Here is a 57,290-nt window from a genome sequence, read left to right on the forward strand (position 1 = left end):
GCAGTACTCGTCATGACTCCAGCTTGCTGTGCCTCAGGGCGTAAAGTCCTGACCGAAGGACGTAAATCTGGTGGGCTGAATTGTTCGCAGGGAATAAATCCGTGAGTCATGTGACGCAGAGGGCCAGCGAGCTGGCCCTGGATGAGACGACGGTCACCGTACTGCGGGCCGCGTTGAAGACCACCGCCGACGAGGTCGTGCAGGCGATCATCGACGAGGTCCCGCCGTACGCCAACGCGCTCTCGGGCCACATGGGCGCCACCATCCGGCGGGCCGTGCGCACGGCCTTGGGGCATTATCTCGACCTGGCGAGCGGGAACGCCACGGGCGGTGACGGCGGTGACGCGGCCTACGAGCTGGGTCGTGGCGAGGTGCGGGACGGCCGTTCGATGGACGCTCTGCTCAGTGCCTACCGCGTGGGTGCCCGCGTGGCCTGGCGATGCCTGGCGGCCGGTGCCGTACCCGCGGGTCTGCCCGCCGCCGAGGTCGCCAAGTTCGCCGAACTGACCTTCGCCTACATCGACGAGCTGTCCGCGGCGAGCGCGGCGGGCCACGCCGACGAACTGGCCGCCCGCGGCCGGGCCCACGAGCGCCACCTGGAACACCTGGCCCGCGACCTCCTCGCCGGCGCGAGCCCGGACGTACTGCTGGCCTCCGCCCAACGGGCCGGGTGGCAGCCACCGGTCTCGCTGACCGCGGTCCTGCTGCCCGCCGCCCAGGCCCGGCCCGCCTACCGCACGCTCGAGGCGACCACTCTCGTCCTGGACGATCTGCCGGACGCCACCGGTGTGCTGCTCGTCCCCGACGCCGACCGGACACATCTCCTGCGGAAGCTGACCGACCGCCATGCCGTGGTCGGCCCGGCCCGGCCATGGACGCGTGCGTCCGCGTCGTACGCACGAGCCCTCCGCGCGCGCCTGCTCTCCTCCGACATCCGCGACACCGAGGACCACCTGCCCGAGCTGGTGCTGAGCGCGGACAAGGACGCGTTCGCGGATCTGCGTGCCCGCGCGCTCGCACCGCTCGGGGCGTTGCCGGGTGCGACCGCGCGGCGGCTGGAGGAGACGTTGCGGGCGTGGCTGCTGCACCAGGGCAGGCGGGAGGAGGTGGCGACGGCGCTGTTCGTCCATCCCCAGACCGTCCGGTACCGGATGTCGCAGCTGCGCGAGCTGTTCCCGGATCTCGCGTCGCCGCACCGGGTCCTCGAACTGACGCTGGCGGTCGGTCTGGAGACCGCCGATTGACGCGTACGACCGTCCGCGACCGCATTTGTGAGTGGCTCAGGAATCGCGGCTCGGGGTTGGGCACCATCGGCCGGCTGCCGAATGGCATAGGCGACGACAGCCTGGGGCCGTCGCCTCGCGTTGCTGGTCGTTACGTACGAGCACGACGATCAGGGACCCAGCCGCCTCACCGCCGCGCACCAGCGGGTCGGGGAAGCGGTCGGGGACCTCTTCGACGGCCGGCGCAGCGTCACGTCGCCAGGTCCTGTTTCCTGGACCGCTGCTGCAGCGGCACGTTCCCGGCAGGTCGCCGCGCCGAGTCCGACGCACGGGTACATGCGCTCGAGCGTGTCCCAGGCCGTGGCCGTACGGTCCTGACCACCTCCGAAGCCATGCGGTACTCCTACGTTTGTCCCGCAGCCTCCGGCGAGGCGGAGGAGTCCACCGAGCGCCGCTGAACCATGCGGCGCGAGGAACTTCGCGACTTCCCGTTCGGCCGGGCCGGGCACCGTGCGTCCGTCAACCTCCGCTGGACACCGACCACTTCTGGTTGGAGGCGCCGGTGCAGCTCCACAGCTGGACCTTGGAACCGTTGGCCGTAGCCGTGCCGGTCACGTCGAGGCAGAGTCCGGACAGGTCGTTGGTGACGCTGCCGTCCGCATGGAAGGTCCACTTCTGGCTTGAGCCGCCGTTGCAGTCCCAGGTGATGACCTTCGTTCCGTTGACCGTGCCGTTGCCGTTTGCGCCGAGGCACTTGCCGCCGATTTGGAGTTCACGGTCCGCCGAGTAGTCGTAGGCCTGGTTGGAATTTGTGGACGTGCAGTCCCAGAGGTACTGCTGGACACCGTTGGCCGGATTGCCGGTGTCGTCCAGGCACCGGTTCGAGCCCTGGCCGACGATCTGGGCGGCGGCTGTCTGCACGCCACGGGTGAAGGTGACCGTGGCGTGCGGGGGGAGCGTGTACGAGAACGACCCGGCGCTGTTCCAGGTGGTGGTGAAGGTCGTGGCGGAGGAGTTGTTGTTGTAGGCGACCAGGACCTCACCGCCGTCGGGGTTCTTGTAGGCCTGGGCCCAGATGCCACCGCCGTCGCTGTAGCCGATGCGCGTCGCGCCGGGGACGACGAACTTCGAGAACTGGCCCAGCTGGTAGTAGTTGTCGGTGTACGTGGCCTTTCCGGTGGCCTGGTCGACGGTGACCAGGCCGGTGCAGTTGTCACAGCCGACGCCCATCTTGGGACCGCCGTTGGTGTCGAGCGCCAGGTTCCACAGCAGTGCGCCGTTGGCCCAGTTGAAGGTGGACTCCAGGGCGAGCTGGGCGGCGTTCATCGGGGCGATGCCCGGCCCGGTGGAGCATTCGCTCTCGTAGAGCTTCTTGTCCGGGTACGCGTTGTGGATCGTGGTCATTCTGCCGAGGTCGTCCCGGTAGCAGTGCCACGCCGTGCCGTACAGGGCGTCGTGCGCCGCCTGGTTGCCCATCAGCGTGTTGGCGTAAGTGGTGTCCACGTGATCGGCGTCCCCGCCGAGGATCTTCGTGGCACTCAGGCCGGCCTGCTGCAGTGCGGGGGAGAGGTTGTCGGCGATGAAGTCCGCCTCGTTGCCAGCCGGCCACAGCATGGCGGAGTACGTGGAGGGGGAGATCGTCGGCTCGTTCTGCGGGGTGATGCCCCAGACGTCGACGCCCTTGGCCTTGTACTCCTGGAGGAACTTGACGTAGTACTGCGCGAGCGGGCCGTACATGTCGGACCTCAGGGTGCCGTTGCCCTGGCCGAGCATCGTGCCGGTGGTCTTCATCCAGGCCGGCGGGCTCCAGTCGTTGGCGAAGAGCTTCATCGACGGGTTGAGCGCCTGGGCCTGCTTGATGACCGGGATGACGTAGGCGTCGTCGTGCGCGGTGGAGAAGTTGGCGAGGTTCGGGTCGGCGACGCCGCCGTTGTCGTCGTACGAGTAGGTGGCAGGGCTGTTCGCAGGGGTCGCGGTGTAGTCGGAGGAGCCCATCGGTACCCGCATGAGCGACAGACCGATGCCGGAGCCGCGGGTGAACAGGTCGCGCAGCACCCGGTCGCGGGTGGTGGCGTCGAGTTTGTTCTGCAGGAGGTAGGCCGCGGAGTCGGTGAACGCGGCGCCGAATCCGTCGATGGTCTGGTAGACCTGGGTGTCGTCCACCTTCAGGTTCACGCTGCCCGAGGACACCGGACCGAGTGCGATGCCCGGCTGCGGGGTCAGGGCCTGGCTCAGGTCCGAGGTGGTCAGGGTGACGCCGACCGTGTTGCTCGCTGCCGACGCCGGCGTCGGGGTCAGTACTGCCACGCCGCAGGTGACGGCGAAGGCCAGAGCGGCTGCCTGCGCGCTCAGTCCACGGAGCGATTGTCTTCTCTGCATGAAAGCGTCCCTTCTCAGTGGGAGTTCAGGGTCGTCTGCCCTCGGTGCACGGCTGGGTCGAGCGGCCTTGCCTGTTCACATGGCCCGGTGAGGGCTGGGTAAGGGGCAATGACCCACCGGGCCAAGGGCTTTGGGGGATGGGAGCCACGTCCGGAGATCGGGAGGGCCGGAGCGTATGACGCGGGCGGGTTCTCAGAGCAGGTGCCGGAGCACTGCCTCGGCGACGGCCCTGGCGCTGCCGGGGTTCTGGCCGGTGATGAGGCGGCCGTCCTCAACGACGTGGACGCCGAAAGGCGTCTCCGCGGTGCTGTAGGAGGCTCCGAGGTTCTTGAGCCGGTCCTCCAGGCTGTAGGGGACGGCGTTCGCCCGCTGGGCGAGTTCCTCCTCCCGCCAGGAAAAGCCGGTGACGTTCCTGCCCTTCACCAGGGGCTCGCCGCTGCCCAGAGTGACCTCGAGCAGGCCGCACGGCCCGTGACAGACGGCCGAGACGATCCGGCCGGTCTCGTAGAACTGTGCGACGAGCGTCTCCAGCGCCGGGCTCTGGGGGAAGTCGAACATCACGCCGTGACCGCCAGTGAGGTAGATGGCGTCGTAGTCGGCGACGTCAACCCCGGTTACGGCCCCGGTGTCCTTGAGCTTGTCCATGAACAGGCGGTCGGCGTACCGCTTGTCGGTGCCGAGGTCAGCGAGGATGGGGTGGGCGAGACTTTCCGGGTCGAGCGGCACGGGCCCACCCTGAATGCTGGCGATGGTGAGTTCGAATCCGGCCTGTTCGGCGACGTCGTAGAAATGTGTCAGTTCACCCAGCCAGAGACCGGTGCGGTATCCGGCCTTCTCATACTCGCCGCTGCTGGTGACGATGACGAGGATGCGGTTCGTGCGGGACATGGGATTCCTTCTGTCGAGCGTGGTTTGACAGTCAGGCGGAGCCTCCCGGGCGGGCAGCGTTGTTCGGGCGCGAACAGGCCCTGCCGTGTTCCGTCAGGCAGAAGGTGCACCGGTGAGGACTTCCACCCGGCCCGTGTCGAGTGAGTAGTAGGCGCTGACGACAGCCAGGTCGCCCTTCTTGACGAGCGGGGCGAGGTCGGCGTTGGACCGTAGGCCGGCGGAGGTCTGCTTGATGTGGATGCGGATCATGGCATCGACCGGGTCGGCGTGCTTGGTCTTCTGCGTCTCCTCGTACGCGGGCCGCAGTGCCTCGGCGATGGCCTGCAGGTTGCCGGGCAGCGGCTTGTTGTCCTGCAATGCCTTGTACGCGGCCTTGATGGCGCCACAACGCTGGTGACCGAGTACGACGATCAGTGGCGTCCCAGACGTCATGGGTCCGTACTCGACGGAGCCGGTGACCACTGGTCCCACCACCTGCCCACCGGTACGCATCACGAACAGGTCGCCCAGCCCGGTGTCGAACAGCAGCTCCGGCGGCACACGGGAGTCGATGCAGGACAGGATCACGCCGTAGGGATCCTGTTCTTCGGCGACGAACTGGCGTCGGTCGGGGTCCCGGTTGGGGTGCAGCAGCTTCCCGTCCACCCAGCGCCTGTTGCCATCCATCAGCTGGGCGAAAGCTGCCCGTGGCGAGTCAGGACGACCGGCCGAAGACGAACCCTGGGTATGCGGGGAGGGCGAGGAGGCCTGCGGAGCAGCCGCGTTCTCCGTCCTTGTGCTGTCCGTCTTCGACGAGCAGCTGGAAAGCGCGGCCACGGTGGCAACCAGTCCTCCGGTAAGTATGGATCTGCGTAGCGGTTGTCCAGCGGTGGCCATGAGTGTTTCCGTTCTGTGTGTCTCGTCACGGGGAGTTTGTAAAGCGCCGTAATACTTGCGGGAATGCCTGAAGGTGAATGCAGAGCGATCCCGACCGTGAAACCTGGACGCACAACCGATGGTGTAGTGAGCGCCTGTTCAGGGCCCAGCCCAATGTAGGAGTGTTCTCGCAGCCACCCCCGGTACCCCGGAAGTGAATGTGGAGGCGGCGATTGCTACTGGAGTACTAACGGGCCCCATCCGGAAGTCCCTGACACGGGATGCCGCCCATTGGTTTCGGCGCAGCGGGACGTCCGTTTTGCGTTCGCGGCAGGGTGATGGCCAGGTCGGTGGCCTGGCTTTCGTTTCGGGTGGGCGCCGGGTTCCACTGCTCCCGGTCGGCCTCAACTGGGCGCCGGGGTACGGCCGTTCCTTCCTCACGATCAGCCGGGCGCCCTTGGGTCGGCCGCCCGGGGCCGGGTTCGGGCAGCGGTAGATCTACGGAACGGATGCGGCCCTGTTCCATGACGGTCGCGCAGTCGCAGCTGTCGGCCACCGAGCTGGGGCGGCTGACAGCTGCGGCCTCTTGCGGTTCGGAAGCACGCACCGCCTGCCGCCCCCTGCTCGGTCGATCTCCATGGCGGTGCCGTGTCGCGGGGCGCCCGGGAACCTGGCCCGTCAGGAACGTGTGCGCGCGGTTCGCCTTCGTCCGCGGCGGGAGGGTTCGGCGGCGTCCCCGGCTCCGGTCAGGGCCAGGGCGCTTGTCCGGTCGGCCACGAGAGCGCCGGATCCGCTGTCCGCGTCCGTGTCGGGCCTGAGGTCACGGCGGGCCAGCCACCGGTCGATTCCCACGTTGAGCAACAGGCACACGGCACCCCAGCCGACAATCGTCGCCAAGTGGCCGCCGATACCGGTGCCGTCGAAGTAGAGGGCGGCGCGAACCACATCGACCGCGGCCGGCAGGGGCAGGACGTCGTTCAGGCCGCGGAAGAACTCGGGGACCATGTACAGGGAGATGGCTCCGCCGGAGGCCGGGACCCCGATCATCAGGGCGATCACCAGCACGGGAATGATGCCGGCGACGCCGAGGGTGCGGGTGAACACCGCGGTGAACATCGAGATGCTGAAGATCGTCAGTGCTCCGAAGCCGACCATCGCCCAGCCATGACCGTTGATCGCGCCGATCAGGACGTCGAACAGCACCCACAGCCACAGGGCCATGCCCACCGCCCAGCTCACCAGCATCGGCAGGAGCTGACGCAGCCGATTGATCTCCGGAGCGCCGCCACGCAGCGCCGCCATGATCACGAAACCGGACATGATCCAGGACATGGCCACGTACATGCTGTTGCTGCCGTTGGAGTCGGAGGCGTGCAGCGGCTTGATGTCGGTCATTTCCAGCGGCATCTTCTGGCTCTGGGCGATCTGCTGGAACATCCCCCGCAGTGCGTTGTGCTGGCCGGCTCCGGCTGCCGAGGAGGTGTAGAGCTTCGCCTCGCCGCCCTTGGCGGTGGGCAGCACGTACGCACCGACGACTTCACGCTCGCGGATCTGGTCGGTCGCCCTGTCGAGGGAGGTGCTGGTGGTCAGGGAGACCAGGTCGCCCAGGCCCTGCTGAAGGCCCTTGGTCGCCTGCTCGGCCTGTGCCCGGGAAGCGCCGACGACCACGACGGGCATGTCGCGGATCTCCGGCTGGTGCAGAGAAGCGCTCATCATGCCGACGACGGCGGTGAGGATGGCCAGCGGGAAGGCGGCCACCGAGAAGTACCGGATCCGCTTGGAGCGCACCGGGCCACCGGCCATCGCCGGCCGAGGGGCGTCGGGGTCGTCGGACGCCGGAGCGCTCGCGAGGGCGGTCCCCTTGCGGCGCTCCATCAGGAGGGCGAGCGCGAGGGTCGCGACCATCCAGAGGGCGAGTGTCAGCAGGTGCTTGCCCACCCCCCTGCCGTCGAAGTAGATGACCGACCGAAGTGCCTCACCCGTGGCCGGCAGCGGCAGCACATTGTGCAGGTAGCCGAAGAAGTCGGGCATCGCGTGGATCGGCGTGGCGAGGTTCGACGAGGGCACGCCGAAGACGACCCACAGCAGCATCCCGGGCAGTACCGCCAGCCCGCCCAGGGTCCTGGCGAACAGCAACTGACCGATGCCCACGGCTCCTGTCGCCAGTAGGCCGATTCCGACGAACGCCAGGTAGTGACCGTCGACCGCCCCCACGATCGGCCCCAGGATCAGCCATGTCACGGTACTGGTCAGCGCCGCCCAGCCGGCCAGCAGTGGCAGGAACCTGCGCAGGACGAGCAGGTGGGGTACCGCCGTGAGCATCCCGCCCAGCGGGACGTACCCGACCATGATCATGCCGATCGCGGCGAGCAGCACGGCGATGCCCGCGCTGTCCCCGGAGGGCAGCGGCGCGATGTCCTGGGTCCTGGTCGTCCAGTCGTGGCCCGCCGCCACTGAGGCCAGGATCTGTTTGACCATTCCCGCTTGCGAGGCGCCGGCTCCCTGGGCGGTGCAGACGGTCGCCTCCTTGGCACCGTCCGCGGGAATCAGTAGTACACCGGCGACGTCACGGTCCTTGAGCAGGTCGAGCGCCTTGCCGCGGTCAGCGACCAGCCGGGGATCGGCGGCGCCGTCCTGAACCGACTTCAGCTCGTCGACGACGGAGTCGGCCACGGCCCCCGAACCGACCACGGCGACCGGCATGTCCCGGGTCTTCGGTGAGTGCATGGTGCCCATGTAGGTCGCGTACATCATCGTGACCATGGCGAAGGGGATGAGGAAGAGAAAGACGAGCTTGGCGATCTCTCGCTTCCGGTCCGCCTCGGGCGAATCCGGCGCGCGCCCGCTCACCTCGGTGACGGGGGTCGGTGTCTCCATGACGTGCTCCTGATGGGCGGACTCAGAGCACGAAACACAAGCTCTTGTCCGTTTTTGGTGGTTGGGGTCGGGGAGGACCGCTGGTCGTGGGTGGAGCCCCGATCGGCGGGGCGGGGGCTTCGCCGAGATCGCGGGCGCGCGTCGGCCGAGGCGGTGAGGATCTGCTGGCAGGCGGTGGGAGGTGTCCGTGGACTGGGCACGGCGGCCCGGGTGTCGCGTGGCGTCGGCCGAGTGGGCGATCGATGCTGTGGCAGACCTGCCGCCCGGGGCACGCCGATGCCCCGCAGATGCCGTCTGTTTCCGGACGTTGTTCGCGTGCCTTCGGCCGGGTGCTCCCGGGTATGCGCGGTGCCACCCGAGGGCGTCGTCAACCTCGGCCGTGCTCAGCGGACTGGCCGGGAGTCGCCGTGAGGCTGCAGGCAGTTGCTGGAGATTCGTGCGGAGTCAGCGCGCGGCGATGTCGGCGAGCAGGGCTGTGACGCGCGCCTGAGCTCGCTCGATGACGTCGCCGCCGGGGGCGACGTGAACCCGGTCGGCTTCGATGGCGGCGATCGCCGACTCCGCGACCTCGCGCGGAGAGAGCTTCCCGCCGAAGTGTGCGGCGGCATTCTGCATCGAAACGGGAGCGCCGACCTGCAGGTCGATGGCGCCGAGCGCTGCGGAGTTCCGCCCGAGGGGAGTGTCGACAAGTCCCGGGCAGAGCACGGTCGCGCCCAAGGCTGGCGCCACGCGCTTCAACTCCTGATCGAGCGTCTCGGTCAGCCCTACGACTGCGTGCATGGTGGTGGTGTACGGCGTGAGGTCGGGCAGGGGTGCGAGGCCTCCGGAGGACGCGGTGTTGAGGAAGTGGCCCGTGCCTTGCTCGAGGAACAGGGGAGCGAAGGCCTTGACGCCGTGGACGACTCCGAGCACCTTGACACCGATCATCAACTCCCAGACGCGTGCCTCTTGTTCCCACATGGGGGCGGGAGGGGAGACGACGCCGGCGTTGTTGCAGACCAGATCCACTCGCCCGTAGGCGGCGATGGTCCGGTCGGCGAGCGTGCGCACGGAGGCCTCGTCGCTGACGTCCGCCACCATGGCGGTGACCTCTGCTCCAGCGGCCGTCAGCGACGCCTTCGCCTTGTCGAGGCCCTCCTCGCGGATGTCAGAGATGACCAACCGCACTCCGCGGTCGGCGAGGGTTTCGGCGAGGCCGTAGCCGATGCCGCTGGCCCCTCCGGTGATGACGGCGACCTGGTCCTTGGCGATGTGCATGCGTGCTCCTGCATTTGTCCGAGGCTACCGGAATTGAAGGGAATTCAATATCTAGGAATCCGCTGGTTGTTGAGGTGCGGTATTGGCTGCGAACCTCAATGACGAGCAGAGTGAGATCACGGATCAGAAAGGGCTGCAAACCGTTCCGTCGCGGCTGCATTCCCATGGCGCGGCGGCCACGGCGAGTCCGGTGGCGAGCCACGGGGGCGAGAGTCCTTTCGGGTCCACCTCATGCTAGGAGTGGATTCCCAGGCGTCCCCTGTACCCCGGAAGTGAATGGGGAGGCGGCGATTACTGCTGAAGTACTACCGGTCCTCATCCGGAAGACGCGTCGGCGTTGCGGCGAAGCCATTGCGGGCGCTCACCGTCTGGGGCGGTGCCGGTCTGCCGTCGGGGCAGGAAGGCAGCGAGCGCGCAGCACAGCGCGGCGGCGCCGGCGCCGATGGCCAGCACGGTCCTGAAGCCGTTCTCCGAGGGGAGGGCGTGGCCCGCGAAGTCGGTGGTCATCTGTGCCAGAACCACGCTGACGACGGCGCTGGAGAAGGAGGTGCCGAGGGAGCGCATGAGGGTGTTGAGGCTGTTTGCGGCGGCGGTCTCGGACACGGGTACGGCGCTCATGATGAGCGCGGGCATGGCACCGTACGCCAGTCCCATGCCCGCGCCGACGATGCAGCCGACCACGACCAGCTGCCAGAGCTCGGCCATCAGCACGGTGCCGGTCCCGTACCCGGCGGCGACGACCAGCGCGCCGGTCATCAGGGTGACCTTGGGGCCGCGCGCCTTCGTGATGCGGGCGGAGAGCGGGGCCGTGGCCATCATCACCAGGCCCATCGGGGCCATGGCGAGACCGACGGTCAGCAGGTCCCGGCCCATGCCGTAACCGGTCTGCTCGGGAAGTTGCAGCAGCTGCGGCATGACCAGGGACAGCGCGAACATCGAGAAGCCGATGGCGACCGACGCGAGGTTGGTGAACAGTACCTGGCGACGGGCGGTGGTGCGCAGGTCGACCAGCGGCGCACTGGTGCGCAGTTCGAAGCGTCCCCACAGGAGCAGCACGATGGCCGCAGCGGCGAACAGGCCGAGGGTGGTCGTGCTGCCCCAGCCCCAGTCGGCTCCCTTGGACACGGCCAGCAGCAGACAGACCAGTGCGGCCGAGATGCCGACCGCTCCCACCAGGTCGAAGCGGCCGCCTGAGCGCACCTCGGATTCGGGGACGGTCGTCACGACAAGGACCACGGCCAGGACGCCGAGGACCGCGGAGGCCCAGAACAGCATGTGCCAGTCGAAGTGATCGGCGATCAGGGCGGCCGCGGGCAGTCCCAGCGCACCGCCGATGCCGAGGGACGCGCTCATCAGGGCGGTCGCGCCGGGCAGGCGCTCGGCGGGCAGTTCGTCACGCATGATGCTGATGCCGAGTGAGACGGCGCCGGCGGACAGACCCTGCAGCACCCGGCCGATGATCACGGGCGTGAGGGAGTCGCTGAGGCCGCAGACCACCGAGCCGGCCACGAGGAGGGCGAGGCTGACCAGCAGCATGCGCCGCTTGCCGTACATGTCACCGAGTCGTCCCATGACGGGGGTGGCGACGGCACCGGCGAGCAGTGTGGCGGTGACGGCCCAGGCCGTGTTCGCCGGGGAGGCGCGAAGGAGTTCCGGAAGCCTGGGGATCAGGGGGATGACGAGGGACTGCATCAGCGAGACCACGATCCCGCCGAAGGCCAGGACCGCCACTACGGCGTTCGCTCGTTGAGCGGCGGACGCCTCTTCGGCGGCCGGCCGGGTTGGTGATGCGGACATGGAAGGGCCTCTCGGGTGCGGCGCGGAACAGGGGCGTGCGGACTCGGGGAAGTGGCATGGCGCATGGATGTGGCGGCGCTCCCCCGGGGAAGTGGGGGAGCGCCGCCCGCGACGGCGGCGGCCCGGCTGTGGGTGCGGGGGCCGATCGCGCGGCTACTCCTTCAGGCGGATGGCGGCCGCCGGACAGATCGCCGCGGCCTCCCGCACGCTCTCCCGGAGCTCGGCGGCGGGGTTCTCGGTGAGGAGGATGGCGATCCCGTCCTCGTCACGCTGGTCGAAGACCTCGGGTGCGGCGACGACGCACTGTCCCGCGGCGACGCACTTGGGCTCGTCGAACTCGATGTGCATGGTTCTCTCCTCTGGTGTGGGGGCCTGTGCTGCAACAGGTGGGGTCTTGGGCCGGGGGCAGGTCAGTCGTGGTCCCAGGCGAGCGGCAGGCTTTCCGGACCGCGGGTGAGCACCCCCACCTTCCAGACGACCTCCGCCTCGCACTCGTGGAACCGCAGGCCCGGGAAGCGGGTCGGCAGGGTGCGCAGGGCGACCTGCAGTTTCATCCGGGCGAGCGGGGAGCCCCAGGCGGTGGTGTGTGCCGTGCCCGAAGGCGAGGTGGGGGGCCTCGCGGCGCTCCAGGTCGAGTTGGTGGGGAGCAGGTGAACACGGACTCGTCCCGGTGGGCCGAGTGCAGGGTGACCACCACGGGCTCGCCGACCCGTTCTGTCACCCCGCCGACCTCGACGTCCTCAAGGGCGTAGCGGGCGAAGGGGGCGAAGGCGGTGCCGATCGACAGCGGGACGAAGCGCAGGAGTTCCTCCACCGGGCTCGCTGTAGGGCAGTGGCACCCTGCTCAGGGCATGGACGACTCCTTGTGTAGGCAAGGTTTTAACGAGATGACGCTATCGTTTATCTTTACGGTTCGGGAGCTCATCGAAGAGCATCACAGATAGTCGGCTATCGGTTGATAAGGTGGAGCGGTGACTGCTGAAACTCCGCGTCGACTGCGCGCCGACGCCGCCCGCAACTCCGAGAAGATCCTCCGGGCCGCGCGCGCGATCTACGCCGAGAGCGGCCCTGACGCCTCGCTGGAGGAGATCGCCCGTCGCGCCGGTGTCGGCATCGCGACGCTGTACCGGCGGTTCCCGAACAAGGAGGAACTCGTCCGGGCGGCGCTGGAACAGAAGATCACCGAGGAGATGTCGCCCGCGATCAGCGGAGCGCTCGCTGACAGCGACCCCCTGCGCGGGCTTGTGACGCTGTGGGAGGCATCGGTCTCCTTCGCGGCGCAGGAACGAGGCCTCCTCGGTGCCGTGCGCGACTCCGGTTCCCTGGCCTCCGAACTCTCCGAACCGTTCTACGAGGCCTTGATGGTGGTCACCCGACGGGCACAGATCGCCGGGCGAATCCGCACCGACCTCGTGCCCGACGACCTCCACCGGATCACGGTGATGCTGCTCAGCGTGCTGCACACGGTGCAGCCCGGGAGTGCCGGCTGGAAGCGCTACCTCACGCTGATGCTCGACGGCCTCGCGCCCGCGCAGCCCACTGTGCTTCCGCCGCCCGAGCCGCTCAGGCAGTGGCCGACGCGGGGTTCCCGGCCTGCCTGACAGAGGACGGCAGCCGAGTTCGGCCTGCCTGTCCACTGGAGGGGCCGTGGGACCGGCGGAGGGGGTGGCTGGGGCCCGCCGGTCCCACGGTGCGCCGCCTGACCTGTCCCTGGTACGGCGGCGCTGGGGCGGCTCCGCCGCGGAGGCCGCCCGTCCGTGGGTTCCTCCGTTACCAGGTGACCGGCAGTTCGTGGACGCCGAAGGCGGCCATGGTGCCCCGGAACGGGACCTCTTCCAGGGGCACGGCCAGGCGGAGACCGGGCAGCCTGTGCAGCAGCCGGGGCAGCGCCTCCGTCAGTTCCACCCGGGCCAGGTTCTGACCGAGGCACTGGTGGATGCCGTAGCCGAAGGCGATGTGTTCGCGGGTGCTGCGGGTGATGTCGAGGGACCCGGCGTCGTCCATGAAGGCGGGGTCGTGGTTGGCGGCGGGCAGGTTGACGGCGATGATGTCCCCGGCCTTGACCTCCTGGCCGCCGATGACGAGGTCCTCGTGGGCGGCGCGCCAGATCATGTCCTGGGCGATGGAGAGGTAACGCAGCAGTTCCTCGATGGCGTTCGCGACCACCTTGGGGTCGTCGCTGTGCCGGACCACGGCAGCCTGTTCCGGATGCTCCAGCAGGGTCAGCGTGCCCAGGCCGATCATGTTGGCGGTGGTCTCGTGGCCGGCGATGAGCAGGACGAGGCCGTTCATGGCCACTTCCTCCGGCTTGAGCTCTCCCGTCTCGACGCGCTCGGCGATCAGCCGGCTCATCAGGTCGTCGCCGGGCTCGCGTTGCTTGCGCTGCACGAGTTCCATCAGGAAACCGAACAGCTCGGCACTCGCCTGGCTCTTCTCCTGCGGGGTGACGTCCGGCTGGTTGATCGTGATGCTGTGCTTCTGGAAGAACTCGTGGTCCTCGTAGGGCACGCCGAGCAGCAGGGAGATGACCAGGGACGGCATCGGCAGTGCGAAGGCCTTGATGAGATCGGCCGAGTCGCCCTTGGCGGTCATCTCGTCGATGAACCGGTCGACCAGGGCACGCACCTGAGGGCGCATCGCCTCCACCCGCTTGACCGTGAAGTCCTTGGTCATCATGAGGCGGATCCGGGCGTGCTCGGGGTCGTCCATGCGCGGGAACGCCGGCACCTGCATCTGCTCCGAGCCCGGGTGCATGCGGGGGTAGCGGATGGTGTCGGCGCTGATCCGCTGGTCGGACAGGACGAACTTGACGTCCTCGTAGCGGGTGACCACCCAGGCGGTCTCGCCGTTCCACAGCCGCACCTTCTGCAGCCCGTCGCCCAGGCGCCACTGCTCGTACTCGGCAGGCAGATCGAGCGGACAGCGCGAGGAGCGCGCGGCGGGGTAGGGCGGCAGATCGAGGTTGCCGGTCGGATCGGTGGCGGTGCTCATGGGTCCTCCAGTGGGGGGTGGGTAAGGAGTCGCGGGCGTGGGGTTACGCGACGGACGTGCTGATGACTGCTTCCGTCCAGACGGTTCCGGCCGCGACGAGCGAGCGCCAGGCGCGAACGGCCTTGGGCGGCAGCCCCGCGGCGAGCACGCCGGTCAGCATGTCGCCGCGGCGGTAGACGACGAGGAGACGCCGGGCGTCGTCGGCCTGCAGGACGAGCGCCTCGTCGTGGCCGCGCAGATGGCCGTACGCGTGGATCTTGACGTCGTACTGGTCGGACCAGAAGTACGGAACCGGTGCGAACGGCCGCCGCTGGTCGGCGGAGAGGAGGTTGCGGGCGGCAGCCATGGCCTGCTCGGCGGCGTTCGTGCGGTGCTCGATGCGCATCAGTGTGCCGAAGAGCGGGTTGTGCCAGCGGGCCACATCGCCGACTCCTTGGACGTCGGATGCGGCCGCGCAGTACTCGTCGCACAGCAGCCCGTCCTGGAGGGCCAGGCCGCTGCCGTCCAGCCATTCGGTGTTGGGCAGGGAGCCGATGGCCACCAGGACGTCGTCGGCAGGCAGGACGCTGCCGTCGGACAGCAGGACACCGGTGACCCGCCCGACGGAGCTCTGGATCCCGTGGACCGAGGTACCGGCGCGCACGTCCACGCCGTGGGCCAGGTGTATCCGGGTCAGGAACCGCCCGGCGTCGTCGCCGACGGCTTGGCCCATGGGGACCGTGCCCGCTTCCAGGAGGGTCACCGTGACCCCGAGCGCCCGGGCCGTGGCCGCCACCTCCGCCCCGATGAACCCGCCTCCGACGATCACCAGGCGCCGGTCCGGTCGCAACCGTGCCTTGAGCGCCAGCGCGTCCTCGACTGTGCGCAGCACATGCACGCCGGACACGCCGTCGCAGCCCGGCAGACGGCGGGGACGGACACCGGTGGCGACGACCAGCGCGTCGTACGGCAGCAGGCTGCCGTCGGCGAGGTGCACCTGGTGGGAGTTCCGGTCCAGAGCGACGGCGGTGACTCCCAGGCGCAGGTCGAGGGCGAGTGCGTCGATGTCCACCGCCGGGCGCAGCGCCAGACGGTCCGGTTGCCAGTCGCCCTTGAGGAGTTGCTTCGACAGGGGTGGACGGTCGTAGGGGGCGTGGGGTTCGTCGCCCACGAGGGTGATCGCACCGTCGTGGCCTGCCCGGCGCAGTGCCTCCGCCGTGGCCAGTCCGCCCGCCGAGGCGCCGACCACCACGATTCGGTTCACGAGGCCGCCCCGCGGCCTGGCGCGCTGATGACGGCTGTCAGTTGCATCAGATGTCTCCTTTGCTGAGCCGTTGCGAGGAATCGCTCGACTCTCCGTACTGATAGCCACTCTCACCTGCTAGGGGGCATGGAGCAACCTACCTGAGAAGTAAGTGGCATCGGACCCCTCATCCGCTGGTCGCATCCGTAGGAATGAGCTAGAAAGAGCCACTTGAAGTGCGGTTTTCGTTCGTTGACGGCTTCTGTCAAAAACCGATAGCGTCCAATCGTTTCAGCGGCTTCAAGCCCTGAACGTCATGGCGTGCGCCCCTGCGGCACATGGCGTTCCGCGCCGCCCCTCTCGTGGGCGGAGGCCAGTTCACTCCCGGAAAGAGGCGAAGGATGACTGAGGCGTATCGGAACCTGATCGGCGGCACGCTGCGACCACCGGAGTCGGGGCGATGGATCGACGCGGAGAACCCGGCGACCGGTGAGGTCTGGGCGCGGATCCCCGCAGGCGGCCAAGCGGACGTGGACGCCGCGGTCACGGCCGCGAAGGACGCCTTCCCCGGCTGGTCGGCACTGCCGGCGGCGGTCCGCGGCCACTACCTGCAGCAGGTGGCGAGGGTCTTCGCCGCACACGGCGAGGAACTGGCCCGTCTCGAGACCCGCGACAACGGCCGCCTCCTGGGGGAGAACATCCAGCGCGCCGGTATCGGCATGGCGTTCGTGTGGAACCTGGCCGCGGGCCGGACGCTGGAGGCGGTCACCGGCGACAGTGTCGTGCTGGACCCGACCGGCTTCGGGTTCACTCGGCGCGAGCCCTACGGCGTCGTGGCGGCGATCGTTCCGTGGAACGCGCCGCTGGCGATGTTGTGCAACAAGGCGGCCATGGCGCTTGCCGCGGGCAACACCGTGGTCGTCAAACCGCCGGAGCAGGCGAGCGTGTCATCGCTGCGGTTCGCCGAACTCGTTGCCGACGTGCTGCCGCCCGGGGTCCTGAACATCGTCTCCGGAACCGGCGAGGACGCCGGAGCGCCCCTGGTCCGGCACCGGGACGTCCGGAAGATCACCATGACCGGGTCGACGGAGACCGGCCGGGCCATCCAGCGGGCGGCCGCCGACACACTCACCCCGAGCATCTTCGAACTCGGCGGCAAATCCCCCAACATCGTCTTCGCCGACGCCGACCTCGACACGGCGGCGCAGGGCGTGACGGTCGAGTCCGTCTTCACCGGCAACGCGGGACAGGTGTGCGTGGCCGGATCCCGGATCCTCGTCCAGCGGCCGGTCCTCGACGAGATGCTGAAGCGGATCCGCGCGATCACCGAGGGAATAGTCCTCGGTGATCCGGCCGACGAGGCCACCACCATGGGCCCCCTCATCTCCCGGGTGCAGTACGACCGCGTCGTCAGCTACCTCAAGTCCGGTGCGGAGAAAGCGGAGTTGGTCTTCGGCGGTCGGCACGGACCCGAACTGGTCCCCGAGCTCCCGGGCGGTCATTGGGTCGAACCCACCCTCTTCACCACCACGGACAACTCGCTGAGCATCTGCCAGGAGGAGATTTTCGGCCCCGTCGCCGTGGTCATCCCCTTCGACACCGACGACGAGGCCCTCGCGCTCGCCAACGACAGCCGCTACGGCCTCGCTTCCGGGGTGTGGACCCGTGACCTGGGCCGCGCGCTCCGCTTCGTCCGCGACCTGGACACGGGCAACGTGTGGGTCAACGCCTACCGCCAGACGCGGTACGAGCTGCCGTTCAGCGGCGTGAAGGACAGCGGCTACGGCCACGACGACGTCCTGGAGTTCACCCGGGAGAAGGCCGCTGTGATCAAGGCCTGACGCCCTGACGCACATCCGTACCACGCCTGCCGACGAGCACGTCGGCAGGTTTGCCCCCACCAACAATGAAGGAGAAAACGCATGGGTGACATGGATGGCAAGGTCGCAGTCATCACCGGAGCCGGCGCCGGCATGGCCAAGGCCTGCGCGGAGCTGTTCGTGCAGCATGGCGCCAAGGTCGTCGCCGCCGACATCAGCGGCAAGGAGAAGGACACCGCCGCCGAACTCGGCGAGGCGGTCGTCGTACCCGTGCACTGCGACGTTTCACAGGAAGACCAGGTCGTCTCGATGTTCGAGAGGGCCGTACGCGAGTTCGGCCGCGTGGACGCCGTACTGAACGTGGCGGGCATCGCCGACGGAGCACCGCTCGCCGACTCGACCCTGGAGATGTACGACCGGATCATGGCCGTGGACCTCAAGGGTGTGTTCCTGGGGACCAAGCACGGAATCCGTACCATGCGGACCACCGGCGGCGGCGCGATCGTGAACTGGGCCTCGCTGGCCGCCCTGGCCACCTCAGGTGCCTATGCCAGTGTCTACTCGGCCGCCAAGGCGGGCGTCATCGCACTGACCCGGGCAGCGGCGACCGAGTACGCCACCGACGGGATCCGTGCCAACTCGCTCTGCCCCGGCATCATCCTCACCGACATGGGCCAGAACGCGGTCCAGGCGGCACCGGAGAAGCTCCAGAAGCCGGCGATGCAACGCGGCGGCACCCCTCAGGAGGTCGCCGAACTGGCTCTCTTCCTCGCCTCGGAACGCTCCTCCTATCTCACAGGACTGGCCATTCCGATCGACGGCGGCTGGGGCTCGCTGCTTCGCTGAGCGCACCCGTCATCAGGCAGTGCGCATGGCGACGCAGGGAGCCGTAACACAAGTCCTGGGAGTTTTCTGGGAGTCGGAGCGTTCCGGCACGTGCGGCGGACGCTCCGGCCCGGGGGCCTGCGCTTCGGATTCCCGGAGAGCTCCCAGAACCTCTCCGAAACCCCGCGTGCGCGGCGGACAGGCTGGGCGAGCCCAACGCCATGCGGCCCCGCACCGCGTGCGGCACCGAAGCACAGCGGAGTACCACTGAGATGACTGCCATCACCGTCGAACCTCCACCAGGACGCTCTGCATGCTCACAGCGCACCCCATGGCGTTGGAGCAACTGGCCTACGACTGGACGGGGCGCGGCGGGACGGCCGTCCGGCGGGCCTGTCGCGGGATCGGCGTGCAGGATTGCGAGGACGCGTCCTACAGACGAGCGTCGGCATCACGGCGCAGGGAGGTCCGCACCGCGGCGCTCTGCGCTCTCGCGCAGCAGGCTCGCGAAGGTCTGGGCGGCGGGCGTGAGAGCGTGGTCGGCCATGCGGACCAGCAGGATGCGGCGGACCGGGGCGGGTGGCTGCAGGGGCAGGATGCTGACGCCGGAGCGGAGGCCCTCCAGAGCCAGGGCAGGGGCCAGCGCGACGCCGATGCCGGCCGCGACCATGGCCTGGGCCTCCTGGTAGTCGTGGGCCTCGTAGGCGATCTGCGGCTCGAAGCCGACGGCACGGCAACTGCGTTCGAGTGCCTCGGCCACCGGGTGGTTGTCGGCGCGGGTGATCCACGGGTCGTCCGAGAGGTCGGCAAGGGTGGCAGAGGCGCGGCCCGCGAGGGGGTGACTGCCGCCGACGAGGAGCGCCGGAGGGTCGTCGGCGAGCGGGACGACGACCGCGTCCTCCCGCTCGATGCGGCACCAGTCGTAGTCCCACATCAGGGACATTTCGATTTCCCGGTTCTCCAGCATCGACCAGAGTCCGGCGATACGGGCACTGCGCACAGTCAGCCGTACGCCGGGGTGTGCCTCACGGAAGGTGATCACCGCTCGGGGCAGCAGGGAAGCTCCGGCGGTGGGGAAGGTGCCGACACGCAGCGTGCCCGTGCGCAGTCCCGCGAAGTCGGCGAGTTCGTTGTCCGCGGCCTTCAGCTCGCGCTCGATCCGTTCCCCGCGCTCGGCCAGCGCGCGCCCCGCATCGGTGAGGGTGACGCCCCGCGCATGGCGCTCGAGGAGCGGTTGCCCGGCCTCTTCCTCCAGGCGGTTGACCTGCTGCGACACCGCTGACGGGGTGTAGTTCAGGGCGCGTGCGGTCGCGGACACGGAGCCGCGGCGGGCCACCTCCGCGAAGAGCAGGATGCGCCGTACGTCGAGCACTGTGCCACCTCCGTCATTAACTTCAACTTAATACCCATGCAGATTTCCGAGATTGTACTTCACGCTGCCGTCGCTCACTGTGGATCGCACCCCGCACGGAAGCGCCGTCCGGGCATCCACAAGGAGTCTGTTGTGTTGCGTCTGCAGGGCGAGATGATCCGCGGCGGGACCAGCAAGTGCTGGATCTTCGACCGCCAGGACGTGGTGGCCACCGGCGTGGACGTCGACACCCTCCTGCTCGCGGCCTTCAACGCAGCCGACCCCCGCCAGATCGACGGCGTGGGCGGTGCCTCCTCCACCACCTCCAAGGCCGCCGTCGTCGAGGCGTCGAGTGAGCAGGGCGTCGACATCGAGTACGCCTTCGCGCAGGTCGGCGTCGGCGACGCGCGGGTCGAGTGGGCCAGCAACTGCGGCAACTGTGCCACCGCCGTCGCCCTGTACGCCGTCCATCACGGCCTGGTACCTATCACGTCGGAGTCCACCACCGTCCGCATGCTCAACGTCAACACCGGGGCCCGCCTCACCGGCACCATCCCCACCCCCGGTCGCGCCGCTCCGGACGAGGGCACGGCCAGGGTGCCGGGCACCGACGCACCTGGAGTGCCGGTGCTGCTCGGGTTCCAGGACCCGGCGGGCTCCACCACCGGCCGGACGCTGCCCACGGGGCATGTCGTGGACACCCTGCCCGGGCCCGGCGGACCGGTCGAGGTGTCCTGTGTCGACGCAGGGGCTCCCGCCGCGCTCTTCGAGGCCAAGGCGTTCGGCCTCGACGGCGACGCACCCCTCGACGACTTCGCCGGCGTGGTGCCCGCCCTCACCGTGCTGCGCCGGCAGGCGGCCCTCGCCATGGGCCTGGTCGACGAGAACGACCCGATCAGCCACGCGGTGCCGAAGGTCGGCGTGGTGGCCCGACCTGCCACGTATCGGACCACCCATGGCGCTCTGGTCGCTCAGGACGAGTACGACCTGGCCGTACGCATGGTCTCCATGCACGCCCCGCACCCGGCGATAGGCCTCACCTCGGCCGTCGCCCTGGCCACCGCGGCCGCCATCCCCGCCACGCTGGCCCACCGCGTCGCCCGGCAGACCGCCGAAGGCACGCTGCGCCTGGGCACCCCCGCCGGCGTGATCACCGCCGAGACCGTCCCCGCACCGGACAGCGCGTCCCCCACAGTGCTGCTGCACCGCGCCGCCCGCCGCATCGCCCGAGCCGAACTCCTCGTTCCCGTCCTGGAAGGACGCCCCGCATGAGCCGCAAAGAAGCTGCCCAGGCCACCGTCGCCACACCACCGGGCCGCATCCGGCGGATGCTGTCCCACCTCTACGTCCAGTGCCTGGTCGGCGTCCTCGCGGGCGCCGCCGTGGGCTGGCTGTGGCCGTCCTTCGGCGCCGAGCTGAAGCCCCTGGGCGACGGCTTCATCGCCCTGGTGAAGATGACCATCGCACCGCTCATCTTCTGCACGGTGGTCCACGGCATCTCCTCCCTGGAGAGCATGAAGGCCGTCGGGCGGGTCGGGCTCAAGGCGCTGGTCTACTTCGAGATCCTGACCACGATCGCCCTGGTCATCGGCCTGGTCGTCGTCAACGTCGTCAAGCCGGGCGAAGGTCTGCACGTCGACCCGAGCACGCTGAGCACGTCCGGGCTGCCCGAGGCTGCCACGGCTCAGCACGAGAGCTTCGCCGACTTCATGCTCTCGATCATCCCGCAGACCCTCGTCAGCGCGATGACCGGCGAGGAGATCCTGCCGGTACTGCTGGTCTCGATCATCTTCGGCTTCGGCATCCAGGCCGCCGGTGAGGCCGGAGCGGGCATCAAGCGTGGGGTGGAGAGCTTCTCCAAGGTGATGTTCATCGTCATCCGCTGGGTCATGCGGCTCGCGCCCGTCGGCGCCTTCGGCTCGATGGCGTTCACCATCGGCAACTACGGCCTGGACACCCTGCGTCACCTCTTTCTGCTGGTCGGCTCGTTCTGGCTCACGGCCCTCGTCTTCGTCCTGGTCGTCCTCGGCTCGGTCATGCGCCTCAACGGGCTGCGCCTGCTGCCCTACCTCCGCTACATCAAGGACGAACTGCTCATCGTCCTCGGCACCTCGTCCAGCGAGCCGGTCCTGCCGCGGCTGATCGACAAGCTGGGGCACCTCGGCGCCTCGAAGCCGGTCGTCGGCCTGACAGTCCCCGCCGGCTACTCCTTCAACCTCGAAGGCACGGCGATCTACCTCACCACGGGCGCGGTGTTCCTGGCCCAGGCGCTGGACATCGACCTCAGCCTCGGCCAGCAACTGACCATGCTCGCCGTCATGCTTCTCACCTCCAAGGGCGCCGCCGGCGTCACCGGCTCCGGATTCGTCGCCCTGGCCGCGAGCCTCAGCGCGATCCCGCACGTGCCGGTCGCCGCGCTGGCGCTGATCTTCGGGATCGACCGCTTCATGTCCGAGGCCCGCGCCCTGACCAGCACCGTCGGGTACGGCGTCGCCACCATCGCCGTGGCGCGCTGGGAGGGCCAGCTCGACGAGGACCGCGCCAAGGCCGTCCTGCGTGGGGAGATCCCCTACACCCCCGCCGACGAGGCCGACGCCCCGAGGACGGCCCCGGAACCGGCCCCCGCACCGGTGCCCGCCATCGGGTGACGCGCACTGCGCACCCCTGGGACCGCCGGTCCGGAGCTCCGACTCCGGACCGGCTCCTCGCGTGCATCAGGAGAGCCCACGACAGGACGCGCGGCACACCGGGACGTCCTCGTGATCGGCAGCGGAACGGCCGGCTTCGGGGCCGCGCAGTCCGCCCGCAGGCCTGCGGAGCAGGTGACGACAATCGAACCCGGGCTCTCAGCTTGGGAAGCGACGCCACCCGCCTGCAGGTGCCGCCGAAAAGCCGGACCGGCCATGGGGTGTCGGGCCCACCGCAGTGGCGTGGGGCAGGCGGGCAGGCTGGTGGCCCGGCTGTCGAGGGCGCCGGTTTCCACGACGCCGGCCGGGTGGAGCTGCTCATAGGGACAGGGGGGCCGGTTGGTCGGGGGTTGGAAGTGCCGCGAGCCGGTGGCGCAGAGCATCGGTGATCAGGTCGGCCCAGGGCCACTGCCCGGCGAAGCGGAGGACGCGGCGCATGCCGGTTGCTCGGGCAGCGCGGATACGGTCCTTGGCCCTCGCACTCTGGCCGTGTGGTGGGTGTGGGTGCCCAGCAGGTCAGGCGCATGCCGTCGGCGTGGGTGAAGTGCAGCTGGGTGCCGGGGTGCGGCCGTTCCTGTCGCACGATGCTGAATGCTGTGCGGTCGACACCGGTGTGCCGAGGGGATCACCGGGTGCGGATCCATACGGTCTTCTCCCGGGTCCACTGGTCGAAAGCATTGGTCGATTTCTCCACGCCGCCGAATCCGGACTGTTTCCAGCCACCGAAGGGCGTGGTGATGTCACCTTCGCTGTAGGCGTTGACGGAGACCACACCGGCCTGGACGCCGCGTGCCAGCCGGAGGGCGGTGTCGAGGTCGCGGGTCCATACCGAGGCGGCGAGCCCGTATTCGGTGGCGTTCGCCAGGTACATCGCCTCGTCTTCGGTGGTGAAGGTCTGGACGGTGACGACGGGGCCGAACAGCTCCTTGGTGAGGACGTCGCTGCCCTCGGGGGCGTGGGTGATCACGGTGGGCGGGTAGTAGGCCCCACGCTGCGGCAGGCCGTGCGGCAGCCCACCGGTGTGGATGCGGGCTCCACCGGCCCGGGCGGCTTCCACCGCCGCCGCGACCCGGTCGAAGGCCGCCCGGTTGATCAGCGGCCCCACCTGAGTGCGTGGGTCCGCAGGATCGCCGATGACCAGGCGTTTCGCGGCGGTCGTGAACCCTTGCAGTACCTCGTCGGCGATGCTGCTGTGGACCAGGACGCGGGAACCGGCCGTGCAGTTCTGCCCCATCGTCAGGAATGCGGCCTCGATCATGTGGTCGATGAGTTCGTCCCCGTAGGCGAGCGCGTCGGCCATCAGTACCTGGGGGCTCTTGCCGCCCATCTCCAGCGAGACGCGTTTGAAGTTGCTGTCGGCCGCGTCCTTGAGGATGCGGCGCCCGGTCTCGGTGGAGCCGGTGAACGAGAGGGCGCCCACGACGGGGCTGCGGGCCAGGGCGGCGCCGGTGAAGGAGCCGTGGCCGGTCAGAACCGTCAGGACCCCCTCGGGGAGGCCGGCCTCGGCGGCGAGTCCGGCCAGGTGCAGGGCCGAGCGGGGGGTCGCCTCGGCGGGCTTGACCAGCAGGCAGTTGCCCGCGGCGAGGGCGGGGCCGACCTTCCACGCGGTCATGGCCAGCGGGTAGTTCCAGGGCAGGATCGCCGCGACCACCCCGACCGGTTCCCGGGTCATGAGGCCGAGGCCGTCGGGTCCGCCGGGGGCGATTCTGCCGAACACCTTGTCGGCCGCTTCGGCGAACCAGCGGATCGACTCGATCGCGCCCGGTACGTCGCCGGTCAGGCATTCTGTGATCGGCTTTCCCGCATCCTCGCTGTCCAGCCGGGCCAGGATCCCGGTGTCGCGTTCCATCAGGTCGGCCAGTCGCAGCAGCACCGCGCTGCGCTCCCGGACCGGCCGTCCGGACCAGACACCGGATACGAAGACCTGTTCCGCCCGCTCGGCGGCCTTGGTGACGTCCTCGGCACTGGTGGCCGGCACGGTGGTGATCAGTTCGCCGGTGGCCGGGTTGACGACCTCCAGCGTGGCGGGGCCCTCGACTGCGGTCATTTCTCCTCCACCAGCTCCCAGCGTCCGTCGGTCTGCCGGGCCAGCCCCCGGCGGCGCAGCTCGTCCAGATAGCGGGCCATGCCGCGCTCCCCTCTCCGCCGGAACAGCGGGAACGCCCTCGGCAGCAGGTTCGGCGCCAGCATCGCGAACCGCACCAGGCGGGACTCGCCGGTCCGGGGATAGGCCTCCAGGCGGGGCTTGTCGAGCAGGCTCACCACGGCCGCGACGACGTCGGCGGGCTGCTGCGGCGGATCCTGGAACTGCACGGAGTTCCCGCCGTCCACGGCCTCCTGGCGCAGCATCCGGGTGTCGGTCGCCGACGGCAGCACCGACCCGGCCAGGATGCCCTTGCTCCTCAGGTCGAGCCCGAGGGCGAGCATCGCCCCGCGCAGCCCGAACTTCGAGGCCGTGTAGATGGGGGTCTCGCCCAGCGGGAAGATCCCGCCGAGGGAGACGGTGGTGACCACGCGGGCATCCTGGGAGGCTCGCAGCAGCGGGATCGCGATCCTGGTAGCGACCAGCGGCGAGGTCAGGTTGAGGGTGATCTCCTCCTCGATGCTCTCGACGCTGCGTACGTCGAAGCGTTCGGCGTTGGTCATTCCCACGTTGTTGACAAGCACGTCGAGGCGGCCGTACACGTCGGCGACCTGATCGAAAAGGTGCGCCACCTGGGCCCGGTCCACCAGATCGCAGCCGAGGGCCGTGTGGCCGGCGCCGGGCAGCTCGGCGGCGACCCGCTTGGCGCGGGCCACGTCGATGTCGACGACCACGCAGCGGGCGCCCCCGACGGCGAAGCGTCGGCACATCGCGCTGCCGATCCCGCCGGCGCCGCCGGTCACCAGCATGACCTTGTCACGGAAGTCGAAGCCGCTCACGAGACCGCCTCCACGTCCCGCAGGGACCGCACGCGCGGCGGCAGGCCCTCGGTGCGCCAGCCCATCTCGGCGGTGACCTTGGCGAGGTGCTTCACGAAGGCCCCGCTGTCGACGTAGCCGGTGTGCCGGGGGGAGTCGACGAACCTGAGGCCGCCGGACAGGTCCGGGCGGTCGGTGCGGATCATGCCCGCGAACCGCTGTGCGTTCGGCAGCCCCTGCGCCACGTCGTCGATGTGCCCGGCGATCATCTGCGCCTGGGTGTCGAAGAGCCGGTACGCGCCGGAGTTGGTCTCGACGAAGCCCACTCCGAACAGGCCCTGGTGGTCGCGGGAGAACGACGACAGGTACAGGTCGGGGTGCTGCTCGTCGCCGAAGTACTTCTGCGCGACCGGCACCTGGTGGACGTAACCCGTGGCCAGCAGGATCAGGTCGAAGTCGTCGCGGGTGCCGTCCGTGAAGTGGACCGTGCGGCCCTCGGTGCGGGCGATCCCCGGCCTGGCTGTGATGTCGCCGTGCTGGAGGTGGTGGATCAGCATCGAGTTGATCGTGGGGTGGGTCTCGAACAGTTTGTGGTCCGGCTTCTGCAGGCCCAGGCGCGTCGGGTCGCCGTTGATGATCCGCAGGAGGGTGCCGAAGACCCGCTGCGCCAGCCACATCGGCAGGTGCGGTCCGTCGTTGGCGATGGTGTCCACGGGCCGGCCGAAGAGGTGCTTGGGGATGAACCAGTAGCCGCGGCGCATGCTGATCACCGCGTGGTCCGCGCTGCGGGCCGCGTCGCAGGCGATGTCGCAGCCGGAGTTCCCGGCGCCCACGACGAGAACCCGCTTGCCGCGCAGTTCCTCCGCGCTGCGGTAGCCGACCGTGTGGCGGATCTCCCCGGTGAAGTGGCCGGGCAGTTCAGGGACGTTGGGGTGCCACTGGGACCCCGTACACACCACGACCTGGCCGTGCACGGTCTGCCGTCCGTCGGTCCGGGTGACCGTCCAGGTGCCGTCGGCGTTCTTGTCCACGCTTTCGACCTCGACGCCGAACTGGATGCGCTCCGTCAGTTCGTAGGCGTCGGCGAAGGACGTCAGGTACGAGAGGATCTGCCGGTGCGGCGGATAGTCGGCGAATTCGTCGGGCATCGGAAATCCCCCGAAGCCCGAGAGGGTTTTGCTGGAAATGAAATGGGCCGACTCGTACATCGGGCTGCCGGGGCTGTCGATGTCCCAGATGCCACCCGGGCCTGTGTGCCGCTCAAGATGCGTGTACGGCAGGTTCCGCTCCGTCAGGGCTCGGGCGACCGCGAGCCCGGCAGGTCCCGCTCCGATCACGCAGGTGTCGTACTGGATTTCTCCCATGAGGCGGATCCCCTTTTCTGTCGGTCCGCAGTCCCGTTCCCGAAGGGCCAAAAACGGAAGGGCTGAAGCGCTCAAGCGCTGAAAGGAACGTATTCATCTGCAGTTCAGCGGGAAATGGTCCGGCCGGTCAGAGAGGGGGCCTGGGCGGCCATGCGAAAGACCGTGCGGCCATCAGGAGGGCGAGGACGAGTGCGGCGGGGATGGCGTAGGCGAGGCGGAAATGGCCGGTGGACCCGAGGATTCCGGCGGCGGCGCCGCCCGCGAGCACGCCCGCGTAGTTGAAGACGTTCATACGGGCCAGGACCGCCTCGGTCGCCCCCGGTCGCAGGCGTCCGGCAGAGGCGAGGCAAAGGGGCACGAGTGCGGAGACCCCGAGCCCGGTGCACGCGGCGGCCAGGACGGCGTACGGCCAGGCGGGGGCTGCCGCCAGTCCGGCCAGCGCGGCGGCGGTGAGCACCGTGGCGGCACGGATCACCGCCACCGGGCCGAGGGTGCGTACGAGACGGTCGGCGCAGGCCCGCCCCGTGACGGTGCCCACCTGGTAGGCCGCATAGGCTAGAGGTGCGAGGGACAGGGCGGTGTCCAGCGTCTGGTGGAGGTACAGCGTCGACCACGACGAGACCGTGGAGTCGATGACATAGGCGACGAGGAGGACCAGGCCGAACGGAGCGAGTCTGCCCCACAGTCCGCGGCCGAGCGCGACGGAATCTCCGCGGGACTCCTCATGGGCGGACACGGCGAGGGGGGAGTCGGTGGGAAGCTCGTGGGCGCGGACGGTCAGGGCAAGGGCCAGAACAAGGCCGGCCTGAGCGGTCAGCGTGTACTCGACGGGCCGGCCGAGGTGAGCGGTGCCCGCGGTCAGCAGCGCGGCCGCGATTCCGGCCGCGCTCCAGGCGGCGTAGAAGGAGGCGAAGATGCTCCGGCCGTAATGGCGTTCGACGGCCGTGGCCCGCGCGTTCGCCGACACGTCGATGCAGCCCAGGGCCATGCCGAACAGTGCGTAGGACACGGCGGCCACGGCCCGGCTGGGAGCCCAGCTGATCAGCAGCAGGGCCGCGGCGGTCGCCAGGACGGCGGCCCGCATCGCGGCGACCAGCCCGACACGCCGGATCACGGCCAGCCCGGCGAAGCTGCCGACGCCCGCGCTGAGCGCGACGGTCACGACGAGCACGGTCATCGTCAGCGGGGAGAGCGCGAGACGCTCCTTGACGGCGGGCACCGTGGTGGACACCGCGGCCACCGCCGCTCCCTGGGCGGCGAACACCGTCGCCACAGCCCTTCGGGCCGCGGCATGAGGGCTGCGGCGCACGGATCGTCGCCGGGCCGGGGTCTGAACAGGTGCGATCATGGCGAGCCTTCGGTACACCGGCGCGAGAGCGCAGAACGGGCGGGTTCGGCACAAGGTAGGGACGGCGAAAAGACGTGTGCAGCGCGCCGGAGGCCGAAAAGGGGGCCCCGGCGGCCACCCCCGCGACAGGCGGGGCCCGGCTGCTTACAGTGAGGCGAGAAACGCCCTGGTGAGAGGGGACGCGATGCCCGATGCTCCCGCCCCGGTCACATCTCCGGGAACGAACCGCAGCACCTCGGCGACCATCGCGCCGAACATCCTGCGCTACCTCGGCCGGGTCGCCGGCGAGTCCGGCGTCGACCTGCAGCCGCTGCTCACCCGCGTGGGACTGGACCCGGCGGTGATGGGCTCCGCCGCGCTGCGGGTCTCCTACCGGCAGGGCAGCGACGTCATCCGCCAGGCGGTGCGCCTGACCGGCGACGATCATCTGGGGCTGCGGGTGGGCGCGGCGCAGCACCTCACGGCGTGGGGGCTGATCGGCCTGGCCATGATGGCCGCCGACACTCTTCAGGACGCCATCGAGACCGGCGTGCGCTATCAGAACCTGTCCGGGGCGATGACGGTGTGGTCGGCCCGCCGGGAGGACGCCGGCTATGTGGTGCGCGCCGATCTGCCGGACCCCGCGCTGGATCCGACGGTCGCCGTCTTCCTGACCGAGGAGGCGTACTCCAGCGTCGTCACCCTCACCCGGCTGAGCGTCGGTGCCGCGTTCGCCCCGCAGGCGGTCGAGTTCGCCTTTCCCGCCCCGCGCGACATGCGCCCGTTCGACGACCTGTTCCGCTGCCCACTGCGCTTCGACGCCGTCGGGAACCGCATGGTGTTCCCGGCCCGGTGGGCCCGTGCGGCCATGCCGGGCCGGGACCCCATCACCTACGCGTCGGTGCTTGAGGTACTGGAGAAGGAGATGGCCTCACGGCGCGACCAGCAGGACCTGCTCGAGGTGCTGGAGATCTCCGTCGCGCAGAGCCTCCCCGCCGTCCCCTCGTTCCCCGAGCAGGCCCGCAGGCACGCGTCCAGCGAACGCACCCTGCGCCGCCGCCTGGCCGAGTGCGGCACCACGTACGAGGCGATCGTCGACGGGGTGCGCCGCGAGCAGGTCGAACAACTGCTACGACGACCGGACCTGACGCTCCGTGACATCACACGCCAGGCGGGCTTCGCCGACGTGAGTGCACTCCGGCGGGCGGTGCGCCGGTGGCACGGAGTGACCCCGCTCGAGTTGCGCACGGGACTGCTGGAGCGGGAGGCACCCACCGGCCGACCACACGCGTGACGCTCGCCATCCCTCACAGGGGCGCGCGGGCGGCCCGACGTCGCTACGAGCGCCTGCGGAGACGGTCCTCGTCACCCACCTGATCGGCAACACCATCAGGCACAGCCCATCTGGTACGCCGATCCGCATCAGCGTGGGGCCTCACGGATCCGCGCCATTGGGGCCGCGCACCTCCGTGCGACCCCAGGCGGAGGCCGGCCGCCGACGCGGCTCATCGCTGAGTACATCCGCTGGTCCTCCCCCTGCATGGGGTTCTCCGGGTGCTTCGGGAGGAGGGGGACCCCTACCCGAGGAGGAGGCAGCAGCGGCGTATTCGCTTCCCTGGTGCCGTGGGTGACCGGATTTCCGCGCCTAGCTTGAGGGACGGGTCCAGCAGACCCCCCAGTCCTCGTCATCCATTCCGTTGTTTTCCCAGGTGGGAGTACTCCTGTGGCCACCTTCCTCTACAGGCTCGGCCGGTTCGCCTTCAGACGACGGCGCCTTGTGGTGATGCTGTGGATCGCCGTCCTGGCTGTCGTCGGCATCGGCTCCGCGAGCGTGTCCGGCACGACCTCGGACCAGTTCACCATTCCCGGCACCCAGTCCCAGAAGGCGCTGGACCTGCTCGACAAGGAGTTCCCGCAGGCTTCCGCCTCGGGCGCCACCGCCCGAGTCGTCTTCGAGGCCCCCCACGGGCAGAAGCTCACGTCCGGGCCCCACAGGACCGAGGTGGAGGCACTGATCGCCGACCTCGAGAAGGCCCCTCAGGTGGCGAACGTCAGCGACCCCTACACCAGTCGTCTGATCAGCCAGGACGGCACGATCACCTACGCCCAGGTGACCTACCGGGTCGCCCAGGCCGACGTCACCAGCGAGGCGCGGGACGCCCTGCACGCCGTCGCCGACAAGGGGGAGAAAGCGGGCCTGGCGGTCAGTCTGGGCGGCAACGCCGTCAACGAGAAGGAAGGCGCGAAGGCCGCCGAACTGATCGGTCTGGCAGTGGCCGCCGTGGCGCTGGTGATCACGTTCGGCTCCCTGCTCGCCGCCGGCCTGCCGCTGCTGACCGCGCTCCTGGGCGTGATCATCGCGATCCTGTCGATCACCATCGCGACCGCGATATGGGACATGAGCGGCTCGGCGTCGACACTCGCCCTGATGCTGGGCCTGGCCGTCGCCATCGACTACGCCCTGTTCATCGTCTCCCGCTACCGCAGTGAGATCAGGGCGGGCCACGAGCCGGAGGACGCCTGCGGGCGAGCCCTGGGGACCGCAGGATCAGCCGTCGTGTTCGCCGGTCTGACCGTGGTCATCGCGCTGGCCGGCCTCGGCGTCGTCGGCATCCGGCTGCTGACGGACCTCGGCCTCGCGGCGTCGTTCGCGGTCGTCGTGGCCGTGGTCGTCGCCCTGACCCTGCTGCCCGCGGTGCTGGGCTTCGCCGGGACGCGCATCATGAAGAGCAACCTCCAGACCAAACGCATGCGGGCACAGGAGCGCGGCGAGGGCGAACCGATGGGCGTGCGCTGGGTGCAGCACGTCATCCGCCACCCGTGGCGGACCCTGCTGGTCTCGGTCGCGGTCCTCGGCGTGCTGGCCGTCCCGGCGCTGTCCATGCGCCTGGGCATGCCCGACGACAGCACGGCGCCCGCGGGCAGCACCCAGCGGGTCGCCTACGACACGCTGAGCAAGGGATTCGGCCCGGGCTACAACGGCCCGCTGACGGTCGTCGTCGACGCCCGGGACAGCAAGGCCCCCGAGGCCGCCGCCGAGCAGACGATCACCGCGCTGGGCCAGCTGCCCGACGTCGCCTCCGTGAGCCCGGCCGTGTTCAACACCTCGGGCGACGTGGCCCTGATCCGGGCCGTCCCCAAGAGCTCCCCGAACAGCCAGGAGACGGTGGACCTGGTCGGCGAGATCCGCGACACCACCGCCCCGACCGTGCTGAAGGACACGGACGCGGAGGTCGTGATCACCGGTACGACGGCCCTGAACATCGACGTCTCCGACAAGCTCGGCGACGCCCTCGTGCCGTACCTGCTGGTGGTAGTCGGCCTGGCGCTGATCCTGCTCCTGCTCGTCTTCCGCTCCGTCCTGGTTCCCCTCAAGGCGACGCTGGGCTTCCTGCTCAGCGTGGTGGCGACCCTGGGCGTCCTGGTCGCGGTCTTCCAGTGGGGCTGGCTCAAGGACGTCTTCGGCGTCGACACCACCGCCCCCATCGTGAGCGTGATGCCGATCTTCATGATCGGTGTGGTCTTCGGCCTCGCCATGGACTACCAGGTCTTCCTCGTCACCCGAATGCGGGAGGAGTACGTCCACGGTGCCGAGCCCACCGAGGCGGTGGTCGCGGGCTTCCGGCACGGTGCCCGCGTGGTGACCGCCGCGGCGATCATCATGATCTCCGTCTTCGCCGGATTCCTGCTCGCCGACGCCGCACTGATCAAGTCGATCGGCCTGGGGCTCGCGTCGGCCGTCCTCTTCGACGCCTTCGTGGTCCGTATGACGATCGTGCCCGCGGTCATGGCGTTGATGGGCCGCCGGGCCTGGGCACTGCCTCCGTGGCTGGACCGGATCCTGCCCGACGTCGACGTCGAGGGCGAGAAGCTGCGGCAGGTCCTGGACGGGCCGGCCGACGCGACGGGGCCGGGCGGGGACACCAGGCCCGGGAGAGCGAAGGACAGCCTGCTCGCGCCCGCCCGCCGGGGCCAGGACTGACCACCCCACCGCTTACAGTGGCCCGGCGCATGTGATCCCACGGCAGTGGGAGCCCCCTCAGTCGCCGTCCGCCGGCCCTTACTCCCCCCAAGGGTCGGCGGACGGTCAGCCGGTACCTCGGAGACACACGCCGTGACCTCAGCATCGAAGAACTCCCCGGCCGGCCTCGGCACCCTGCTGGACGGCTCGCAGGACCGCGCGGTGGTCCGGGTCCTGACATTGCTGATCGCCCTGGGCCGGGTGGACGAGGCGCACCCCCGGGTCAAGAGGTGGGGGACGCCGGTCCTGTGCGCCGCGCTCGGCCTCCAGCCCCTGGTGGAATACCCCGGCCCGGGACCCGCGCTCCCGGTCTCACTGGGCCTGCTGGCCGGAATCACCGTCCCGCTGCTGTGGCGCCGGAGCCGTCCGGTTCTGGTGTTCACGGTCGTCACGGCGTTCTCCGTGGCGGAGGCCGCCTGCGGCGTGCTGACCAACGCGCACTTCCTCGCCCAGCTGATCATGCTGTACAACCTGGCCCGCTTCGCCACACCCCTCGCTCTGGGCGGGGCCCTGTCGATCGTCGTACCCCAGACGGTGATCACCATCCTCGCCTTCTCCTCCGACGTACAGTTCAAGCGGATCACCACCGCCCTGGCCCTGGCCGTCATGCTGTCGCTGTGCATGCTCGCGATGGCGGGACTGGGACTGGGCGGCCGGCTGGCACGCCGGTACATCGCCGCGCTGCAGGACCAGGCGGTACGGCTGGAGGTGGAACGAGACCAGCGGGCCCGGCTCGCGGAAGCGGCGGAGCGGGCCCGCATCTCCCGGGAGATGCACGACATCCTGGGCCACACTCTCGCCGTCATGGTCGGTCTCGCCGACGGGGCGGCCGGACTGGCCGAGGCCAAGCCCAAGCGGGGTGCCGAGACCCTGCAGATCATCGCCGACAGCGGGCGCGGCGCCCTGTCGGATCTGCGCCGGCTCCTCGGCAGCGTCCGCGAGGACGCCACCACGTCCTGCGACTCCCCGCTGGCACCCCAGCCCGGGCTCACCGACCTCGACGCCCTCCTGGAAAGGGTCCGGGCCGCCGGGCCCACCGTGACCCTGCACACCGAGGGAGAACTCGCCGCCCTTCCCCCAGGCCTCCAGCTCACCGTCTACCGCATCGTCCAGGAAGCACTGACCAACACCCTCAAGCACGCCGCGCACACGACGACGGTCGGCGTGACCGTCGCCGCCACCTCCCGAGCCGTCCAGGTCGCCGTCGAGGACAGCGGCCCTCCCCGTTCCTCGCGCGAGCGCCCTCGCGACGACGGGGAACAAGGGCTCCTCGGTATGCGCGAGCGCGCCCTGCTCTACCAGGGGACCGTGACCGCCGGCCCGAACTCCCGGGGCGGCTGGAGCGTCCGAGCCGAACTACACCTCCTCCCGCCCACCGCCACGACTATGCCTACGGAGAAGAACCCGGCATGACCACTGTCCTCATCGTCGACGACCAGGCCCTGCAACGCCTCGGCTTCAACATGCTCATGGAACAGCACCCCGACCTGACCGTCGTCGGAGAGGCCACGCACGGCGCCGAAGCGGTGCGGATGACGGCCGAACTCCACCCGGACGTCGTCCTGATGGACGTGCGGATGCCCGGCATGGACGGCATCGAGGCGACCCGTCGCATCGTCACCTCCGGCGGCCGCTCCCGCGTGCTGGTCATGACCACCTTCGACCTGGACGAATACGCCTACGACGCGCTGCGCGCCGGAGCCAGCGGTTTCCTCCTCAAGGACGCCCTGCCCGAGGAGCTCATCGCCGGTGTCCGCGCGGTCGCGGCCGGGGACGCCGTCATCTCACCGGGGCTGACCCGCAAACTCATCGACGCCTTCACCACACGCCTGCCCGGGCACACGCCCGAGCAGGCGCGACAGCTGGAAGCCCTCACCGAGCGCGAGATCGAGGTCCTCACCGCGGTCGCCGGCGGATGCAGCAACGCCGAGGTCGCCGAACACCTGCACCTGGCCGAGACGACCGTGAAGTCCCACGTCAGCCGAATCCTGGCCAAGATCGGTGTCCGGGACCGGGTACAGGCGGTCATCTTCGCGTACGACGTGGGGCTCGTACGGCCGGCCTGAGCAGTCGACGCGACGTGGTTCGTGAGGTCAGCAAGGGGCCGTGGTCAGCGGATCCGGGTCTGCGTGAACGGAGAGGAAGAGTGAGTACGCCCATGCGGGAGCCCCGAGGACCAGCTCCAGGAACGGCGCGGAGTCGGCGGCGCGGGCCGGTGCACCGGGTACGTCCGGTGATCAGGAGCACGGGCGCCCCCTTGAACAGGCAGTCATGGCCCGAGCAGCGGCGGACGAACCACCGGCACGACCCGCTCCCCGGCATCGCCCGGCGCGTGGCCGTGGGGAGCGCGCTGATCCTCCTCGTCAGCGGAGTCATCTCCGTGACCGTGTGGTTCTGCGTCGCGTTCCAGACCGTCGTGACGCCTGTCCTGCTCGCGCTGCTCGGCGCGGCCCTCCTCGGTCCGCTCTACCGCAGGCTGACCGCGATGAGGATGAACAAGTCGCTCGCCGCCGGGCTGACCTGTGCCGCCGTCGTCGTGGTCATGGGCGGCGCCGCATACATCGTGGTGACCGCCCTCATCGACACCGGTGACCAGATCATCTCCTCCCTGCGCGACGCCGCCGCGCCGATCGAGGAGCGTTTCGGCCTGGCGGGGACATCCCTGGACGATCTCGCCGTGAACGCGAAGGACCTGCTGTCGAAGTTCGGCGGCACCGCCGTCAACGGCCTCATGAACGGTGTGAGCGTGGTCGTCGAGATGGCCGCGACGGGCACCCTCGCGATCCTGCTCATGTTCTTCTTCCTGCGCGACTCCGACAGGGCCGTCGCCGCACTGCACTCGCTCGCCCCACGCGACTCCGGGCAGAACCTCGAGGTGATGGCACGCCGCGCGTTCCAGGCGATCGAGGGATTCATGCGCGGCACCACGGTCGTCGCCTTCATCGATGCCGTCTGCATCACCGTGGGCCTGCTTGTCCTGGATGTCCCGGGCGCGGTCGGGCTCGGGGCACTGGTGTTCATCGGTGCGTACATCCCGTACCTGGGCGCGCTCCTGTCCGGAGCGGTCGCGGTCCTGGTCGCCTTCGCCGACGGCGGTCTCGGCACCGCGCTGTGGGTCCTGGGTGTCGTCTTCGTGGTGCAGCTCCTGGAGGGCAACGTGCTGCAACCGATGATCCAGAGCCGCACCCTGCAGATGCACCCCGCTGTGATCCTGGTGGCCCTGACGGCCGGGGCGTCGGTCGCCGGAGTCCTCGGCATGCTCCTCGCCGTGCCCATGACCGCCGCGCTGTTCGGGGTGCTCTCGGAGTTGCGGGGCCGGTACGAGGAGACCCCGACTGCCGCCGAGGTGCCCGAGCCCCAGGCCGCAGACGACTCCCGATCGGGCGAGGACGAACCACCGCCGCGCCGGGGGCGTCGGGTTCGGCGACTGGTGCGCGGACCGGCCCCGAGCGTGCCGTCGCGCCTGCCAGGCAGGCTCAAGGGCACGGTGCCCGGAGCCTGACCCGCGCACAGGAGTGGGGGTACCAGCCGTACGGGGCCGGTACCCCCACATCGTCGGTTCCCGTCGGGCGGTGCGCGATCAGTCGGGGTGCACGGCCTGGCGCATGTGCTGGGCCATCAGGCCGTAGACCGCTCTGGCCTTTTCGGCGTCGTTCTGGTCGTAGCCGTGGTCGGCGTCCGACACGTCGAGGTGGTCGTAGAGCGCCCTGACCCCGCGCAGTCGCTCGGCGTAGCGGGTCCCCTCGGCGCGCAGGAGGTCGTGTTCGGGCGTGATGACGAAGGCGGGGGCGATGCCGGTCAGGTCGGCGGTGTCGGAAGGATGGGCGGGGGAGACCAGGGGGTCGCTGCGCAGGGCAGGGTCCGGCACGTAGGAGGTGTCGAAGATGTCCGCCATCCATGGGCGCAGCAGCGGCTTGGCGATGACGGAGCGTTTGTCCCTGGCGTTGGTGACGAGGTCCAGCGGGGGGTAGTGCAGGATCTGGAGCGCGATGGAGGGACCGCCCTTCTCCAGTGCCTGCCGGGCCACTGCCGCCGCGAGGGCCCCTCCGGCGCTCTGACCGCCCACGGTGAGGAGGCTGCCGTCCCAACCGTGTTCGGTGCCCTGTGCAGCCACCCACTCGACCACCTCGTAGGCCTGTTGCGGGGGTGCCGGGAACGGGTGCTGCGGCGCCACCACATAGTCCACGTTCACCACCACCGCACTCGCCTCGGCCGCGAGGAAACGGCACAGCGGATCGTCCAGTTCCACGGGCGGCAGGACGAAGCCGCCACCGTGGAAGTTGACGTGGACCGGCGGCAGCGGCGCGCCGTCGGGACGGTCGGGAACGTACACCACCGCGCGGGCCGGCGCGACAGACGTCGGGATGGTCAACTCCTGGGTGTTCCGGGGGTACTCCGGATAACGCTTGTGCAGGGACGACGCGACGTGCCGGTCCGCCAGCAGGGCATTGAGACGTTGCATCACTTTGGCGGCGGGGGAGGCCAGCGCCGGCCGGGCCAGGAGGGACATGACAGCTCCGTTCGGTGGGAGGGTGCGCCGGGCTCACCGCTTCGAGGGGCGGTCGTCTGCGTGACGGCCTGCTCCGGCGGACCCGCCCGTGCTGCCTGTGGCGTGCGTCCAGGCTAGTGATCCAGTACGGGACGAGCAGGGCACCGGAGAAGCGAAAACGACGGTCCCGACCGGTACTTGAGGAGGAGTGGCTCCGTCCGAAAGGACAGGGAGGAGCCACGGCGATCGGAGTGGGTCCCTTCGGAGGAAGGCGGCTCCTACCGGGGGAGGAGCCGTGGTGCCGGTTTTGGGTTCTCCGGTGCCGCGCGTTGTCGCGGCACCGCCCTTAACGTGACATACGGGCCGTACGACGGCCCCTCCGCACCTCTTTCCGCGACGAGATCGGATCGCGGGCGTGAGCCGCCTGTCAGCCGCCGTCCGCTGTCCTACCCCCTCAGGGGGGCGGCGGACGGTCCGCATGCCCCCGGAGACGCATCCAGTGACCACCACCTCCTCGAGGGTTCGACCGGGGGAACCCATCAGCCTTCTGGGCGGCCCGGAACATCGCACGGTAGTGCGGCTGCTGGCCTGGCTGATATCGGTACAGCGAGCCGGCCAGGAGCATCCCCGGGTCAGGCAATGGGCGGCGCCACTGCTGTGCGCGGCGCTGGGTGTCCCGGGTCTCCTGGACAGCGCCGCCGGGGCCGAACCGGGTTTCCCGGTCGCGCTCTTGGTGATGATCGGGTTCACCGTCCCGCTGCTCGCGCGGGAGCGTCATCCCTTCCTGGTCTTCGCCGTCATCACCGCCTTCTCCATGGCGGAGGCCGTGTCCGGGGTCCTCACCTACGCTCATTTCCTCGCGCAACTGATCATGCTGTACAACCTCGCCCGGTTCGCGCCGCCGGTTCAACTGGCTGTCGCCGTCGCGATCACCGTCCCCCAGACCATCGTGACCATCATGACGTTCGCGCCGGACAGGCAGATGCAACGGATCGACAGCCCCCTGGCGGTGACCACCGACCTGGTGCTCTGCATCCTCGCGGTGGCCGGTCTGGGGCTGGCCGGCCGCGTGGCGCGCTCGTACATCGCCGCCCTGGAGGACCAGGCGGTGCGTCTGGAAGTGGAGCGTGACCAGCGAGCCCGCCTCGCCGAGGCCAGGGAGCGGGCACGCATCTCCCGGGAGATGCATGACATCCTCGGGCACACCCTGGCCGTCGTGGTCGGTCTCGCCGACGGTGCGGCGGGGCTGGCCGAGACCAAGCCGAAGCAGACCGCGGACACACTGCGGATCATCGCCGACAGCGGGCGCGGGGCCCTGGCCGACCTGCGCCGGCTCCTCACCAAGATTCGCGAGGAACGACCTCAGGAAACGCCGTTTCGTCCTCAGCCGGGCATCGGTGACCTCGACGCTCTGCTGAAACGGGCTCGTGCCGCCGGTCCCGACGTCTGCCTTCATCAGGCCGGTGACCTCACCGGCCTGCCCGCAGGACTGCAACTCGCCCTGTACCGCATCGTCCAGGAATCTCTGACCAACACCCTCAAGCACGCCGCCGCCGACACCACGGTCCGCGTCTCCTTGATCGCGGAGCAGGACGCCGTACACGTCACCGTCGAGGACACCGGTCCGCCCGCCACGGAACGGGATCATTCCCGGGAAGGCGGCGGGCAGGGCCTTCTCGGCATGCGCGAACGCGCCGCGCTGTACCAAGGGACGGTCACCGCCGGTCCCAACTCGCAAGGCGGTTGGAGCGTTCGAGCCGTTCTGCTTCCGACCCCCCTGACGAACGCGGCCTCGGACGCACCCCCGGCGTGACCTCTTGGCGGCGTGAACGCCTGACGGTGGCGGGGCCACATCGGCCAGGGCTTGCGGCCTCATCGCCGTACTGGAGCCGGCACGTTCTGCTGTCCTCCGCGCCCGTGTCCAGCCTCAGCGGCCGAACTGTTCGCCGCAGCGCGGATCACGGCGCTTGCGCCGACGGTCCGACCGTCGCTCCTCTTGTATGTAGTGTGCGGAAATGACAAGAGGCGAGCGGCTCGCGGAACAGTTGGACTGGTACTGGCGCAAGAACCTGCGGCCGCGGCTGGACGGTCTGGCCGACGAGGAGTATTTCTGGGAGCCGGTGCGCGGCTGCTGGAGCATCCGCCCGCGTGGCACGTCCGCCGCACCGATGACGGAAGGCTCGGGGGCATGGACGATGGACTCCGCGTCCCCCGGGACGGTGCCGGAGCCGGCACCGGTGACCACGATTGCCTGGCGGCTGGCGCACATTATCGTCTCGTGCCTGGGCTATCGGGTCGGATGGTACTTCGGCGGCCAGGACGTCGACTCCGAGACCTTCGCCTACGCGGGGACCGCTGACGAGGCGCTGAGACAACTCGACGAGATGTACGGGAGATGGAACGCGGGGGTCCGCGAACTCTCGGACGCCGACCTGGACAATCCGCCCACGGTGGGTCCCGAGCGGTTTCCCATGGAGAACAGGGTCCTGCACGTCAACAGGGAGTTGATCCATCACGGCGCCGAGATTTCCCTGCTGCGCGACCTCTACCGCTGGCAGGACGAGGCAGTACCGCGCCGAACGCTCCGGTGACCGGCTGTTCCGGCTCTTCGTCCTATGTCGTCTCCGCCCTCGGAATTCTCCTCGTGAACGTGAACGTGAACGTGGACGCGCCTCGCGATCGTCCGCCCCCGCCGGTCGCAGAGGTCCGGGTTTGCTGAGGATCAACACCAGCCATGAGGTCATCATGAACGGTCTCAGCGCTGACCATTCGCCCCTTGTTCGATCGTGCTCCGCGTCGGCCCGGCGGCTTTCCCGACCAGTGGATGGGGTGTTGAGGTCAGGCGGGGACGCCGAGCGGCGGGTGGTCGAGCACGCGAGGCTTGTACTCGACCAGCTGGATGCGGCCGTCGAAGGTGCGGTGGTCGATCATCTCGAGGGCAACGTCCGGATAACCGTCGTAGATGCGTTCCTCGCCCGTGGCCCCGGTGATCACCGGGAACATCACGACCCGGAAGCGGTCGACGAGTCCGGCTCGGAGCAGGGACCGGCACAGGCTGAGGCTGCCGATCGTGCTGAGGAGACCCGAGCCGCTCGACTTCATGGCGCGGACCGCCTCGACGGCGTCGTCGCGCACGAGTGTGGAGTTGGCCCACGTGAGTGGTTCCTCGAGTGAGGAGGAGAACACCACCTTGGACGCTTGCGTGAGCTCGTCGACGGACGCCTCTTCTTCGGGCCTGAAGTCGTCTTGGCCCATCGGAACCTCGCCTGCGGCGAAGCCCGACATCAGGCGGTAGGTCTTCGCTCCCATCAGGTAGGTAACGGCGGGCTGCTCACCGAGCCATGCGAGGTACTCCGGGCCTTCGAGGCCCCAGAACCCGGGCCATCCCTCTCCCGATGCGTAGCCGTCGAGGGTGGTGATGAAGTCGACGAGAAGCTCCGACATGGTGGTGTCCTTTCTCAGGTGTCACGAATGTGGACCGGACGGGAGCCGCAAACTCATCGGCCGCGCTCTGGAGCGACGTAAGCGCTGGCAAAGACCCAGCTCAGTCCCACCCGGCCCGGTGGCAGCCGACGTGCAGGGGCCGCTCCCGGCCCGTGGTGCCGCGCCAACTCAAAAGCCATGCTGCGGAGGAACGTCCGACCGCACCAGACGGACTCGCGCGGCTGGTGGACCAGACATCAACTGGTCCACCGGTGTTGTTGATCAGAAGGAAGAACTCCGCGTCCTCCTCGCCCCGACAGACGAAGATCCCCTCCACCTCAGAACGGCGGCTGCCCGCGATGCCCCGAGCGGCACCCATCCGGGTCCAATCCAGTCCGTGCCGGGCGATGGACTGCAGGTGCGTCGTCCGAGCCTCGACACAGGTTGAGGGCGAACCTCCTGGCTATGCTGTCGGTGCATGGACGCGATCTTCGAGCTTCCGCCTCGATCCCCGCTGGCTGAGGCCTTTTCCGAGGAGTGGAGTCTGCTCCCGCTGCGCGTTCCCATGGGCTGGAACGTCGTCTACAACACGCTGCTGGCCCGGCGCCTGCCGGATGGCAGAGTCGAGGTCAACGACTCCGAAGACCTGTTCTGGGTACGTACCGTGCGACCGCCGTGGCTGACTGAGCAGGATGCGGTGCGGAAAGGTGGCCTGCAGGCTCGGGAGATCAATATCGACGCCGGCTGGTACTACGGCTGCGGCTTCCGCGTTGTCGTCCTCGACCCTGACTGGGACCATGAGGGAGCCTCCTACACCACTACCGATCTCGAAGACTTCGTCGCCACCCTGGAGGGATGGATGCGAATGATCACCGAGCGCGGGGAACTCCCCAAGCCATGAGGTTGGCTGCTTCACTGAGCCCATTTCTTGAACTGGCCGCCAACACCTCGATGCCGTCCACTGGATCGCAGGGATACATGCGTGCGGACGTCACGCAGGCCTGTGGTGCGGTGAGGTACACGTGCGCTGCGTCCACGGTTTCGATGCATCCAAGCCGTGGTCAGGCGGCGCCAGCAATTCCGCCTCGTGAAGATGGCCGGCGGACGTCGCGATGGCGTGCAACTCCCAGCCCATGCCTCACTCGCGGGACCCTCTGCATGATGAAGCTCTGCGTACTTGGCTACTGTGGTGGTACGGGTGGTCTTGGGGCCTGTTTATGATCACCCTCATGCACATTAATGAGTGGTGGGGACTTGTCGAGAGGGCTCGGGCTGCGGTCGGTGACCGCGCCGACGATCGCGAACTGGCAGATGATCCACTGCCTGAGGCGCTGGTCCGCTTCCTTGCCGGACTGGAGCCGGCCGAGATCGTTGACTTTTACGTCAAGTACGTCGAGGTGGAGGATTCGGCCTATCAATATTCCTTGTGCATGGCCGCTTATTTGATTGAGGGCAGCTACTCGAATGACGGCTTCAGGGACTTCCGTGGCGGGCTGATTCTCCTCGGGCGAGACACGTTCAGCCGTGCGGTGGAAAATCCCGACTTTCTTGCCGACTTGCCTACGGTTACCCGCATGAGCCGCGAGGAAGGGGGCTGGATCGGCTACGAGAGTGTGAGTTATTTGATCTCGGATGCATACCAAAGGATTCAAGGGGAGACCGACTCACTCGATACAGCAGTCGAGACTGCGCTACGCGGCATGGCACGTCCGGACAAGCCGCGGGGTGAGGAATGGAACTGGGACCCCGAAGATGAAGAGCAGATGAGGCGCCGCCTCCCACGGCTCGCAGCACTCTTCCTTGACTGAGATCAGGTAGCAAGGTCCATGCAAGGTGCAGAATGAACATCATGCAGTTGGGCTGAATTCGTACGGCCTGAGATTTGCTGGCCACGGCTGACGTCTGATCGCCGATGCCGAAGAAGATGCCGGACAGCGGCTTGCGCTCCGGCAGGGGGTCTTGCAGCGCCGAGGTGGCGCTTTCGCCCGAGGTTCCGTTTCTCGGGGTGGCGCCCTCGACATCGCCGGTGGCGCCGCCCGCCGCGTCTACCCCGGCCTCCGCACTGCGGCACTCACGAGTCCTGGCAGGGCACTGTCGCGGACATCGGGCATCTGCGGCAGACCGCGCTGTTCGCCGCCGCAGTCGGCCGTCGGGAATGACTCGCCGTACGGCCTTGTTGTGACCACTGCATGACATGACCGAGTCAAAGTGCTCGGTGGTGGTGGAAGGAGTCCTCATGGCACGCAGCACCACGCGGCCCGTCGTCACGCTCAGGTCGACGGCCGGCACCGGCTTCACCTACGTGACCCGCAAGAACCGTCTGGCCGATCCCGACCGGCTGGTCGTGCGCAAGTACGACCCGGTGGCCGGCCAGCACGTTCTGTTCCGCGAGACACGATGACACCCGCCTCAGTCCTCGACCGAGGTTCCGCGAAGGAGGCACCACCCATGAGGTCCAGCATTCACCCCGTCTCCCGCCCCGTAGTCTTCCGCGACCGTGCGGCGGGGTTCCAACTGCTCACCCGCTCCACCCTCGACGCCCAGGACACGGTGGTCTGGGAGGACGGCAGCACGTATCCGGTGGTCGACGTGGACGTCTCGTCGGCGAGTCACCCGTTCTACACCGGCACCTCCCGCATCGTGGACACCGCGGGCCGAGTGGAGCGCTTCGAGCGGCGCTACGGCCGTACCGCTCCCGTCCGTCCCTGACGGCCCGAGCCGTCCGATCCCCGCAAGGCCCGACAAGGAGGCCGCAATGAAGGTGCGCAATTCCCTGCGCTCGCTGAAGGCCAAGCCCGGAGCGCAGGTGGTGCGCAGACGGGGCGTGACCTTCGTGATCAACAAGAAGGACCCTCGCTTCAAGGCTCGCCAGGGCTGACGCCGCCCAACAGCTCCCAGCCAGGGCTGACGCCGCCCAACAGCTCCTCACCGGCCCGGCACCGCACCCGCGGTGTCGGGCCGCTGCCGGATGTGCATGCTCAAGGCTTGTCCGCGACGGCGGCGGTGAAGCGCGTGGCGAGCGCTGCCACCGCGGCGCGCAGTTCCGGCCCGCCCTCGACACGGAAGGCGAACGGGAGCCGAGCCAGCCATTCCTGTGCGTACATCGCCGGGTTCCTGGTGCTGCCGACGAGAGGACCGCGCGGATGCGGTCGATGCGGTAGGTGCGGATCGCGTCCGCGTGGTGGGAGTGGCACAGGAGGTACCAGCGGCCGTAGCGGACGACGACCGCCCAGGGATCCACCTCGGCGTCCCACTCGTTGCCGGCCTCGCTGCGGTACGTGACCCGCACCCGGCGCCGCTCCGCGCTCGCCGTGACGAGCGTGCTCGTGAGCGCGGGGTCCGGACGGCAGGCGTGCCGGTCGGGCGACGCCGAAGCGTGCTCGCGCAGGGCGGCCGCCTGCCGGCCGACGCTCTCGGGCAGTGCCCGGATGACCTTGCCCAGGGCGGTGGCGACGAGGTCGTCGGCATCAAGGTCCGCGGCCGCCGGCTGACCGTCGAGCACCGCCATGACCAGGCCCAGCGCCTCGGGTTGCGTGAAAAGCACAGGCGGGAGCCGGGTCCCGCGTCCCAGCCGGTACCCGCCGTGCGGGCCGCGGGTCGAGTGCACGGGGATGCCCGCCTCGCGCAGGATCCCGACGTAACGGCGTGCGGCCCGCTCCGTGACCCCGAGGGAGGCGGCCAGTTCGTCGGCCGTCACTCCCGCGGTACGCGACTGGAGGATCTCCAGGGCCCGCAGGGCCCGCGCGGTCGGGCTGAGCTCGGTCGGCACCCCTGCAGATTAGGCGGTGCCGAGATATACCGGAAGTGGATTGTCCGGAACCGGTCGTAGCGTGAGAGCACCGACCTCACGCGCACCACGGTTTCCACAGGAAAGAGAACTGATCCATGGACATCCTGCTCATCGCCGGCCTGTGGCTCGACGGATCCGCCTGGGACGACGTCGTGCCCACGCTCGAACAGCTCGGCCACCGTCCGGTGGCGCTCACCCTGCCCGGTCAGGGGGATGGCGCCGAGTACGCGACCCTGCAGGATCAGGTGGCAGCGGTGCTCGCGGCCGTGGACGCGGCGCCGGACAGGCCCATGGTGGTCGGGCACTCCGCTGCCTGCACCCTGGCCTGGCTTGCCGCCGACGCACGGCCGGAGCGGGTGGCCAAGGTAGCCCTCGTGGGAGGGTTCCCGTCGGGCGAGGGGCAGCCGTACGCCGACTTCTTCGCGACGAGGGACGGTGTGATGCCCTTTCCCGGCTGGGGCCCGTTCGAAGGGCCGGACTGCGCCGACCTCGACGAAGAGACACGCAGCCGCATTGCCTCTACGGCGATCCCCGTGCCCGAACAGGTGGCTCAGGGCAGGGTGCGGCTGACGGACGAAAGCAGGTTCGACGTCCCGGTGCTGCTGGTGTGCCCCGAGTTCACCCCCGCCCAGGCGCAGGACTGGATCGACGCCGGTGACGTGCCCGAGTTGACCCGTGCCAAGCACCTGGACTTCGCCGACATCGACTCGGGCCACTGGCCGATGTTCACCGAGCCGGTCGAACTCGCCCGTCTCCTGGCCGCGGCTGCCGACGCCTGAGCCCGCCCGGGCCCGCATCCTCAACGGCACGTCACGTCCCCAAGGGCAGGCCCCGCTTGCCTGCTGCGGGCACCGTCAGGCCAGCTCCTCCGACAGGACGTCGGTGGCCCGGCCCCGTGCGTTCGTGGCGGTGATCGAGACGGCGTCGAAGGCGGCATGCCGGGCCACCTCGAGCGGGATACGACGACCGTCGACGAGCGTGACCAGGTCGGGATCGTCAGCGTCCGCGAAGGACTGCCGTTCGTCCGCCAGGTCGATGTTGTAACCGACCCAGACCACCAGCTCGAAGGTGTCCTCGCCATCGGCATCGACGTACACCTGGTCGGCACGGCGAGTGCGCACCCTGTCCTCGTCCCAGTTCTCGCAGAACATCGCGTCATAGCCGTGCACCGCGCCGTCGAACAGCAGAACGCGCTGCTCCGACTCGGCGACCGCGTACACCAGCGCGGGCAGGTCGTCGCCGACGATCAGTCCGTCGAACAGCTCCCCGTGGTAGCGCAGTTGCCATCGAGTCCGGCCGTCCTCGGAGCGCAGCCGTGCCGCCCACCCGACCTCCAGCAGCCCTGCCCAGAAATTCTCGGTCACGTTGCCGGGACGGTCGGCCGGCTCGGTCAGACCGGCCAGGTGAGGCGGCCCGGGGCGCGTTGTCGTCCCGGGCAGGGGCATGCCATTCGTCATGTGCTCGATTATCGGGTGCGCGATCCGTGCAGGCCGACGGTCACAGGGCGAACGTTGCCTGATGTGATGCGGCCCCGGCTCCCCTCATCAGGCCCCTGGAGCCGTTCACCTAGGCTGGCGCGGTGACTGATGAGCCGGAGTGGGTGCAGCCGTCGGGGGTGTGGGCCACAGCGGTGGGGGTGGCCCGAGTGCGGGCGCTGGAGAGCGAGCGGGAGAACGCCCTGTTCCGCGACCCCTTGGCACGGGCCTTCGCCGCCGCCGGCGGCCTGTGGCCCTCCTCGCCGCCGCTGCCCGATCACGAGGCCGCGCGGCGCCGCCGACTGGCCGTGGCGTTCTCCATCGTCATCAGGACGAAGTTCCTCGACGACTTGTTGACGCAGGCCTCCGCGTCCGGGATCCGGCAGGTCGTGCTGCTCGGCGCCGGCATGGACAGTCGGGCCTTCCGGATGGACTGGCCCGAGGGCACCCGGCTGTTCGAGGTCGACACCGCCGCCCCACTGGACTTCAAGGCTTCGGTGCTGCGACAGGAGCAGGCCGTCGCACGCTGCGAGCGCATCACCGTCGCGGTGGATCTGCGGGACGACTGGCCGGGCGCACTGGCCGCCGCAGGGCACGATCCGGCCGCGCCGACCGTATGGATCGCCGAAGGGCTGCTGATCTATCTGCCGGAGGACGCGGTGGAACTTTTGCTGGCCCGGATCAGCGCGCAGTCGGCGGCGGGCAGTCGGATGGGGCTGACGTTGGGTTCGCGCGGCGTGATCGAGCGCTTCGCCGCGGACGCCGTACCGGGATCGGCGGCGTCCATGTGGGTCTCGGAGATGCCCGACGACCCGGTGGGCTGGCTGGCCAGACACGGCTGGGAGGCCGACTGCCATACCCTGCGCGAACGCGCCGCCGCCTACGGCCGCCCGATCAGCACCCCGCCACAGCGCGAGGAGCGGCCCGGCGGACTGATCTCGGCGGTCCGCCGGTAGGTCGTCCGGATCGAAAGAACGCGTCGTCTCTCACCGAACCTGGGATCGGTAGGAGTCCCGGCGGCGAGAGCCTCGCCGCATGGACCTGCAGAAGATCCTCGGGCTGTGGTGGACGGTGCCCACTGGGCTGGCGGTGGTGGGTTACGCGTGTTCGCTGGCCGGGCTGACGCGGCCGCAGCGCGCGGTGTGGGTGACGGCTCGGGTCGTGGAGGTGCATCCGCCGGGACACGGTGAGTCGGGGAATCACGGGATACCGGTGACGATCGCGTATCAGGACCCCGGCACCGGACGGGATTTCAGGCTGCGGCACGAGAACAAGCGGGGCGACCGGGTGCTGGTGGCCTGGGTGGGGCAGGAGTTCCCGGTCCGCTTTCCGCGGCGGCGGCCGGAGCGGTTCTCTCTCATGCTGGACAGCGAGGGGCGGACTTCCGGGGTCGGCGGGCCCAACTGCATGGTGATCCTGCTGGTGTTGGGGCTGGTCGTCCAGTCGTTCTTCGCGTGGGGGTGGCCGTGGGGGCTGATCTGTGTCGGGGGCCTGCTGCTTGCCGTCGTCGCACTGAGCCGGGACGGAGAGTACGTCCGCGCCCGCGCCGCTCAACTGGCGGAGGGCGTAACCGTCCAGGGGCGAGTGATCGCCGTCACCAGCGACGTCCACTCCGACGGCGAAGGCGGCGAGAGCGTCAGCCATGCCGCCGTCGTCACCTTCACCACCCACGAGGGCGTCGAGGTCACCGCCCTGTGCACGCAGGGCATCCCGGACGTCGCGAAGTCCGTCGGCCGTGCCATCCCTCTCCGGTACGCGCCCGCCGACCCGTCCCTCCTCACCGCCGACCCCGACCACGAACGCCGTGAGCGCTTGTGGAACATCCGGTTCACCGCCACGCTGCTGGTCGCCGGGATCGTCGCGATCGGAGTGGGCGGTTACTGCCTCCACCACCCATGGCCCTTCACCTGACGATGCAGGTCAGGGCCGCCCAGAGGAGCGGTGAGTGCTCGATCAGGCCGTCGGCGCGCCACTGATCGAGTTGCTGTCGCTGCCAGCCACCGAGGTGCCGGACCGGATCGAGAGCCTCGTGAGCCGCGTCCACGGCGACGACGGCCTGCGTGAGGGGGCGTACGGAATCCGGCAGGCCCGCCAGGCGGTGGAAGGCGAAGCTGGTGGGGAGCACCCAGCGGGTGGCGGTGACCAGGTCGGCACCGTTGTGGATCATCGCTGTGGCCAGGCCGAAGGACTCGGCGAAGCGGAGGTCGCCGCCGCTCTCGCAGGCGATCAGCGCGACGCGCGGTGGTGCGGGCCAGAGGTGCGCGCCCGGCACGCCGTCCGCGTCCAGCGGCAGCGTGCCCAGGAGAAGGTCCTTGGCGGACAACGGGCGGTGGGTGCGCACCGGTTCGGTCATTCCCCTGGTCTGCGGGCCGCAGCACAGGTGGAGGGTGACGTCCTCGCTCTGCCCGCCCTCGACGGGGGCGCCGCTGACGTGACCGACGTACATCAGGCGCTTGGCACCCTTGCGGAGCGCCTTGCCCAGCCAGTCGCGGTCGAGGTCGGTGCGACGAAAGGCCTCGGCGGGGACGGCGACGGGCGGTACGACGGTGCCCTCGTCGAGCCTGCGCTGTACGAGGGACAGCAGCGCCGGGTCCGAGCCGGGCTGCCCCAGGACCGAGCCGAGCGGGGAGTCGGCGCGGAAGCCGGGGACGCGGGGGTCCAGGACGAGCACCACGGCGTTTGAGTCCGGGTCCCGGTCCTGATCGGTCGGGGTGGTGCCCGGCCGTCGTAGCGATGCCGGTGCCGTGGTGGCGATGTCCACCACGTCGAGCAGCCGCACGTCGCTGTCGTCACCGTCGACGGCGAGGAGCTCCCACGGGACCTGGGCGACCCGCGGTGACGGCTGGAGCCGCATGAGGGGACGGCCCAGGTGGGCGGACACCTGGCGGATCTGGTCGGTCAGGCCCTGCGGCCACAGCACTTCGGCCAGCATGCGGGAGAGCCGGCGCTCGCCCTCGTACGTGGCCAGCGCGCCCGACTCGAACGCCCTCCGCATGCCTTCCGAGCCGGCGCCCGGCAGGTGTGCCGCCAGCGCGCGCACGGCCTCGTCCACGTCCGGCCCCGGGGCGTACCCGGTGCCGAAGCCCTGGGCTCCACGGGTCCACGTCCAGGTCATGTGCAGGTCGCCGGCGTCGGCGAGGCGGACCTGGACCACCGGACGGTTCGGATCGGTCAGAGCGTCGGCGGACAGAACGGCACCTCATCCTCGCTCACGATCCGCCGGTGATAGCGGAACTCGGCTGCCTGCACGTACTCCTGGAGGGCGGTACGGCCGCCCGCCTCCGCCGACATCACGATCCTCGGAGGCGGCGCGACCCGCAGACCTACGGAGGCGGCGGCCTCGCCCGCGATGCCGCCCAGCGCCAGGGGAGCGTCGTCATCGGGGGCGTACGTCTTCATGGCGGCGTCCGGGAAGACTGCCGCCGACCGGTCGGTGGTGGACGTACGGCTCAGCGACAGCGAGGCGCCCGCGCACCGGTGTTCCACCAGTTCGAAGATCAGCCCCTGGTCGTTGCTGCGGAGGGCCAGGCGGAAGACCAACTGCATGGCCTCGTCGGCCAGTTGCAGCCACTGGTTGCGGGCGTGAGCGGTGGCGAAGTCGTAGCGGGCCGCTTCCAGCGTCAGGGCGGCGGGCAGGGCGAGAGAGAGCGCGTTGGCGATCGAGGTGCCTTCGTGGACGCCGTGGTCGGTCCGGTTGAGGTTGTCCTCGAGGGTTCGCGCGAGCATCAGGTCCACCTGGGCGCACCGCTCGAACACCCCGCGCTCCTGGTACACGTCCCGCGCGGCCTGTGCGAGGCGCTTCATCTCGTCGATGTCGCCCCTCTCGTACGCGTGCCGGGCGCCCATCAGCATGGTGTCGGCGGCGGCGATCGCGGCACCGACCTGCTGGAAGCGGGCGAGGCTGGACGCCGTGAGAGCGGCAGCGCCGGCCGCGTCCCCGCGGTGGGCGGCGATGGCGGCACGGGCCTGTTCGCAGACCGCCAAGTCCTCGCTCCGGCCGTGCCGTTCGAAGATCTCGGCGGCCTCCGCGTACAACTCCTCGGCACGGTCGAGGTGGCCGGACCGCAGCGCCGCGTAGGCCCGGTGCGAGAGCACCTGTTGGCGCACCGCGTGGTGACCGAGCGTCAGACAGGCCTCCTCCGCGCGGGCGAAGTAGTCCTCCGCCTGCTCGAACCGCACGGTCGAGGCGCAGATGACCCCCAGGCAGTCCAGCAGATACGGCTCGGCGAGCGGCGCGTCCGCCAGCAGGGCTGAGGCCAGTTCCTCGGCGGCACCCCAGGCACTGCGGTCCATCAGCAGATGCACCCGGCTCAGGCCGATCTCGGCGGCACGAAGTCCCTCGGGATCGCCGAACTCCGGCAAGAGCGTCATCGCCTCGTCGAGTGTCTCCCGCGCTTCGTCCAACTGCCCGCTTCTCCGCAGGAGTTCGACTCTGGCGAGCAGGGTCTTCAGGAGAACCTCCAGCCAGAGTTGGCGGCCGTTCGGCCCCATCGGTACGGAGGCGATACCGCGCACGAGGTCGAGGGACCGGCCGATGGACAGGGCGGCACCGGGCAGATCCGTGGCCGCGAGCTGAACCGACCCGATGTCGGACAACAGGTGCCCGCGCAGGAGTTGCACGTCGGCGGAATCCTCGAACGACTCGGCCAGGGTGAGGAGTTCGCCGTAGACGGTCAACGCTGCCGGGAGATCCGGGGTGAGTTGATGGCGTTCAGCGAGGGCGAAGCCGCTGTCGAAGGGCTCGCCGTAGCTGAGACCCGGCGTCTGCTCCTCCTGCGGCGCTGCGTCTTCCCGTTCGCCTGGCTCTTCCGGTTCTTCCGGCATGGCTCAGAAGTCCTCCTCGATGGCAGCGGCAGCCACGATCTCGGCGAGGAACGGGGCCGGTTGTGAAGCCGTCCTGTCGTGCGGTGTCGCCGCGACGCTGAGCCGGTGCCGGGCCAGCGCACGCACCGCCTCACGTGCCGCACGGTCGTCCGCCCCCGGTCCGGGATCGAACCCCGGGAGCAGGATGCCGACTTCGATCCTCGGAGTCGTCGAAGGGGAGAGGTCCAGATCCGCACCGCCGATCCACATGTCGTCCTGCCTGGCCAGGGGGACGCGGCTCGGCGGACCCCCGTCCACGTGGACCTCCGCCGCGAGATGTACGCCGGCCGCGGGGGCCGCGATGTCGGCGACGACCTCGATCTCGATCCGTCGCCCGTCGCCCGTCGCGTAGGCGGTCCAAGACACGGCGTTCTCCGACGCGTCGACGAAGCCGGGAGGAAAGCGGCACCAGTCGTTGGTCCCCGAACTGCGGGCGATCACACGGTCGGTCGCGGTGCGGAGACCACCTGCGGCGAGGGCGAACGCCCGCTGCCGTACGAAGAGTTCGGACACGCCGAAAGGCGTGGCCGTCGGCGTGGGGTGGTCCTGTTCCAGGACCGAGCGAAGCCGCCTCAGTGCCTCCCCGTCGAGCCCGGCGTTGTCGGCCGCGTCGTCGATCAGCCGAAGCACGTGGTCCAGCTGGCGCGGGGGGTCCAGCGATCGCCGCCAACGGATCAGCGGGTCGAGGGCGTCCAGGTGCTCCTCCAGCAGCTCGATTCCCTCCGACTCGCCTGACTCGTCGAGCAGTTGCTGGCATTCGTGGGTCAGGGCGGCCAACTCCAGCCCCAGCCGGCCCGGTTCGAGCGAGGGAATCCCGTCCAGATGCGAAGCCGGCCACCAGCGGGCCGCCCAGTGCCCGAGGGCGAGACGGGCGGCATTCTCGGCGAGCGCGGTCGGCCGCTCGGGCGGGGTCAGCTCGGCAGCCGGGGTACCCGGCGCCAGGGCATCGACAGCGGCCGCAGTGCGTTCGCCGTAGACCGCCCACAACCACTGCTGGGCCTGCCCCACATCGTGAATCTCCGCTGTCGGCAGGCCTGTTGGGCCGAGAACGGGCCAGGTCAGGACCGCACCCGCGACGTCGAGAACGGCCTGGGTGAAGGGGGGACCGGCGGAGGGGCCCGTGATGCGTACGGTGCCGTCCTCGGCTCGTATGACGGTACGGCGCCGCTCGGACATCACGCGCTCCTCGGTGCGGCGGCGGGCTCAGCGGTCGCCGACAGGGTACGCAGGGCCGTACGGACGCGTGCGCGGTGGTCCATCATCACCGAGCGGGCGACTCCGTCGAGCACGCCCCATGCCGATGCGGCGTCGGGCAGTGGCGCGTCGCGGACGTCGCGCCCGTGCAGCCGTACCCAAAGACGCCGCATGTAGGCGGCCCAGGGAGTGCGCAGGTCCTGGGCGAGGGCGGCCAGCACACCGCCTTCCGGGTCCGGGGCGGGGGAGACGGTCATCCTGCGGGCTCGGAGGACCGAAGCCTCCCGTTGCCAGCGGCTGTTGACGATGCGGTGTGCCGCGGTCGACCCCGCCACGGAGGTCCCGGAACCCAGCGGATCGAGGCCCACCGCGAGCCGGCCGCCGAGCACGACGGCGACGCGCAGGCTCTCGTCGTGCAGACCCAGCGGGGCACAGCTGCGGTCGACCTCCCGCCGGACGAGCTCCGGCACGGTCGGCAGTTGCTCGCGGTGGGCCGACGCCTGGAGCACGGTGAAGAGCCGTTCGAAGAGCGTGCGGTCGAACGGCGCGGGGAGCGTGGCGGTCGAGGCGCTCCGGCCGACCTCGGGGCGTGGGGGCACGCGGTGCGCGGTCAGGCCGAGGTGCGGGGGGACGTCGGCGCGGTCCCAGACATCGGTCGGGTGTTCCGTCCACAGGGCTTGGCCGAGTCGGCTGCCGTGCCTGGCCCGGACCATCGCCGCGAAGGCCGGCGAATCCGTCCCCGCCGTACCGCAGGTCTCCAGAACGTCGGCCGCCAGGCCCGTGTCGGGGGCGCACGGAACCTGTTCGCGTCGGTCCCAGGCCGCTGTCAGTTCGGCGTCGAGCCGGGCGCGCCGGGCGGCATCTGACAGATGCTTTCGCAGTGCCTCCACGGTCCGTCCGCCAGAGGCGTCCGAGACCTCTTCGAGTACCGCCCGCGCCAGAGCGTCCGCACCCGGCCCCGGCGCTCCGTGCTCGGTCGCCAGCTCGAAGCACCGCTGGAAATACAGGTCCTGAGGGTTGCCCGCCACGATCCCCAGGGCCCGGCGGGTCTTCTTCAGCAGCGTGAACCACCGTGCGGTGGCCTCCAGCGCCGCACCGGACTCTCGTATCAGGGCGTCGAGTTGCTCCGCCTCCCGCGCGGAGAGGAAGTCGGCGGCAAGCTCCGGACGCAGCGCGGGCCGGACGATCAGCGGCAGCACGATCAGCTTGACCGTCCGGGTCAGCGGTGCGCCACCGGGCCCGCTCAGTGCCCGGGTCCCCGGCCCGAGGCCACGCCAAGCCCCGTCGATGACCATGGCACGCGGACGGCGCTCGCCGGTCGACGGCTGGCTCGGGGACGGCATGGGCAGAGCGTACGTCCTGGGCGAATGGCGGTCGAACCTGGGATCGGTAGGCGCTGTCTGCCCCCTAACGTCCACACCACCAGGCACAACGGACCGGAAGGACAGGCACATCGTGGGAATCTTCGGCAAGGGCAAGAGCCGTGAGGAGAAGGCCGCCAAGATCGCGGAGCAGGTGGCGGACGGCAAGGGTTTCTACGGCCGTATGACGCGGGCGGCGCTGGGCGGCCAGGACTACGCCCGGCTCCAGCAGACGATGGGTGCGTACAACTCCGTTGCCGCAGTCGGGCAGTTGCTCGCAGCGGGCGCACCGACGACACCCGCCACCGTCGTGTCGATCAGCGACACCGGCAGGATGGTCAACTACGACCCGGTCGTCGACCTGGTTGTGCGGCCGGCCGGGGACACTGCGGACCCGGTCGCGCTCCAGACCATCGTGTCGAAACTGCGCATCCCCCGCGTCGGCGATCAGATACTGCTGATCGCGGACCCCGCCAACCCCGGCGGTTACCTCTACGCGGGAGACGGGGTGACGCCGTGACGGCGTCGCCGTACGGGGTGATGGTGGACGACATCGCCCAGTGCGCCTTCGACGACCGGTGCCGTGAGCTGATCCGGGTGTGAGTAGTTGAGGTACAGGAAATCCCGGTGAGAACGATCATGATCTTGGCCGGCAAGTTCTCTACATCTCGAACGTGAGCTGTCGAAGGCTTCGAGTCAGGGCGCAGGTTCCATTGAGGATGCGGCTGTCTGCTCGTCGTGCTCGCGCAGCATCCGCATGACGGTGGCGGGCGAGGGGTGGTGGCCCTTCTTCGTACCGGTGGTGATGACGAGCCGCTTGGCGATGTCGCGCAGGCTCATCTCCTGCTCTCGCAGGTGGAGGGCCATGGACAACATGTCTTCGTCGGTGACGCCGGCGCCGCCGATGGTCTTGCCTCGCTTTCGGGCGGACTCGTGACCTTCGAGGGTGCGGTCGCGGATGTACTCGCGCTCCATGCCGGACATGGCCGCCAGCACGGTGAACACGATGCCGGACGGGTCATGTGAGCCCTTCAGTTCTCCGCTGAGGAACTCCAGGCCGACGCCGCTCGCTTTCAGTTCCTCGGCGAGCATGGCGAGTTCGATACCTCGGCCGAGTCGTTTGTGTTCGTGGCCGGAGAACCGGTAGGCGCCGCACAGGAACACGGTGGCTTGCGGGTTGTCTCTGGGGCCCATCTGGGCGTGGTGTGTCCGGAACTCCTCCGGCTCCAGGCATGCGGCGCCCGGCTCATGTCCGATGTAGTGGTCCGGGCCTCCGCGTACCAGCGTGACGCTTCCCGGTATGAGCTCCACAGCGCTGCCGGGGGTGTCCAGCCAGAGGTAGCCGCGGCCGCGGACGACCGTGTGCACCGACAGCTGTATCAAACCGCCCAGCCGCAGTCCCCACGGCGGTGCGGCGACCGTCCGCGCGAAGACCGCGCCAGTGGCGCGCGCCCGCACGGCGTGATGATCTACTGGCACGTCGAGCGGAAATCCGTCTGGCATCTACAGCCAGATCAAGTCTTGTTCGGCCTCCGAGGTCGCCTCGATGATCGAGGGTGTACTGCGGCACTGCACCAACATGGAGGTGGACCGGCAGTACACCGACACCCACGGCGCCTCCGTCGTCGGGTTTGCCTTCGCGCACATGCTCGACTTCAAGCTGATGCCGAGGCTGAAGAACATCGGCTCGGCGAAGCTGTACCGGCCGACGGACGGTCAGGACGACCAGTGGCCGAACCTGGGCCCGGTGCTCTCCACCAAGATGATCGACTGGGACCTGATCGCCCAGCAGTACGACCAGATCGTGAAGTACACCACCGCCCTGCGGCTGGGGACCGCCGAGGCGGAGCAGGTCCTGCGCCGGTTCACCCGCGGCGGGCCGAAGCACCTGACGTTCCGGGCGATTGAGGAGCTGGGCCGGGCGGTGCGGACCTCGTTCGTCTGCGAGTACCTCGCCGACGTCGAGATGCGCCAGGAGATTCACGAGGGGTTGCAGGTGGTGGAAAACTGGAACTCCGCGAACAAGGACCTCTTCTACGGCAAGGACGGCGACCTGGCCGGTGCGGACAAGGAGTCCCAGGAGGTCAGCACGCTCGCGCTGCACCTGCTCCAGTCCGCGCTGGTGCATGTCAACACGCTGCTGATGCAGGAGGTCCTGGCCGATCCGAAGTGGGCAGGCAAGCTCACCAACGCGGACCGGCGGGCGCTGTCGCCGCTGTTCCGGACCCATGTAAACCCCTACGGCCGGTTCGAGCTGGACATGAACAGCCGCCTCGATCTGGACCTGTCCACCCGGGCGGCAGTGCCCGGCCCACGCCCCCCTCAGAGGGAGGCAGCAAGCACCCCGGCGTGACACCGCGGGCTCCCGTCTGGCCGGAGCCCGCGGTGAGACGACGTTGCCCAGGACGCCTGTGCAGACCAGCCTCACCCTCAGCACCTACTTGCGGTGCCCCGCATGGATCTCCGTCCTGCGGACAGGGCTGCCGTCCGGTATCAGCGGAGAGCACCACGGGGCACCGCCTGCTACCGAACGCTTTTTCTCACGCTATGGAACTCCTATTGGTGTCCTGACCTGGGAAAGGTTGGCGGCCTTCTCGACGCTCTTTGATAACCGCCGGAGACTTCAGGATCGACTGACGCTCAGTCGTCATCATGGTTGCCGGTGGCGTGGACCCGACTCAGACCGAATCGGGAGAGAACCCGATTGGCTTCCTCGTCGTCGGTGCCTTCGATGTCGATGACGCCGTTCACGTGCAGATCAAGATGCGCGAATCGTGATGCCAGTTCAGCCAGTCCGGTCAGCGGATCACCCTCACAGTCCCTCTGGCTGATCGTCAGGTCCTTGATGGACAGACGCTCAAGCTGAGCAAGGACCGAGGAATCCGCGAGGGCTGAAAGTACCTGATACGAGGTAGCATCGAACTCTGCCCTGCTGAGATCAAGATTTTTGAGACTAGGGTACGCAGAGGCCTTGAGTTCCTCGAGTTGCTCAGGCGGGCACGCGCAGCCGTAAACGTCATCGCCGAGTTCAATTTCCAATGACACCAGGCCGGGAGTCTGTCCAAGTCCGAAAATCGATCCGTCGGAGATGACGGGGCCCCGGAGTCGCAGTCGGGTCAGGCTGTCATGGTTCAGGGAGTGGAACAGGAACGCGCCTTCGAGTTCCAGTGTGCGCAGGGCGGGAAGCGATTCCCACACATCGGCCTGCACAAGTCCTTGGTGAAGGTAGTCCTCGGGGTTGATCTTCTTACCCGTCGATCCATCGCTGAGTTCAAACAGGTCCTCGAAGCTGTAGCCGAAGTACATGCGCTCCAGCCGGGGGCGTTGTCGGTCGGCAAGTGAGACCGCGGAGTGCTCGGCAGAGTGGTGGTAGTCGGTGAGGTGCAGTTCGAGTGTGCGCAGTCGGTGGATGGCAGGGTGGGAAAGGAGGGCGTTGATCAGTGCACCCTCCCATTGCTCGGGGTCGGTCGGGTCGATGGTTGCAGTGTGTGAGTGGTCTGTCAGGAGCCGTTCCACCAGTTCTCGGCGTTGCGGCTGGGTGTCTTTGGCCAGGCGGAAGCAGGCCTCGTCGATGAAGCCGCGGGACCAGGTGAACTGCCAGGAGCCGTCCTCCCGCAACCCGTCCAGCCCGAGTTGCCGTTCCACTTCCTCATAGGCCGCGGCCAGCTGGGCCCGGTCCCCGTCCCTGGTCTCACAGCGGTGCTCCAGCCGGATCGCCTCGCCCCGCGGGTCGCCCGCCCCAGTCAGCAGATCCGCGTAGGCGAGCCACGCCTCCCAGTCATCCGTGTTCGGAACATCTGCAGCATCGAAACAGTGCACGTCATTCCCCAGGTCTTGGCGGCAAGCTCCAGATGGATCTGGGCACGCCATCGTCAACGGCACCATAAATGCAGCCTCTGACAAATGGGCCACATGGCCGCCCCCAACGCACAGTTCAGGAGTCAGTTACGTGGTTCTACCTACCTCGCCCCGCTCAGACCGGGGCTGAGTTGTTCGTGACAGGTTGCAGCGGCACCGCTCCGGCACTGGAGGTGGCTCCACTTGGGGTGTGACGGGGCTGGGTGAGGGGCGTCAACCTGGCTCCGACAAGTTGTTTTGGCCCCACCCCGTTCGGGTGGGTTCGCTGGTCGTGGAGGGGGGCGGGGACGATAGCGTGAAAGGCATCGGATCCGGACCGGACGGAGGGCCCCCGACAGGGTCGACGGACCGCAGGATCTCGACCCGTGTTCGATCCGGGACCGTCAAATTCTCCGATCCGCGGTGGACGACGGGCAGGGGCATTGGTTCAGCCGGCGGAGAACGGACGGGCCCAGCAGTGGCTGAGGCCGGCCCCTGGTAGGGCGCCGGCCTCAGTGTCGTTGCCGGGAAGTAGCGATGCTGGACTCTCTCAACTGCTGGTGTCGCCGGAAGCTGATTGCTGCCTCGCCGCTGCTGTTCTGAGCGATTCCTCGTACTGCGCTCGGGAGAAGGTGAAGCTCCCGAGCGCACTCAGATCCCAGTCGCGGAAGGTGTTCCGGAACGCCGACCACGTCACGGTTTGAGATGCCACGGTGATCCGGGCCATCAGTGCGGAGCAGTCATCCATGCCGCATGTGCACTCCAGAAGCGTCGTTTCGCCTGCCTTCCCGCCGCGAGGGAGGCTCTTCGACTCTCCAAGAAAGTGTCGATTAGGCCAGCCGACCCGAGCGGATAGCGGCATGTAGTCGCCCGCAAGCACCGGGGCGGATTCGGAAGGGGATTCTTTGGCCAGATGTTCCTGTTCGGCTTGCACGTAGGGCAGTTCCACTCGCCGGACTAGTTCGATCAGCGGAATTCCGTCCACCGTGATGTTTAGAAAACCTGGCCCTTTGGAGTGGGTGCGGATTTCCTGAGAAACCGTGGCCGAAATGGCGCTTCCCTCGAATCGGGGA

48 protein-coding genes and 3 pseudogenes (2 of these 51 cut by a window edge) are annotated in these 57,290 nt (G+C 69.3%); 23 read left to right on the forward strand and 28 right to left on the reverse strand.

Features of this window, described 5'->3' with window-relative positions; all coding sequences use genetic code 11:
• Positions 1-14, reverse strand: the 5' portion of a protein-coding gene (locus tag AC2XR2_RS42175; protein ID WP_491518049.1) for a ferredoxin reductase. Its footprint begins 1,042 nt before the window's first position; the window shows 14 of its 1,056 coding nt (coding positions 1-14); the start codon lies at positions 12-14; its stop codon lies off the left edge, out of view.
• 87 nt (positions 15-101) lie between these two features.
• On the opposite strand from AC2XR2_RS42175, the gene AC2XR2_RS42180 reads away from it, so the two are divergent.
• On the forward strand, positions 102-1,244 hold the full coding sequence (locus AC2XR2_RS42180) for a PucR family transcriptional regulator (RefSeq protein ID WP_491518050.1): 1,143 nt from the start codon (positions 102-104) through the stop codon (positions 1,242-1,244).
• A gap of 498 nt (positions 1,245-1,742) precedes the next feature.
• Here the strand turns inward: AC2XR2_RS42180 and AC2XR2_RS42185 are convergent, their stop codons facing one another.
• The 8 genes from AC2XR2_RS42185 to AC2XR2_RS42220 form a co-directional block, all read right to left on the reverse strand.
• Complete coding sequence (locus AC2XR2_RS42185) at positions 1,743-3,602, reverse strand: ricin-type beta-trefoil lectin domain protein (RefSeq protein ID WP_491518051.1); 1,860 nt, start codon at positions 3,600-3,602, stop codon at positions 1,743-1,745.
• A gap of 192 nt (positions 3,603-3,794) precedes the next feature.
• Positions 3,795-4,490, reverse strand: a complete 696-nt coding sequence (locus tag AC2XR2_RS42190; RefSeq protein ID WP_491518052.1) for a type 1 glutamine amidotransferase domain-containing protein — start codon at positions 4,488-4,490, stop codon at positions 3,795-3,797.
• 93 nt (positions 4,491-4,583) lie between these two features.
• Complete coding sequence (locus AC2XR2_RS42195) at positions 4,584-5,156, reverse strand: carbonic anhydrase (protein WP_449350961.1); 573 nt, start codon at positions 5,154-5,156, stop codon at positions 4,584-4,586.
• Positions 5,157-6,023: 867 nt separating this feature from the next.
• On the reverse strand, positions 6,024-8,222 hold the full coding sequence (locus AC2XR2_RS42200; protein WP_491518053.1) for an ABC transporter permease: 2,199 nt from the start codon (positions 8,220-8,222) through the stop codon (positions 6,024-6,026).
• Positions 8,223-8,666: 444 nt separating this feature from the next.
• Entirely contained in the window at positions 8,667-9,479 is an 813-nt protein-coding gene (locus AC2XR2_RS42205) for an SDR family NAD(P)-dependent oxidoreductase (RefSeq protein WP_491518054.1), read from the reverse strand.
• Positions 9,480-9,794: 315 nt separating this feature from the next.
• On the reverse strand, positions 9,795-11,276 hold the full coding sequence (locus AC2XR2_RS42210; protein WP_491518055.1) for an MFS transporter: 1,482 nt from the start codon (positions 11,274-11,276) through the stop codon (positions 9,795-9,797).
• A gap of 153 nt (positions 11,277-11,429) precedes the next feature.
• On the reverse strand, positions 11,430-11,624 hold the full coding sequence (locus AC2XR2_RS42215; protein ID WP_449350957.1) for a ferredoxin: 195 nt from the start codon (positions 11,622-11,624) through the stop codon (positions 11,430-11,432).
• A gap of 62 nt (positions 11,625-11,686) precedes the next feature.
• A complete protein-coding gene (locus AC2XR2_RS42220) occupies positions 11,687-11,830 on the reverse strand; it encodes a hypothetical protein (RefSeq protein WP_491518056.1) in 144 nt (47 codons plus the stop codon).
• A gap of 417 nt (positions 11,831-12,247) precedes the next feature.
• Between AC2XR2_RS42220 and AC2XR2_RS42225 the strand changes: the two genes are divergently transcribed.
• The gene (locus AC2XR2_RS42225) at positions 12,248-12,877 is read left to right on the forward strand and encodes a TetR/AcrR family transcriptional regulator (RefSeq protein ID WP_449350955.1); all 630 of its coding nucleotides are present in this window, start codon (positions 12,248-12,250) and stop codon (positions 12,875-12,877) included.
• 169 nt (positions 12,878-13,046) lie between these two features.
• Here the strand turns inward: AC2XR2_RS42225 and AC2XR2_RS42230 are convergent, their stop codons facing one another.
• Together AC2XR2_RS42230 and AC2XR2_RS42235 are read right to left on the reverse strand one after the other, a co-directional pair.
• Positions 13,047-14,267, reverse strand: a complete 1,221-nt coding sequence (locus AC2XR2_RS42230) for a cytochrome P450 (protein ID WP_491518057.1) — start codon at positions 14,265-14,267, stop codon at positions 13,047-13,049.
• A 43-nt stretch (positions 14,268-14,310) separates the two neighbouring features.
• Positions 14,311-15,510, reverse strand: a complete 1,200-nt coding sequence (locus AC2XR2_RS42235) for an NAD(P)/FAD-dependent oxidoreductase (protein ID WP_491518058.1) — start codon at positions 15,508-15,510, stop codon at positions 14,311-14,313.
• 380 nt (positions 15,511-15,890) lie between these two features.
• Between AC2XR2_RS42235 and AC2XR2_RS42240 the strand changes: the two genes are divergently transcribed.
• Positions 15,891-17,330 (forward strand): aldehyde dehydrogenase family protein, encoded by a 1,440-nt coding sequence (locus tag AC2XR2_RS42240; protein WP_491518059.1) that lies wholly within the window; start codon positions 15,891-15,893, stop codon positions 17,328-17,330.
• An 81-nt stretch (positions 17,331-17,411) separates the two neighbouring features.
• Positions 17,412-18,155, forward strand: a complete 744-nt coding sequence (locus tag AC2XR2_RS42245; RefSeq protein ID WP_491518060.1) for an SDR family NAD(P)-dependent oxidoreductase — start codon at positions 17,412-17,414, stop codon at positions 18,153-18,155.
• A 430-nt stretch (positions 18,156-18,585) separates the two neighbouring features.
• On the opposite strand, the gene AC2XR2_RS42250 is transcribed toward AC2XR2_RS42245, so the two are convergent.
• Positions 18,586-19,506, reverse strand: coding sequence for a LysR family transcriptional regulator (locus AC2XR2_RS42250; RefSeq protein WP_491518061.1), 921 nt, complete (start codon positions 19,504-19,506; stop codon positions 18,586-18,588).
• Between the two features lie 132 nt (positions 19,507-19,638).
• Here AC2XR2_RS42250 and AC2XR2_RS42255 point away from each other — a divergent pair, with 132 nt between their 5' ends.
• Positions 19,639-20,757 (forward strand): PrpF domain-containing protein, encoded by a 1,119-nt coding sequence (locus AC2XR2_RS42255; protein WP_491518062.1) that lies wholly within the window; start codon positions 19,639-19,641, stop codon positions 20,755-20,757.
• Positions 20,754-22,133 (forward strand): C4-dicarboxylate transporter DctA, encoded by a 1,380-nt coding sequence (dctA, locus tag AC2XR2_RS42260; protein ID WP_491518063.1) that lies wholly within the window; start codon positions 20,754-20,756, stop codon positions 22,131-22,133. The genes AC2XR2_RS42255 and dctA overlap by 4 nt, the downstream gene beginning before the upstream one ends.
• A gap of 357 nt (positions 22,134-22,490) precedes the next feature.
• On the opposite strand, the pseudogene AC2XR2_RS42265 reads toward dctA, so the two are convergent.
• The 5 genes and pseudogenes from AC2XR2_RS42265 to AC2XR2_RS42285 form a co-directional block, all read right to left on the reverse strand.
• A pseudogene (locus AC2XR2_RS42265) lies at positions 22,491-22,758 on the reverse strand (hypothetical protein); the annotation flags it as partial.
• A 39-nt stretch (positions 22,759-22,797) separates the two neighbouring features.
• A complete protein-coding gene (locus AC2XR2_RS42270) occupies positions 22,798-24,219 on the reverse strand; it encodes an aldehyde dehydrogenase family protein (protein ID WP_491518064.1) in 1,422 nt (473 codons plus the stop codon).
• The gene (locus AC2XR2_RS42275; protein ID WP_491518065.1) at positions 24,216-25,094 is read right to left on the reverse strand and encodes an SDR family NAD(P)-dependent oxidoreductase; all 879 of its coding nucleotides are present in this window, start codon (positions 25,092-25,094) and stop codon (positions 24,216-24,218) included. The genes AC2XR2_RS42270 and AC2XR2_RS42275 overlap by 4 nt, the downstream gene beginning before the upstream one ends.
• Positions 25,091-26,437 (reverse strand): flavin-containing monooxygenase, encoded by a 1,347-nt coding sequence (locus tag AC2XR2_RS42280; RefSeq protein WP_491518066.1) that lies wholly within the window; start codon positions 26,435-26,437, stop codon positions 25,091-25,093. Before AC2XR2_RS42280 ends, AC2XR2_RS42275 begins: the two co-directional genes overlap by 4 nt.
• Positions 26,438-26,564: 127 nt before the next feature.
• Complete coding sequence (locus tag AC2XR2_RS42285; protein ID WP_491518067.1) at positions 26,565-27,785, reverse strand: MFS transporter; 1,221 nt, start codon at positions 27,783-27,785, stop codon at positions 26,565-26,567.
• Between the two features lie 184 nt (positions 27,786-27,969).
• On the opposite strand from AC2XR2_RS42285, the gene AC2XR2_RS42290 reads away from it, so the two are divergent.
• The 5 genes from AC2XR2_RS42290 (at position 27,970) to AC2XR2_RS42310 (ending at position 35,287) form a co-directional block, all read left to right on the forward strand.
• Positions 27,970-29,058, forward strand: a complete 1,089-nt coding sequence (locus tag AC2XR2_RS42290) for an AraC family transcriptional regulator (protein ID WP_491518068.1) — start codon at positions 27,970-27,972, stop codon at positions 29,056-29,058.
• A gap of 429 nt (positions 29,059-29,487) precedes the next feature.
• A complete protein-coding gene (locus AC2XR2_RS42295) occupies positions 29,488-31,746 on the forward strand; it encodes an MMPL family transporter (RefSeq protein ID WP_491518069.1) in 2,259 nt (752 codons plus the stop codon).
• A 132-nt stretch (positions 31,747-31,878) separates the two neighbouring features.
• Complete coding sequence (locus AC2XR2_RS42300) at positions 31,879-33,198, forward strand: sensor histidine kinase (protein WP_491518070.1); 1,320 nt, start codon at positions 31,879-31,881, stop codon at positions 33,196-33,198.
• A complete protein-coding gene (locus tag AC2XR2_RS42305) occupies positions 33,195-33,851 on the forward strand; it encodes a response regulator (RefSeq protein WP_381308670.1) in 657 nt (218 codons plus the stop codon). The genes AC2XR2_RS42300 and AC2XR2_RS42305 overlap by 4 nt, the downstream gene beginning before the upstream one ends.
• 272 nt (positions 33,852-34,123) lie before the next feature.
• Entirely contained in the window at positions 34,124-35,287 is a 1,164-nt protein-coding gene (locus AC2XR2_RS42310; RefSeq protein ID WP_491518596.1) for an AI-2E family transporter, read from the forward strand.
• A 78-nt stretch (positions 35,288-35,365) separates the two neighbouring features.
• On the opposite strand, the gene AC2XR2_RS42315 is transcribed toward AC2XR2_RS42310, so the two are convergent.
• Complete coding sequence (locus AC2XR2_RS42315; protein ID WP_491518071.1) at positions 35,366-36,295, reverse strand: alpha/beta hydrolase fold domain-containing protein; 930 nt, start codon at positions 36,293-36,295, stop codon at positions 35,366-35,368.
• A gap of 553 nt (positions 36,296-36,848) precedes the next feature.
• Here AC2XR2_RS42315 and AC2XR2_RS42320 point away from each other — a divergent pair.
• Both AC2XR2_RS42320 and AC2XR2_RS42325 read left to right on the forward strand, forming a co-directional pair.
• On the forward strand, positions 36,849-38,087 hold the full coding sequence (locus AC2XR2_RS42320) for a sensor histidine kinase (protein ID WP_491518072.1): 1,239 nt from the start codon (positions 36,849-36,851) through the stop codon (positions 38,085-38,087).
• 202 nt (positions 38,088-38,289) lie between these two features.
• Complete coding sequence (locus AC2XR2_RS42325) at positions 38,290-38,865, forward strand: DinB family protein (protein ID WP_491518073.1); 576 nt, start codon at positions 38,290-38,292, stop codon at positions 38,863-38,865.
• Between the two features lie 247 nt (positions 38,866-39,112).
• Here the strand turns inward: AC2XR2_RS42325 and AC2XR2_RS42330 are convergent, their stop codons facing one another.
• Positions 39,113-39,718, reverse strand: coding sequence for a dihydrofolate reductase family protein (locus tag AC2XR2_RS42330; RefSeq protein ID WP_491518074.1), 606 nt, complete (start codon positions 39,716-39,718; stop codon positions 39,113-39,115).
• Positions 39,719-40,175: 457 nt separating this feature from the next.
• Between AC2XR2_RS42330 and AC2XR2_RS42335 the strand changes: the two genes are divergently transcribed.
• The 5 genes from AC2XR2_RS42335 (at position 40,176) to ykgO (ending at position 42,575) form a co-directional block, all read left to right on the forward strand.
• On the forward strand, positions 40,176-40,598 hold the full coding sequence (locus tag AC2XR2_RS42335; RefSeq protein WP_491518075.1) for a hypothetical protein: 423 nt from the start codon (positions 40,176-40,178) through the stop codon (positions 40,596-40,598).
• A gap of 328 nt (positions 40,599-40,926) precedes the next feature.
• On the forward strand, positions 40,927-41,505 hold the full coding sequence (locus tag AC2XR2_RS42340) for a DUF4240 domain-containing protein (protein WP_491518076.1): 579 nt from the start codon (positions 40,927-40,929) through the stop codon (positions 41,503-41,505).
• Between the two features lie 428 nt (positions 41,506-41,933).
• Positions 41,934-42,098 (forward strand): 50S ribosomal protein L33, encoded by a 165-nt coding sequence (gene rpmG / locus AC2XR2_RS42345; RefSeq protein WP_381308500.1) that lies wholly within the window; start codon positions 41,934-41,936, stop codon positions 42,096-42,098.
• 47 nt (positions 42,099-42,145) lie between these two features.
• Entirely contained in the window at positions 42,146-42,406 is a 261-nt protein-coding gene (locus AC2XR2_RS42350; protein WP_391192252.1) for a type B 50S ribosomal protein L31, read from the forward strand.
• A gap of 46 nt (positions 42,407-42,452) precedes the next feature.
• Positions 42,453-42,575, forward strand: coding sequence for a type B 50S ribosomal protein L36 (ykgO, locus tag AC2XR2_RS42355; RefSeq protein WP_014669332.1), 123 nt, complete (start codon positions 42,453-42,455; stop codon positions 42,573-42,575).
• Positions 42,576-42,675: 100 nt separating this feature from the next.
• Here the strand turns inward: ykgO and AC2XR2_RS42360 are convergent.
• A pseudogene (locus AC2XR2_RS42360) lies at positions 42,676-43,466 on the reverse strand (helix-turn-helix transcriptional regulator).
• 116 nt (positions 43,467-43,582) lie between these two features.
• Between AC2XR2_RS42360 and AC2XR2_RS42365 the strand changes: the two are divergent.
• Positions 43,583-44,266 (forward strand): alpha/beta fold hydrolase, encoded by a 684-nt coding sequence (locus AC2XR2_RS42365; protein WP_491518077.1) that lies wholly within the window; start codon positions 43,583-43,585, stop codon positions 44,264-44,266.
• Between the two features lie 75 nt (positions 44,267-44,341).
• On the opposite strand, the gene AC2XR2_RS42370 is transcribed toward AC2XR2_RS42365, so the two are convergent.
• Positions 44,342-44,944 (reverse strand): hypothetical protein, encoded by a 603-nt coding sequence (locus AC2XR2_RS42370; protein WP_491518078.1) that lies wholly within the window; start codon positions 44,942-44,944, stop codon positions 44,342-44,344.
• Positions 44,945-45,102: 158 nt separating this feature from the next.
• On the opposite strand from AC2XR2_RS42370, the gene AC2XR2_RS42375 reads away from it, so the two are divergent.
• Together AC2XR2_RS42375 and AC2XR2_RS42380 are read left to right on the forward strand one after the other, a co-directional pair.
• The gene (locus AC2XR2_RS42375) at positions 45,103-45,918 is read left to right on the forward strand and encodes a class I SAM-dependent methyltransferase (RefSeq protein ID WP_491518597.1); all 816 of its coding nucleotides are present in this window, start codon (positions 45,103-45,105) and stop codon (positions 45,916-45,918) included.
• A gap of 79 nt (positions 45,919-45,997) precedes the next feature.
• Complete coding sequence (locus AC2XR2_RS42380; protein WP_491518079.1) at positions 45,998-46,873, forward strand: DUF3592 domain-containing protein; 876 nt, start codon at positions 45,998-46,000, stop codon at positions 46,871-46,873.
• Here the strand turns inward: AC2XR2_RS42380 and AC2XR2_RS42385 are convergent.
• The 4 genes from AC2XR2_RS42385 to AC2XR2_RS42400 are packed head-to-tail and all read right to left on the reverse strand — an operon-like array spanning position 46,866 to position 52,362.
• Positions 46,866-48,116, reverse strand: a complete 1,251-nt coding sequence (locus AC2XR2_RS42385; RefSeq protein ID WP_449350590.1) for a CHAT domain-containing protein — start codon at positions 48,114-48,116, stop codon at positions 46,866-46,868. The genes AC2XR2_RS42380 and AC2XR2_RS42385 overlap by 8 nt on opposite strands.
• Before the next feature lie 17 nt (positions 48,117-48,133).
• Entirely contained in the window at positions 48,134-49,786 is a 1,653-nt protein-coding gene (locus tag AC2XR2_RS42390) for a hypothetical protein (protein WP_491518080.1), read from the reverse strand.
• A 3-nt stretch (positions 49,787-49,789) separates the two neighbouring features.
• Positions 49,790-51,001 carry a hypothetical protein gene (locus AC2XR2_RS42395; protein WP_491518081.1) on the reverse strand — a complete coding sequence of 404 codons (1,212 nt, stop codon included), beginning with the start codon at positions 50,999-51,001 and terminating at the stop codon, positions 49,790-49,792.
• Complete coding sequence (locus AC2XR2_RS42400; protein WP_491518082.1) at positions 51,001-52,362, reverse strand: hypothetical protein; 1,362 nt, start codon at positions 52,360-52,362, stop codon at positions 51,001-51,003. The genes AC2XR2_RS42395 and AC2XR2_RS42400 overlap by 1 nt, the downstream gene beginning before the upstream one ends.
• Positions 52,363-52,474: 112 nt before the next feature.
• Between AC2XR2_RS42400 and AC2XR2_RS42405 the strand changes: the two genes are divergently transcribed.
• Positions 52,475-52,900 carry a hypothetical protein gene (locus AC2XR2_RS42405; RefSeq protein ID WP_491518083.1) on the forward strand — a complete coding sequence of 142 codons (426 nt, stop codon included), beginning with the start codon at positions 52,475-52,477 and terminating at the stop codon, positions 52,898-52,900.
• A gap of 176 nt (positions 52,901-53,076) precedes the next feature.
• Here the strand turns inward: AC2XR2_RS42405 and AC2XR2_RS42410 are convergent, their stop codons facing one another.
• Complete coding sequence (locus AC2XR2_RS42410) at positions 53,077-53,838, reverse strand: cupin domain-containing protein (RefSeq protein WP_491518084.1); 762 nt, start codon at positions 53,836-53,838, stop codon at positions 53,077-53,079.
• Between AC2XR2_RS42410 and AC2XR2_RS42415 the strand changes: the two are divergent.
• Positions 53,839-54,733: pseudogene (locus AC2XR2_RS42415) on the forward strand (Tn3 family transposase); the annotation flags it as partial.
• A gap of 287 nt (positions 54,734-55,020) precedes the next feature.
• Here AC2XR2_RS42415 and AC2XR2_RS42420 read toward each other — a convergent pair.
• On the reverse strand, positions 55,021-56,199 hold the full coding sequence (locus AC2XR2_RS42420; RefSeq protein ID WP_491518085.1) for a hypothetical protein: 1,179 nt from the start codon (positions 56,197-56,199) through the stop codon (positions 55,021-55,023).
• Positions 56,200-56,767: 568 nt separating this feature from the next.
• Positions 56,768-57,290, reverse strand: partial view of a hypothetical protein gene (locus AC2XR2_RS42425; protein ID WP_491518086.1) — the 3' portion only. The gene runs 41 nt beyond the window's last position; the window shows 523 of its 564 coding nt (coding positions 42-564); the start codon falls outside the window, past its right edge — the gene reads right to left on this strand; it ends in the stop codon at positions 56,768-56,770.

Source organism: Streptomyces sp. LS-MS-L19 (genome assembly GCF_058382285.1).

Coding starts and splice junctions, on each gene's coding strand:
- AC2XR2_RS42185 (WP_491518051.1), bottom strand. CDS start 3,602: ATGCAGAGAAGACAATCGCTCCGTGGACTGAGCGCGCAGGCAGCCGCT.
- AC2XR2_RS42190 (WP_491518052.1), bottom strand. CDS start 4,490: ATGTCCCGCACGAACCGCATCCTCGTCATCGTCACCAGCAGCGGCGAG.
- AC2XR2_RS42195 (WP_449350961.1), bottom strand. CDS start 5,156: ATGGATGGCAACAGGCGCTGGGTGGACGGGAAGCTGCTGCACCCCAAC.
- AC2XR2_RS42200 (WP_491518053.1), bottom strand. CDS start 8,222: ATGGAGACACCGACCCCCGTCACCGAGGTGAGCGGGCGCGCGCCGGAT.
- AC2XR2_RS42205 (WP_491518054.1), bottom strand. CDS start 9,479: ATGCACATCGCCAAGGACCAGGTCGCCGTCATCACCGGAGGGGCCAGC.
- AC2XR2_RS42210 (WP_491518055.1), bottom strand. CDS start 11,276: ATGTCCGCATCACCAACCCGGCCGGCCGCCGAAGAGGCGTCCGCCGCT.
- AC2XR2_RS42215 (WP_449350957.1), bottom strand. CDS start 11,624: ATGCACATCGAGTTCGACGAGCCCAAGTGCGTCGCCGCGGGACAGTGC.
- AC2XR2_RS42220 (WP_491518056.1), bottom strand. CDS start 11,830: ATGAAACTGCAGGTCGCCCTGCGCACCCTGCCGACCCGCTTCCCGGGC.
- AC2XR2_RS42230 (WP_491518057.1), bottom strand. CDS start 14,267: ATGAGCACCGCCACCGATCCGACCGGCAACCTCGATCTGCCGCCCTAC.
- AC2XR2_RS42240 (WP_491518059.1), top strand. CDS start 15,891: ATGACTGAGGCGTATCGGAACCTGATCGGCGGCACGCTGCGACCACCG.
- AC2XR2_RS42245 (WP_491518060.1), top strand. CDS start 17,412: ATGGGTGACATGGATGGCAAGGTCGCAGTCATCACCGGAGCCGGCGCC.
- dctA (WP_491518063.1), top strand. CDS start 20,754: ATGAGCCGCAAAGAAGCTGCCCAGGCCACCGTCGCCACACCACCGGGC.
- AC2XR2_RS42270 (WP_491518064.1), bottom strand. CDS start 24,219: ATGACCGCAGTCGAGGGCCCCGCCACGCTGGAGGTCGTCAACCCGGCC.
- AC2XR2_RS42280 (WP_491518066.1), bottom strand. CDS start 26,437: ATGGGAGAAATCCAGTACGACACCTGCGTGATCGGAGCGGGACCTGCC.
- AC2XR2_RS42285 (WP_491518067.1), bottom strand. CDS start 27,785: ATGATCGCACCTGTTCAGACCCCGGCCCGGCGACGATCCGTGCGCCGC.
- AC2XR2_RS42290 (WP_491518068.1), top strand. CDS start 27,970: ATGCCCGATGCTCCCGCCCCGGTCACATCTCCGGGAACGAACCGCAGC.
- AC2XR2_RS42305 (WP_381308670.1), top strand. CDS start 33,195: ATGACCACTGTCCTCATCGTCGACGACCAGGCCCTGCAACGCCTCGGC.
- AC2XR2_RS42315 (WP_491518071.1), bottom strand. CDS start 36,295: ATGTCCCTCCTGGCCCGGCCGGCGCTGGCCTCCCCCGCCGCCAAAGTG.
- AC2XR2_RS42325 (WP_491518073.1), top strand. CDS start 38,290: ATGACAAGAGGCGAGCGGCTCGCGGAACAGTTGGACTGGTACTGGCGC.
- AC2XR2_RS42330 (WP_491518074.1), bottom strand. CDS start 39,718: ATGTCGGAGCTTCTCGTCGACTTCATCACCACCCTCGACGGCTACGCA.
- AC2XR2_RS42335 (WP_491518075.1), top strand. CDS start 40,176: ATGGACGCGATCTTCGAGCTTCCGCCTCGATCCCCGCTGGCTGAGGCC.
- AC2XR2_RS42340 (WP_491518076.1), top strand. CDS start 40,927: ATGCACATTAATGAGTGGTGGGGACTTGTCGAGAGGGCTCGGGCTGCG.
- rpmG (WP_381308500.1), top strand. CDS start 41,934: ATGGCACGCAGCACCACGCGGCCCGTCGTCACGCTCAGGTCGACGGCC.
- AC2XR2_RS42350 (WP_391192252.1), top strand. CDS start 42,146: ATGAGGTCCAGCATTCACCCCGTCTCCCGCCCCGTAGTCTTCCGCGAC.
- ykgO (WP_014669332.1), top strand. CDS start 42,453: ATGAAGGTGCGCAATTCCCTGCGCTCGCTGAAGGCCAAGCCCGGAGCG.
- AC2XR2_RS42365 (WP_491518077.1), top strand. CDS start 43,583: ATGGACATCCTGCTCATCGCCGGCCTGTGGCTCGACGGATCCGCCTGG.
- AC2XR2_RS42370 (WP_491518078.1), bottom strand. CDS start 44,944: ATGACGAATGGCATGCCCCTGCCCGGGACGACAACGCGCCCCGGGCCG.
- AC2XR2_RS42380 (WP_491518079.1), top strand. CDS start 45,998: ATGGACCTGCAGAAGATCCTCGGGCTGTGGTGGACGGTGCCCACTGGG.
- AC2XR2_RS42390 (WP_491518080.1), bottom strand. CDS start 49,786: ATGCCGGAAGAACCGGAAGAGCCAGGCGAACGGGAAGACGCAGCGCCG.
- AC2XR2_RS42395 (WP_491518081.1), bottom strand. CDS start 51,001: ATGTCCGAGCGGCGCCGTACCGTCATACGAGCCGAGGACGGCACCGTA.
- AC2XR2_RS42400 (WP_491518082.1), bottom strand. CDS start 52,362: ATGCCGTCCCCGAGCCAGCCGTCGACCGGCGAGCGCCGTCCGCGTGCC.